Here is a 57,671-nt window from a genome sequence, read left to right as displayed (position 1 = left end):
ATGACGGCTCATGTAGCTGTTGTGGTATTTGCCGGAATAAGTGACATCGTCGGCAAACCATTCCGGAGGAATGAAAGCGTTTGCTTCATCTTCAGATGGAAATTCTACTTCTGCAAGAATCAAAGGTGCAAGGTCATTTTCAAATATATCAAGTTCAATGGTATAATTTTTAAAAGGAATACAATATCTTTTTTTGGTGATGATCAGTCCATCGGCTTTTGGCCGCAAATGTGCGTAACCTTCTGCTGATAGTGGGAGATTGTACTCCTCTCTGGACATCAGTCCGTCAGATTTGTAGGTGAGAAAATAGTCATTATCCTGTTTGCGGATGCGCACAACCGGAGAGGTACACAGATACCCTTGTTCAATGTGGCGGCAGGGATACTGTTCGATGTTTTTTGGTAATTGTTTAATTAAAAATTTGCGTTCGATTTCCATGATAAAAATACTCCATTCTGCAATTTGGATAGAAAGATATGGTCTTACAATCTAATAGTATAATCATATAGTAACAGGAACAGAATTGAAAAATCAATAAAAATGTGATAATGGCGCAGACCATTTTACAAACACGCCTTTTTAAATGTTAATTCAAGAAGGAATGGAGAAGCACGAAAGTATATTCTGATATAAAGGAGGAAAAAATGAGTAAAATAGCAGTATTATGTAACGATGGCGTAGAAGAAATTGAGTGTCTGACCGTAGTCGATTTCTGCAGAAGAGCCGGAATTCATGTGATTACAGTATCCGTAACAGGAAAACGTCAGATTAAAGGTGCACACAATATCGTTTTTCATGCAGAGGAAGTTTTTGCAGATATGAATTTTGATGAATTTGACGGAATTGTTTATCCAGGAGGACCCGGAACTGCCTCACTGGGGGAAAAACCAGGCGTCAAAGAACTTGCACGGAAATTTCTGGCAGATGGCAAAATGCTGGCAGCAATCTGTGCGGCACCGGGGATGATTTCCGAAACAGGTATTTTAAAAGAAAAACATGCTACTGGATATCCGGGATGCAATCCGGAAGGCGGTGCAATCTGGAACGAAGAAAAGACAGTGACAGATGGAAATCTGGTTACCGGAAAAGGTCCGGGAGCAGCAAATGAATTTGCAATTGCAATCATTCGTTACCTGGAAGGTGATGTAAAAGCGGATCAGATTCGTACCTCCACTATGATGTAGTAAGCCGGGCAATCTTTTCCTAAAACAGAAGATTTTCCCAGACATAAAAACTGCATCTCCGTTAATACTAGGAACAAGACAGTAAGCTTCATAAGGATACTTCTGTTGAGTCGAAAAGTCTCGCTTTTCCATTCAACAAAATTACCGGGAAGCCACCTGTCTTTACCATAGAGAAAAAAATCACGGAGGTGTAACAACATGAGTAATTCTAAGAGCTCAAACAAAGTGTCAGTTCCGGAGGCAAAAGAAGCAATGAACCGTTTCAAACAGGAAGTGGCATCCGAACTTGGAGTACCTTTAAAAGAAGGATACAATGGTGAACTGACATCTCGTCAGGCCGGTTCCATCGGTGGTGAAATGGTGAAAAAAATGATCATGAGACAGGAAGAGCAGATGTCCAACAAGTAAGAACTGATATTCTGTGACGATCAAAGACAAAGACAGGAGAATACAGATGTGAAGAAGTATATGCATGCGTTGCACGATATACATCTTATCGCAAGAATATGTAGTTCCTGTAAAAAGAAGAGGAGCGGCTGCATTGCGCGGCCGCTCTTTTTGTGTGGAAAGCTTTCGCTTTCCTAAAAAAGAAGATTTAAACTTTACAAAAAGTAAAGAGGCTTTATTCAACGGTTACTGATTTCGCCAGGTTTCGTGGTTTGTCCACATCTAAACCTCTTGCGACACTCATATAGTAACCGAGTAACTGTAACGGGATGATAGCCAGGCTGTTTGTAAACATGGCATCCGTTTTTGGAATGTAGACAGTGAAGTCTACGGAATCTTCAATAGTATAATTGCCAAATGTGGTCAGTCCCATCAGGTAAGCACCACGGCTTTTTACTTCCACAAGGTTGGAAAGTGTTTTTTCCTGCAGGGTTGGCTGTGTCAGGAGACCAATGACAAGGGTGCCATCCTCGATCAGGCTTATGGTGCCGTGCTTTAATTCGCCGGCAGCGTATGCCTCAGAATGAACATAGCTGATTTCTTTCATTTTCAGACTGCCTTCCAGACCGGTGGAATAGTCAATGCCACGTCCGATAAAGAAAGCGTCTTTTACGTTGGCAAATTTTGCGGCAAACCATTGGATCCGCTCTTTATCTTCCAAAATTTTTTCAATCTGTTCCGGAAGTTTTGCCAGATTCTGAAGATAATACTGTAATTTTGTGTCATCGATCAATGCACGGCTGTATGAAAATTTTAAAGCCAGCAGGTAGATGGCAATCAGCTGGGTACTGTAAGCCTTTGTGGTGGCAACTGCGATTTCAGGACCTGCCATAGTGTACATGACATAATCAGCTTCTCTTGCGATAGAAGAACCAACGACATTGACAATGGCCAGTGTCTTGGAACCGCGCTCTTTTGCTTCGCGCAGAGCAGCCAGACTGTCTGCGGTTTCTCCGGACTGGCTGATGACTACAACCAGATCCTCCGGCGTCAGGAGCGGATCACGGTAACGAAATTCGGAAGCAATTTCCACGCGCACCGGAATGTGTGCCAGAGACTCTATGACATACTGCGCTGTGATGCCGACATGGTAGGCGGAACCGCAGGCTACGATAATGATCTGATGGAATGCATTCATGACATCTGAGGTCAGACCTGTTTCTGTCAGATCAATGGTGTTTTCTTTATAATAATGATACAGTGTATCGGAAACCGCTTTTGGCTGTTCATAAATTTCTTTCATCATAAAATGTTCAAAGCCGGCTTTCTCTGCGGCTGCAGCATCCCATGTGATAGTAACTGGCTCTTTTTCTACAACTTCTTCATCTATATTATAGAAGACAGCCTCGCCTTTACGCAGACGGCCGATTTCCATATTATCAATATAGAATACAGAGCGCGTATGATTCAGGATGGCCGGGACATCGGAAGCGATGTAGCATGCTTTGTCAGTGATACCGATGATCATCGGGCTGTCCTTGCGGGCCACATAGATCTCATCCGGATAATCCTGATACATGACAGCCAGCGCGTAGGAACCACGAAAATGTGTCATGGCTTCTGTCAGTGCATGCAGTGGATCCTGTTCATTTTTCTTATAGTAATAATCAATGAGTTTTACGGCAACTTCTGTATCTGTATCAGAATAGAAAGTATAGCCTTTTTTAACTAGTTTTTCTTTTAATTCTACATAATTATCAATGATTCCGTTGTGCACGGCAATGACTGCGTGATCATCACTGCAATGCGGGTGCGCATTCACCTCGGAAGGTTCTCCATGCGTTGCCCATCGGGTATGACCGATACCACACTGCCCGGCAATAGAGTTTCCATAATCTGTTTTTTGCTGCAACAGTTTGAGACGACCTTTGCTTTTCATCATCTGGGTCGGTGCCTCCTGATCGCGTACAGCGATGCCGGCGGAATCATATCCACGGTACTCTAATTTGGAAAGACCGTTTAAAAGGATTGGAGCGGCCTGTTCATTTCCTATATAACCAACGATACCACACATGATAGTTCTCCTTTTACTTTGTTTTCTTTTGCTTTTATTTCAACAATTTAACACAAAGACAATAGTCTGTCAATTCAAAAGCATAAATTTTTGAAGTAAAAATTTTAGATGAAAATTTGTGCATTTTTACTTCAAAACAACAATTGACAATTCCTTTGTTTGGGCATATTATAATGCTAACAGCTGTTGAAACAAAAGAAATAAACTTTTAGAACAACAATTAAAAAGCAAAGACAAAAAAGAAAATTTTTTTGTTATTGCAAAAGCGAAAAAACGGGAATAACATGTAGAAAGGAGCTTTTATTATGAAAGCAAAAGGAGTAAGATTACACGCAGCAAACGACCTGAGACTGGAAGAGTTCGAACTTCCGGAAATCACTGATGACGAAATCCTTGTAAAGGTAGTTTCCGACAGTATTTGTATGTCAACTTACAAATGTGCGATCCTCGGAACAGAGCACAAGAGAGTACATGAGGATGTGGCTGAGCATCCGGCGATCATGGGACATGAGTTCGCCGGTGACATTGTAAAAGTTGGTAAAAATCATCAGGATCAGTTTAAACCGGGCATGAAATTTACACTTCAGCCGGCATTAAACTATAAAGGAACTATGTGGAGCCCGGGATACTCTTATGAGTTCTTTGGCGGAGATGCAACCTATTGCGTAATTCCGGCAGAGGTTATGGAACTGGGATGCCTGCTTGAGTACAAAGGCCGTGCTTATTATGAAGCTTCTCTGGCTGAGCCGATGTCATGCAGTATCGGAGCCTTTCATGCAGCTTACCATACACAGATGGGTGTATATACCCATGAGATGGGAATCAAGGAAAATGGTAAACTTGCTATCATGGCAGGTGCAGGTCCAATGGGACTTGGTGCTTTGACCTACGCATTACACCGTGATGTACGTCCTTCCATGGTTGTTGTTACAGATATCAACCAGGATCGTCTGGATCGTGCAGAGGAATTATTCCCAGTTGCTGATTATAAAAAAGAAGGAATTGATCTTCACTTTGTAAATACAGGAAACTTTGAGGATCCGGTTGCTGAGCTGATCAAAATCTCCGGTGGCACAGGATACGACGATGTATTATGCTACGCACCGGTATCTGCTGTTGTAACTCAGTCCAGCGCAATCCTCGGAAGAGATGGCTGTCTGAACTTCTTCGCAGGTCCGACAGACAAAAAATTCAGTGCAGAGATGAATTTCTACGATGTACATTATAATTCTACACATGTAATGGGAACTACAGGTGGAAATACTGCAGATATGATCGAGTCTCTGGAACTGACCGCTGCAAAACGCATCAATCCGGCAGTTATGGTTACACATATCGGAGGTCTGGATGCAGCTGCTGAGACAACTCTGAATCTTCCGAAGATTCCGGGTGGAAAGAAACTGATCTATACACACTTAAGCATGCCGTTGACAGCATTAGATGAACTGAGAAAAGCAGCAGCAGAGAGAAACGATGACCGTTACATCGCTCTGGCTGACATCGTAGATGCACATCAGGGATTATGGTGTCCGGAAGCAGAGGAATATTTACTTGCAAACTTTATTACAGAATAAGGACTGCCAGAATTCTCCAAACCGTCAGGAATTGAGAGTCTCTGGCGGAGAGGAGAAACTATGGATGCAATGGAAATGCGCAGAAATGCGATTGCGGAACTGGTAAACAAACATGGAACGGTAAGTTTTTCACAGATTAAGGAACAGTTCCCGAATGTGTCAGAAATGACACTTCGCACCGATCTCAAAGCCCTGGATGCGGCAAAAGAGATCGTAAGGATACATGGTGGAGCAAAATCCGTGCAGCTGGTGATTGGTACAGATGATTACCTCACCAGGCGTGCGGTGCGCAATATACAGGCAAAACAGGAGATAGCAAAAAAAGCAGCACAGCTGATCCATCCGGATACTGCAGTTTTTCTGGATTCCGGAAGTACAACTACGGAGCTGGCGCGGGTGTTTCCGGATCAGTCTAATCTGATCTATACCACAGGTCTTTCCTGTGCAACGGAACTTGCGAATCTCACAAAGCCTGTCATCATGCTGACCGGCGGACAACTGAACCGCTACAGTATCAGTATGTACGGTATCTCAGCCATTCGGGAACTGGAACAGGTAAACTTTCATCAGACATTTTTAGGGGTAACAGGGTATTCGGTGAAAGCTGGTTTTACCTGTGGAAATAGCGAAGAAGCGATGTTAAAGCGTACAGCCATCGCACAGGCAGAACAGGTGATTGTTCTGATGGATTCTTCCAAGACAGATATCAAGAGCACTTATACGATCTGTGGATTGTCGGATGTGGACGTTATTATATCCGACGGAGAATTGCCGGAAGATTTCCTTTTGGAATGTGAAAAGCATCACATTGTCGTATACTAGAACTAGTACATGAAAGAAAGTTTTTCGGATGCCAATTTCGCAACATTTCCCATTGTTTCCGTAGTATGGGGACTACAAAAGTGGGAGGTATTATTGTGAAAAACAAAGTACAGAAATTCGGTAAGTTCCTTTCAGGAATGGTTATGCCGAACATTGGAGCATTGATCGCATTTGGTTTTCTGGCAGCACTGTTTATCGATACAGGCTGGATTCCAAATGAAAAATTAAACAGCATGGTATCACCGATGCTGACATATCTGATTCCAATCCTGATTGCATCAACCGGTGGAAAAATGGTAGGTGGCGACAGAGGACGTGTCGTAGGTGCGATCGCAGTGATTGGTGCGATTATGAGTGATACTTCTATTACAATGCTGATGGCCGCTATGCTTATGGGACCGTTGGCAGGATTTTGTATCAAAAAATTTGATCAGCTGATGGACGGACATATGCCGGCCGGATTTGAGATGCTGATCAACAACTTTTCAGCAGGTATCATCGGAATGCTGCTGGCAATCCTGGGGTATGTGGTTGTCGGTCCGGTGATGAGTGGTATTTTAGCAGTTCTGGCAGCAGGAGTTAATATCCTGGTAAGTCACAGCCTGCTTCCGCTGGTTGCAATTTTTATTGAACCGGCAAAGATACTGTTCTTAAACAATGCAATCAATCATGGTATTTTCACACCGCTGGCTACTGCACAGGCTGCAGAGGTAGGAAAATCCATTATGTATATGCTTGAGCCAAACCCGGGTCCTGGACTTGGTGTTTTGCTTGCATATATGTTCTTCTGTAAAGATAAAAAGACAAAACAGTCCGCACCGGGCGCTGTGATTATCCATGTATTAGGTGGTATTCATGAAATTTATTTCCCATATATTTTGATGAATCCGCTTGTGATCATTGCACCAATCGTTGGAAATATGGTGGCAATTTTCTGGTTTAACCTGACAGGCTGTGGTCTGGTAGGACCAGCTTCTCCGGGATCACTCATTGCTTATTTGATGATGACTCCGGGATCGGATATCTGGAAAGTATTAGTTGGTGTGGCTATTGCAACAGGTATTTCTTTTGGTATTGCATCACCGATTGTAAAAATGGCAGGTGGTAAAACCAGTCTCGAAGATGCACAGGCAGAGATGGCAGCTATGAAAGCAGAAGCAAAAGGTGAGTCTGCTGCCCCGGTTGCAATTAAAGATGCATCGGAAGTAAAGAAAATTATTTTTGCATGTGATGCTGGAATGGGATCCTCCGCTATGGGAGCAACAAAATTCCGTAACCGTCTGAAAACGGTATGTCCGCAGATTCATGTAAGCAACACATCTGTAGATAACATTCCGGCAGATTGCGATATTGCGGTTGTTCAGATGACGTTGGCAGACCGTGCAAGAAAATCCGCACCGCAGGCACAACTTGTGACGATTGGAAACTTTCTTGCAGATCCGGCGCTGGATGAATTATATGAACAGCTGACAAACAAAGAAAAAGCAGATTCTGTTCAGAGTGCTGAAACAAAAAAGAACGTTGAAAAACAGGAAGAAAAAACAACACCCGTTGAGAAAAAACAGGTTCTGATCAAAGAGGGTATCCGCCTGAATCAGGCATCGGTATCCAAAGAAGAAGCCATTCAGGCAGCAGGTGAATTACTTCATCAGCTTGGATATGTAGATGAAACTTATATAGATGCTATGCAGGAACGTGAAAAGCTGATTACAACTTACATGGGAATGGGTGTTGCAATTCCACATGGAACTGTTCAGGCCAAAGGAACGGTAAAGAAAACAGGTATTGTATTCCTGCAATATCCGGAAGGCGTCGATTTTGGTGATGAAAAAGCACAGCTTGTGTTTGGAATTGCAGGAATCGGAGAGGAACATCTGGATCTGCTGGCAAAAATCTGTGAAGTATTAGAAGACGAAGAAGTACTGGAAAAAATGAAAACAACTTCCGACCTTGACTGGGTAATGGAACAGTTGTCTTAACGCTTTCGTAGCTTCTTTTGTGGCTAAAATTTAATAGTTGACAATGAAAACGTAGCATCTTTTCTCATTCACTAGTCGTTCGCTACCCTTGTTTTGCTTCGGTTTTATCGTGCTCACTTCCAACTCCGATAAAAGCTGGTCGTTTCTCGCTCGCACAAAACTCGCAAAACGCGGTCGCTCACTGAATCGTTCATTGAGAAAAGATGCTACGTTTTCTATATTTATCGAAATAGCTTTTAGCAGAATAGAAGAATGATACGTTTATGATGACATTGTGTAGATGAAAAAGCTGGAAACAAAATCCAGGACAAGACGGTAGGTTGATTTTCGTCAGCGAAGCGAGCATAGCCTGCCTCCGTGAGTGTGTTTGAGCTCGCTGTGTTTGCGAGCGAGTTCGCGGGAGGAGGCAGGGATAGGCGGCGCAGCGGAGATAGAAAATCATCCGTGTCTGTCTGGATTTTGTTCCAGCTTTTTCTTTCACAACCAAAATTACGCAAGATGTCCGTTTAGCCAGGTAAGGATATCCGCATAAACGACGTCACGGTCGGTTTCATTCAAAATCTCATGCCGATCCCCCGGATAAAGTTTGATCTGTACATCCCGGATGCCGGCATCTTTGTACTGCTGGCAGACTTGCGTCACGCTTTTCCCGTTGTTTCCGACTGGATCATCCGCACCGGCTACGAAAAACAGCGGCAGATCTTTTGGAATCTGCTGAATATGCGCTGGGTTCTGAATATACTGAATTCCACGGAACATCTGGTAATAACCGTTGACGGTGAAGCGGAACGTCGACCATGGATGTTTGACACAGGCATCAATGATCGCCTCGTCCTTGGTCAGCCAGTCACTTGGTGTGCGGGCAGGCTCAAACTGTTTGTTGTAGCCGCCGAATGCCATGTTATCCACAAAAGCGCTGCGGTATTCCCAACCGCGAAACAACGCAATCATGCGGCAGATCAGTTTGCCGATATGGAGTACAATGCCTGGCTGTGAACCGGTTCCCATGATCACAGCACCGACCAGCCCGTCCCCGTACATCTGGATATATTGACGGGTTAGAAAGGACCCCATACTGTGTCCAAGGAAAAAATAAGGCAGATCCGGATATTTTTTCTGTGTCATGGTGCGCAGTGTGTGGATATCCGCAATCACGCATTCGTTACCATTTGGATGTCCAAAATAGCCGTGCTGATCATCTGTAACAACGGATGCACCGTGTCCGAGATGATCATTGGCTACTACGTAATAGCCCTGCTCGGCTGCATGCTGTGCAAAATCATCATAGCGGTCTGCATAATCTACCATTCCGTGGCAGATTTGCAGAACTGCTTTCGGGGAGCCTTCCGGTTCCCAGATAAGGGCGTGAATCTGGGTTTTTCCGTCGGATGACGGATAAGTAATATCTCGTTTCATAGTATGTGATGCCTCCAATTATATTAATAAGTCGAACGAATGTGAGACTTTGCGCGGAGCTACTATCTCATCTGGAATTTAAGCTTCAGGTGAGATCAGGATTTTTAATTGTGAAGAACGGTCTTTTCGTCCAAGTCCTCGCTCCTGACAATCATCCAGTGAAACAATGTCGGTTACCATGCCCGGGAAAGAGACTTTTCCGGCAGCAAGCATCTGCAGATATATTTCAACTTCTTCCTGAAGATATACAAAAGAGGACTGAAAGTCGATCTCAAAAATCTGTGCCGTTCCGAGGGTGAAATTGATCGGCTGCTGAACTGTGCCGATCAGCATAACCTGTCCGCCCGGTTTTACGGCTTTTAATGCGCAGGTTTCCACGGATGCTGGATGACCGGAACACTCGTATACAATGTCAGCACCTACATCGGAACCGAGAATTTTGCGGATGGAAGCAGCGATATCAGGATCTGTGGCGGAATTCAGGAAATAGTCTGCACCGTAGGCCAGGGCAGCTTCCTTTTTGCTGTCTGTTACATCCAGTGCAATGATCTTGTTGGCACCGCCGGCTTTCAAAAACTGAACAGCGGACAGACCAACAGGTCCCATGCCGGATACAACGACGGAGTCACCAATCTTAAAACGGGACATGCGGACGCCATGCAGAGCTACGCAGATCACGTCAAAAAGTACCGCATCTTCCATTTTTACATTGTCCGGAACCGGAATGATCATGGTGTGAGCCACATCCTGGATCAGCAGATATTCGGCATAACCGCCGTCCGGCATTCCAATCCCAGCGGTACGTGGAAAACCATGGATGCAGATGTTTGTTTTGCCTTCTTTGCATGGAGAACAGTTTTCTTTGCAGTGTGCAGGCGGTCCGCATAAGACACGCTGACCAACTTTAAAACCAGTTACACCTTCACCGAGCTCCACGATGGTTCCGGAATTCTCATGTCCGAGGATTTTTGGTAGCGGTGTCGGTGTCTGACCGAGTTTGTAAAATTCGATATCGGTACCGCAGATGCCAACATAATCAATCTTTACGAGCATCTGTCCCGGTCCAGGCTTCGGAACCGGGCGGTTTTCGATTCGGATATCTTCTTTCCCGTACAATACAGCTGTTTTCATAATAAAAATTCTCCTTTGAAATACGCAGTATCCTTGAAATTACAGAAAAATACCTGGAAAAATTGCAAGAATACATTATTTTTATATGTTCTATGATATATGGAATATTATTCCTTTTCAAGAGACAAATGAGTTTGCTTTGCAAACGATACTTCGATACTTCTTGAATGATAATTCAAGAAGGGGACGGAAACTAAGGTTGATTGCACATGTAACAGAAATTGACGAACCCCGGCAGATATGCTATACTTTTTTGGAAAAGAAAGCAAAAAGGAGCTTATCAGAATTATGAGTCAGGCAAAAGTTGATCGATATAAAGAAGAGAAGAAAAATAGAAAACAGACAATAAAGAAAGAGAAAAGAAATCGTGTACTGGCAAGAACCGTTGGTGTGGTCATTGCAGCAGCAATCGTATGCTGGATTGGATTTTCAGGATATTCTTATTATCAGGCGAAGAAACCAACCACGAAGACGGAAATCAGCATGACAGCATTGAATGATTATCTGGGCAGTCTGTCAACAGATGCTGACAGCTCTGCAGAATAGGATGTCTGAAGCAACCGTTGATTAAAAAACGGATGAAAAATCAATAAAACGTAAGCCATGGAAAGATTAGCGAGAATGATAATCTTTCCATGGCTTTTGTCTACATATCGCTGGTTCTGTGATATCTGTAATTCATTCCGAGGTATCCGCATTCGAAGCGACAGCTTTGTTTAACGCGGATTCGACGGCGTTTAGCAACATGGAAGCGGTATACTGATTTTCTTCCGAGTAAGAAATATTGTCGACGGACTGTGTCTGGCAGACCTGCTCACTGATACTGTCCATGGAGGACTGCATAAGCGGATACATAGTCGTAACGGTGTCATTCAGATTGACAAAGGACACAGAATTGATGTGGTTTTCATCCACGACGACCTGCACATCCAGTGTTTGGCCCTCAAACTGAATGGAAGATGTGTATACACCGGCTTTGTATTTGGGCTGATCTGTGTCTGCTTTCTGGTGCCGGCTGGGACCAAACATGTAGATCAGTAAAAAAATAAGTATAATGCCAAGAATAATAAAAATAGTTGTATAGATGACTTCCTTCATGTGAAGTACTACAATTTTTGTTTTTGCACGCATTCAGCAGTTTCCCCCTCATACCATACTTTATACATCATATGCAGCTGTGGGGAGATTATGCGTCAATTTTACCGTAGAATAAGCATTCCCCTGCTTCAAGTGCGTAGAGCACTAAGTGGTGGGGAATGGCGAAATAAAGGAAGCATAGAAAAAATCGAAAAAAATGTAAAAAAGTGCTTGACTTTTCAAACCCAGTGCGGTAATATATTACTTGTCTTGAGAAAACAGACATGCGCGAGTGGCTCAGTTGGTGGAGCGCGACCTTGCCAAGGTCGAGGCCGCGGGTTCGAGTCCCGTCTCGCGCTTTTTTCATGCAAAGAAAGGGATATCCGAAAGGATATCCCTTTTTTGTTTGATAGGAAATTACGATGAATTTCCTATCAAACAAAAGCACTTCGTGCAAATGATGCGCACTCGCACGAGAAGAAATTATTGCTTCGCAAGTGTGTGATAGCACACTTTCTTGCATGAAACGAGCCCTGCCGGGCTCAAACAGAATTCAGAGAATCCAGTTCGAGGTCTCAGAGGACCTAAAGTCCTCTTCGGTCGGTGCTACCCATTGGTCTCCTGGACCAATAGCTTCTCAGAGGACCTAAAGTCCTCTTCGGTCGGTGCTACCCATTGGTCTCCCAGACCAATAGCACCGTCTCGCGCTTTTTTCCATTTTTTTGAACGCAAAATAAGCATTCCCCCGCTTCAAGTGCGTAGAGCACTAAGCGGTGGGTAAGGGGGATGCTTATTTTGCGTTCATGAGCAAGTAGTGAAAACGGATTGCGAATGTCCGCTTTACTGCAGTATTTTTTCGGTTACTACTTTATGAATCCTGTTTTTTTTGCTATACTATTACGAATACGAGAAAAATAGATGATGTCAGATATTTTTGTTTTATGGAACAAAAACTTAAAAAATATAATTGGAGGACGCAGATGAGTTACGCAGATCACATTTTTATCAATATGTGTAAAGATATTATTGAAAACGGAACCAGCACAGAAGGAGAAAAGGTGCGCCCGAAATGGGAAGACGGAACCAGTGCTTACACGATCAAGCAGTTTGGTGTGGTAAATCGCTATGACCTGTCCAAAGAATTTCCGGCACTGACTTTGCGAAGAACTGCCATCAAGAGCTGCACAGATGAGATGCTCTGGATCTGGCAGCAGAAGTCAAATAATATCAATGATCTTCACAGCCATGTGTGGGATGAGTGGGCGGACGAGACCGGATCTATCGGAAAAGCATACGGTTACCAGATGGGTGTAAAGCATCAGTATAAGGAAGGTATGATGGATCAGGTGGATCGTGTGATTTATGATCTGAAGAACAATCCTTACAGCCGTCGTATTATGACAAATATTTATGTACATGCGGATCTGCATGAGATGCATTTGTATCCATGTGCTTACAGCATGACATTTAATGTGACAAAGAAACCGGGGCAGGATAAACTGGTATTGAATGCGATTCTGAATCAGCGTTCCCAGGATATTCTGGCAGCAAATAACTGGAATGTGTGTCAGTATGCAGTACTTGTACATATGCTGGCGCAGGTTTGTGATATGCAGGTAGGTGAGTTGGTACATGTCATCGCTGATGCTCATATTTATGACAGACATATTCCGCTGGTTCAGGAGCTGATCTCCCGTGAGCCGCTTCCGGCACCGACATTCTGGCTGAATCCGGAAGTGAAAGATTTCTACAAGTTCACGAGAGACGATGTGCGTCTGGATAATTATCAGACCGGTCCGCAGATTACAAATATACCAATTGCGGTTTAACAGTTCGCTCATCACATGTATTCAGACAATGATCATGCTTGCATGAGGAATTGGCTGGATGCATAGTGATGAGTGAACTGTATGAAATATTAATTAAGAAGAAAGAGAGATGTAAGAAATGAATTTAATTGCAGCAGTAGATAAAAACTGGGCGATCGGCAGAAATAACAAGCTGTTGGTGAGCATTCCGGATGACATGAAGTTTTTCCGTGAGACAACTACCGGCAAAGTGGTTGTTATGGGGCGTAAGACACTGGAAAGTTTTCCGGGAAAGAAACCATTGAAAAATCGTGTGAATATTGTCCTGACAGGAGATCACAGTTATCAGGTTGATGGTGCGGTAGTTGTGCATGATATGGAGGAACTGCACGAAGAGTTGAAAAAATATCCGAGTGAGGATATTTATGTCATCGGTGGTGAGAGTATTTACAAGCAGCTTCTGGATGAGTGTGATGTGGCACATATTACAAAAATCGATTTTGCTTACGAGGCAGATGCATGGTTCCCGAATCTGGATGAAAAAGATGAGTGGGTGATTACTGCGGATAGCGAGGAGCAGACCTACTTTGATCTGGAATATTATTTCTACAAATACGAAAAGAAGGCATAACGGATGAGCAATTTTTTATTTAGTATCAATGTAACGATACCGATTTTTCTCGTTATGGTGATTGGATATTTTCTGCGCCGGATCGGTATGCTGAACGAAAATTTTGTCACGGTGGCAAATAAGTTCAATTTCAAGGTGACTTTGCCGTTTTTGCTCTTTCGTGACTTATCGACGGTGAATATTCAGGAAGTATTTGATCTGAAGTATGTGCTGTTTTGTGCAATAGCTACTTCTGTCTGCTTCTGGAGTGTGTATGGTCTAACGAAGATTTTTATGAAAGACAAATCCATGACAGGTGCTTTTGTTCAGGCATCCTTCCGCAGCAGTGCAGCGGTTATGGGTCTGGCATTTATCCAAAATATTTATGGGCAGTCCACAATGGGCTCACTGATGATCATCGGTGCGGTTCCATTGTATAACATATATTCCGTGCTTGTACTGACTTTTGAAGGGGATTACCCGGAGAATGAGCGTGATACAGGCAGAATCAAACAGGCTTGTGTCAATATCCTGAAGAACCCGATTATCATCGGCATAGTCCTTGGTCTGATCGTGGCATTATTACATAATCCACTGCCGGAACTGGTAAATTCGACCGTAAACAATGTGGCAAAGATGGCAACCCCACTTGCATTGATCGGACTTGGCGCGGGATTCGAAGGAAAGAAGGCACTGGCAAAAATCAAACCTACCCTCTGGGCTGCTTTTATCAAGCTGATCGCCCAGGCAGCAATTTTTATTCCGATTGCGGCTGCTCTTGGTTTCCAGGGCGAAAAAATGGTCGCACTCGTAGTCATGCTGGCAGCACCGGCAACCCCGAGCTGTTATATCATGGCAAAAAATATGCATAACGACGGTGTGTTGACAGCAAGTATCGTAGTTACGACCACTTTGCTGGCTTCTGTGACACTGACGGGATGGATTTTCCTGCTGCGCACGTTAGGGTGGATTTAGAAGGAGAGAGTTGAATGGATATAACAGGAAAAAAATTGTTTGTAAAAGCGCTTCTTGAAGAAGGCGTAGATACCGTGTTTGCCTATCCGGGTGGAACGGTAACTGATTTATTTGATGAATTATATCTGAATGGAAAAATTGATCTGGTATTGCCACGGCATGAGCAGGCTCTGGTGCATGAAGCAGAAGGATATGCCCGTGAGACAGGTAAAACCGGCGTATGTCTGGTAACAAGTGGTCCTGGTGCAACAAACACTGTGACAGCCATTGCAGATGCTTTTTATGACAGTATTCCGCTGGTTGTATTTACCGGTCAGGTGCCATTAAATCTGATTGGTAATGATGCGTTCCAGGAGGTGGATATCGTTGGTATGACCCGTGGCATCACAAAGTATAGTGTGACAGTTCGTGATCGTAAAGATCTGGGAAGAACCATTAAAATGGCGTTCCACATTGCAAAAACAGGAAAGCCGGGTCCGGTTCTGATCGATCTTCCGAAGGATATTCAGACCACAACAGGTCCGTCCGAGTATCCGGATCAGGTGGATATCCGTGGTTACAAAATTAACGAGGGCGTTCATCTGGGACAGTTGAAAAAAGCGACAAAATTACTGAAAGTAGCACGCCGCCCGCTGATCCTTGCCGGAGGTGGTGTCAATATTGCAGGTGCCAATGAACTGTTGGAGCAGATTGTAGATATTACCCATGTTCCGGTTGTTACAACCGTTATGGGAAAAGGTGCGATTCCGTCCGACCATCCATATTATGTGGGAAGCAGCGGAATGCATGGCCGTTATGCGGCAAATATCGCAGTCAGCAAATGTGATGTTCTCTTTTCCATCGGAACTCGTTTCAATGACCGTATCACCGGTGATCTGAATGAGTTTGCACCAAAAGCAAAGATTATTCATGTGGATATTGATGCTGCAGCTATTTCCCGAAATGTTGTGGTAGATGTGCCGATCGTTGCGGATGCCAAAGTGGCTCTGCAGCAGATGCTGGAATGGGTTGAACCGAAGGATACAGAGGAATGGGTAAAACAGATTGCAGCATGGGATCATGAGAATCCTCTGGAAATGCGTCGTGACAAAGGTATGACGCCACAGATGATCATGGAAGGTTTAAATCAGGTTTATGATGAAGTTACCTATGTCACTGATGTAGGTCAGCATCAGATGTGGGCAAGCCAGTATCTGGATGTTAATCATAAAAAGAAAATCATTACTTCCGGAGGGCTTGGAACTATGGGATTTGGTTTCCCGGCTGCACTCGGAGCAAAGATGGGACATCGGGAGCGAGATATCGTTTGTATCACCGGTGACGGTGGATTTCAGATGAATATGCAGGAGATGGCGACAGCTATTGTACAGCAGACTCCGATTACGGTATGCCTGCTGAACAATTATTATCTTGGCATGGTTCGTCAGATGCAGCAGTTATTCTACGGAAAACGTTATTCTGCAACTTGTCTGCGCCGTCGCAAAGGATGTCCGGAACATTGTAAGGGACCGAATGAGAGCTGTCCGCCATATGTACCGGATTTCATGAAATGGGCAGAGAGTTATGGTGCACACGGTATTCGTGTTACAAAGGAAGAAGATATCATTCCGGCACTCGAAGCCGCAAAAAACAATACTGACGCACCGACTGTCATTGAATTTATGGTTGCCACTGAGGAAATTGTACTTCCGATGGTTCCGGGTGGTAATCCAATGAATAACATGATTCTGAAAAGCAAATAGAGGAGGAGAATGGCAATGAAAGACAGATGGATTGCATTATATGTAGAAAACCAGGTTGGTGTTCTTGCAAAAATCTCCGGTTTATTTGCAGGAAAATCTTATAACCTGAAAAGTCTGACCGTAGGTACGACGGAGGATGAGGATACTTCCAGAATCACCATCAGCACCATGTGCGATGACATTACTTTTGAGCAGATCAAAAAGCAGTTAAACCGTATGGTCGAGGTTATCAAAGTTATGGATCTGACAGATGTACCGATACATATGAAAGAGATCATGTTCGCCAAGGTGAAAAAACTGAGCAATACCGATAAGGCAGAAGTGTTTCGCATTGCAGAAGTATTTCATGTGGAGACAGCAGATATCGGAATGGACAGCGTACTTTTAGAGTGCAAGTTGACAGAACGCAGAAACAATGAGCTGATTGCCTTATTAAAACAGCGGTTTCAGAGTGTGGAAATCGTGCGTGGTGGAGCAGTTGCAATTGAATCTATCGGCACTTCCTGCAGATAAGGTGAATCATTAAATGCAAATAAATTCATCTTGCAAATGAAATACATGAAAAATATGCATGCATTTTGCGAAAAAATACTGGAAATGCTATATGATTTGCTGTATAACAATACATATAGAAAAAGCTAGAAATGCAGGAATGAGAATGTGAAACTGCAAAATAGATAAGAAAGAAGGATATCACAGTGGAAAAGAAGAATATCGATTGGGAAAACCTGGACTTTGGATATCGTGAAACGGACAAACGTTTCGTAGCAAATTATAAAGATGGTGCATGGGACGAGGGAACACTGACTGAGGATGCAAACATAGTATTAAATGAGTGTGCAGGTGTATTACAGTATGCACAGACTGTTTTTGAAGGATTAAAAGCATATACAACTGTAGACGGAAAAGTAGTAATCTTCCGCCCGGACTTAAATGCATCTCGTATGGCAGATTCTGCGAGAAGACTGGAAATGCCTGTTTATCCGGAAGACAAATTCATTGAGGCTGTAGAAAAAACGGTAAAAGCGAACTTTGCATATGTTCCACCATATGGTACAGGCGCAACACTTTACATTCGTCCGTACATGTTTGGAAGCAGCCCTGTTATCGGTGTAAAACCGGCGCAGGAGTATCAGTTCCGTGTACTGACCACACCGGTTGGACCATATTTCAAAGGCGGCGTAAAACCGTTAACCATCCGCGTGACAGATTTTGACCGAGCAGCTCCTCACGGAACAGGCCATATCAAAGCCGGATTAAACTATGCAATGAGCTTACATGCAATCGTAACTGCTCATGAAGAAGGATACGCTGAGAATATGTATCTGGATGCTGCAACCCGTACGAAAGTTGAGGAGACAGGTGGAGCAAACTTCTTATTTGTTACAAAAGACAATAAGATCGTAACACCGAAGTCCGACAGTATCCTGCCGTCTATCACACGCCGTTCTCTGATGTATGTGGCTGAGCATTATCTTGGACTGGAAGTAGAGCAGAGAGAAGTATATCTGGATGAAGTACCGAACTTTGTAGAATGTGGTTTGTGCGGTACGGCAGCAGTTATTTCTCCGATTGGAAAGATCGTTGATCATGGTCGTGATATCTGTTTTGCAAGTGGTATGGATGAGATGGGACCGATTCTGTCCAAACTGCGTGAAACATTGGTTGATATCCAGGAAGGAAAGATTGAAGCTCCGGAAGGATGGATTCACGTAATTGAGTAATCAATAACAGAAAAATGTGATATTGATAAAAAATAAATGTAACTATAAAAAAGAGATTTCCGTGTGGTTTTATATGAACCATAAGGAAATCTCTTTTTTTACTTTTTAAGCTGATAAGCTGCATGGCAACTATTTAGTTGATATTGTTTGTTGCGGAAGAATCATCATTTTCCGGAAGCCGTACATATATTTTTTCAATTCGATGCTTATTTTTCGTACGTACCTGCAGGAAAATACCATCCGGTGTCGTAATAGATTCCCGAATCTTTGGCAGATGATCTAACAGACCGATCATATAACCGCCGATGGAATCATAATCATCGGACTCCAGATGCAGGTTTAACGTATCACTGAAATCTTCCAGATTCATGGAACCTTCCACCAGATATTCATGATCTGAGATTTTCTGAATCGGATCTTCTTCGTCATAGTCATATTCATCACGGATCTCTCCGACGATTTCTTCAATCAGATCTTCCAGTGTCAGCAGACCGGCGGTCGTACCATATTCATCCAGCACGATGGCAATGTTGATGGAAGAATTTCGCATTTCCACCAACAGATCTGCGGTATGTTTGTGCTCATAAGTAAAGTAGGGTTCCCTCATCAGATTCCGCACAGAAAAATGTTCACGGTCACAGAGAAGCAGATCTTTGATATTTAAAATACCGATGACATCGTCTGTGGTTTCCTCGTAAACCGGAAGTCGTGTAAAACGGTCCTCCCGGAAAATATCCAGAATCTCATCATAGGTGTTATCCACATGTGCAAAGGTCATGTCGATACGTGGCACCATGACTTCTTTCGCAAGGGCATCACCAAAATCAAACACATTGTTGATCATTTCTTTTTCTTCGGACTCAATAACACCGGATTCGTGACTGACATCCACGATGGTACGCAGTTCACTTTCTGTCATGGCCTGCCTTCCTTCGGAAGCTTTGACACCAAGGAGTCGGAGTACAAGCATGGACAGATGATTGATGAGAAAGATAACCGGAGTCAGTATTTTCATCAGAAGCCAGATGACGTTACAAAACCGCAGGGAGATCTTTTCAGCTCGCAGGGTGGCCATGGTTTTTGGAGAAATCTCACCGAAGATCAGGATCAGTACCGTCAGGATTCCGGTAGCAATTCCGGCACCGGCATTGCCAAAAATACGAATGGCAAGGGCGGTAGCCAGAGAAGAAGCAGTCAGGTTGACCACATTATTGCCAATCAGGATTGCACTGAGCATCTTTGCAGAATCATCTGTGATTTTCAGTACTTTGTCGGCACGTTTGTTTCCTTCCTCAGCCAATGAGCGCATGCGAATGCGGTTTACGGTGGTCAGCGCTGTTTCCGATGAGGAAAAGAAAGCTGACAGAGCCAATAGAATGACCAGTATGATTAATTGTATTGCGGAACTTATGTCCAAAAATAATTCACCTCTCTAAATAAATATGTTACTTGTAAGCACAGCATGTCACAGATTATCTGCCCAAAATGCCGGGGATTACAATTTTTATTCTTTATATTACAGGAAACGGATGAAATTTTCAAGGGATTGTTGTGGAAAAAAGAGGTTCTATCCAGTGAATTGTCCGAATATATAGTATAAATGGGAGGAAAAAAACATGGAACGAACGGAAGGAAATAACAAAATTGTATGGAAAGTACTGAGCACATTACTGATCATGTACATAGTGACGGGAGCAGCACTGTTTTTGCTGGCGTTTCTTCTTTATAAAATGGAACTGACGGAAAACATCGTGACCATTGGAATCATGGTGATCTATGTGGTGTCAGGGCTGCTTGGTGGAATTATCATTGGAAAGAGAATGAAGCGCAGAAAGTTTTTATGGGGAATCATGGTGGGGGCAGCATATTTTCTGGTGTTGATGATTGGATCTGTGCTGATGAACCGGGGATTAACTTCGGATGGATTGCATATGGCAATGACGTTGCTGATGTGCATGGGGGCCGGAATGATCGGCGGCATGGTCAGCTGAACCGTTCAGAGGAAAAAAACTCTTTCTTTATAGTAGAAAATATGGTATACTTCTGACATATGTAAGAAGAAAGGAGATTTCGGAAGATGAAACACGTAAAAACATTAAATACAAAAAGATTACAGAACACAGTAAAAAAAGGCGGATGCGGTGAGTGCCAGACATCATGCCAGTCTGCTTGCAAAACTTCCTGTACAGTAGGAAACCAGAGCTGCGAGCACAAATAAGAAGAATAAGTAAATGATACACAAAGGGCCGTATGCTAAGGCATGCGGTCATTTGCACGTTTAAAGGAAAATCGCCATTTACAAAAAGTGGGAGTTTCCGCTTAGGCTTAAGAAGAAAACAGCAGCTATTTGCGCTGATTTTAATATAGAAATATAGAAAGAGAGGAACTACATTTGGTTCACCAGTATAAAAATAATGGTTATAACATTGTTCTTGATGTAAACAGTGGTGCGATCCATGTGGTAGATGATGTCTCCTATGATGTGATCGCTCTGTACGAAGATCATACACCGGAGGAGATTGTAGCAGAACTGTCTGGAAAATACGGCGAGGCAGAAGTGAAAGGGGCCTGTGAGGAAGTTGCTTCCCTTGCAGAAGACGGAGAACTGTTTACAAAAGACGAATACGAAAATTACATTATGGACTTTAAGAAACGTCCGACAGTTGTAAAGGCACTTTGCCTGCACATTGCACACGACTGCAACCTGGCCTGTCGCTATTGCTTTGCAGAAGAAGGCGAATATCATGGTCACAGAGAACTGATGAGTTATGAAGTTGGAAAGAAAGCACTGGATTTTCTGATCGAAAATTCCGGAAGCCGTCGCAATCTGGAAGTGGATTTCTTCGGTGGCGAGCCCCTGATGAACTGGCAGGTTGTCAAAGATCTGGTAAAATATGGCAGAGAGCAGGAAAAGCTGCATGACAAGAAATTCCGTTTTACACTGACTACAAACGGTGTATTACTGAACGATGAAGTGATGGAATTTGCAAACAAAGAGATGGGGAACGTGGTCCTTAGTATTGATGGAAGAAAAGAAGTACACGATCATATGAGACCGTTCCGTAATGGAAAAGGAAGCTACGATATGATCGTGCCGAAATTCCAGCAGTTTGCAGAGAGCCGTAATCAGGACAAGTATTATGTCCGTGGTACTTTTACTCATTACAACCTTGATTTTGCAGATGATGTCCTTCATCTGGCAGACCTTGGGTTCAAGCAGATTTCCGTTGAGCCGGTAGTTGCAGAGGATTCTGAGGAGTATGCACTCCGCGAGGAAGACCTGCCGAAGCTGTTTGCGGAATATGATAAACTTGCCGCTGAAATGGTAGAAAGAAAAAAAGCCGGAAAGGATTTCAATTTCTTCCATTTTATGATAGATTTAGAGGGTGGTCCATGTGTGGCAAAGAGATTATCCGGATGTGGTTCAGGTACCGAGTATCTGGCGGTTACACCGTGGGGTGATTTCTATCCTTGCCATCAGTTTGTAGGAAATGAAGAATTCCTGATGGGAAATGTCTGGGACGGCGTAAAACGTACCGATATTCGGGATGAATTCAAATGCTGTAACGTTTATGCAAAAGAAAAATGCAGAAACTGTTTCGCAAAATTCTATTGCAGCGGCGGATGCGCGGCAAATTCCTATCATTTTCATGGACATATCAATGATGCATATGATATTGGCTGTGAACTACAGAAAAAGCGTATTGAATGTGCAATCATGATCAAAGCGGCAGAAGCTGAGATGGAGGTAGAAGGATGAAGAAGAAAAAAGGAGTCGTAGTCTTTCTGGTAATGATCATTGCGATGTTACTGCTTGGCTACTATTCTTACGGTATTGTAAAGGGTACCGCGGCAAAGGACAATGAGAAAGGTGTTAAGCTTGGTCTGGATCTTGCCGGTGGTGTCAGCATTACATACCAGGTAAAAGGCGATGAGACACCGTCTGCAGAGGATATGAGTGATACGGTATATAAACTGCAGAAGCGTGTCGAGACTTACAGTACAGAGGCAGAGGTTTATCAGGTAGGTGATAACCGTATCTCCGTAGAGATTCCGGGTGTATCGGATGCCAATGCTATTCTGGAAGAACTTGGAACACCGGGTACTCTGGAGTTTAAGACAACAGAGGGTGAGACATTCATGACTGGTGAGATGGTAGCTGATGCACAGGCTGGTACAGATACAAGCGGAAAAAGTTCCAGCAAATATGTGGTTCAGTTAAAACTGACCAGCGAGGGAGCTGAGATTTTTTCTGAAAAAACAGGTGAGTATCTGAACAAAGTACTTCCAATTTACTATGATGGTGAGTGTATCAGTTATCCGAAGGTGGAGAGTCAGATCACAAACGGCGAGGCTGTCATCAGCGGCATGAAGAGCTACGAGGATGCAGAAGCACTTGCTTCCCAGATCCGAAGCGGTGCACTGAAACTGGAACTGGAAGAGTTACAGTCTGAAGTTGTTGGAGCTAAACTTGGTTCCCAGGCCATCAAAACAAGTATTATGGCAGCAATCATCGGTATTCTGATCATTATCGCATTTATGCTGATCGCATACCGTATTCCGGGATTGGCAGCATCTATTGCACTGCTGATCTATACAGGTATCATACTTGCAATTTTACATTTATATCACATTACACTGACCTTACCAGGTATCGCAGGTATTATCCTGTCTATTGGTATGGCGGTGGATGCCAACGTCATTATTTTTGCACGTATCCGTGAGGAGATAGCAGCCGGACATTCAGTGGCCCAGTCTATTGATACTGGATTTAAAAAAGCTTTTTCAGCAATTTTTGATGGAAATATCACTACTTTGATTGCAGCAGCAGTACTTGGTCTGCGTGGATCTGGTACCGTAAAAGGTTTTGCGGCTACGTTAGCTATCGGTATCATATTCTCTATGTTTACCGCATTGGTAATTTCCAGATGGTTGGTAAAAGCACTTTATGGACTTGGATTCCAGGATAAGAAATTCTATGGTGAGAAGAAAGAGGGCAAGAGTGTCAACTTCCTTGGAAAACGTGGAATATTTTTCGGAATTTCTCTGGCAGTGATCGTAGCAGGATTTGTAGGTATGGGTGCACACAGAGCAGGTGACGGACAGGCATTGAACTTCAGTATGGAGTTTAAGGGCGGTACTGCTACAACAGTTGCATTCGACAAAGATTATACCATCGAGGAAATCGATGATCAGATTGTTCCTTATGTAGAAGAAGTAACTGGTGACGCAAATGTACAGACACAGAAAGTGGCAGACAGCAATTCTATTATCATCAAGACAAGAACACTGGATCTGGATGAGCGTGAACAGCTGGCAACCGCAATGGAAGACAACTTTGGCGTTCAGGAAAGTGATATTACATCTACAAATATCAGTTCAACGATCAGTAACGAGATGAGAAGCGATGCGGTTGTAGCTGTGATCATAGCAACAATCTGTATGCTGATCTATATCTGGTTCCGGTTTAAAGATATCCGTTTCGCAAGCAGTGCGGTTATTGCTCTGGTACATGATGTACTTGTTGTACTGGCATTTTATGCATTATCCCAGACATCTGTCGGAAGTACATTTATTGCCTGCATGCTGACTCTGGTAGGTTATTCCATCAATGCGACCATCGTTATCTTTGACCGTATCCGTGAGAATCTGGCTCTGGAGAGCGGACGCAGAGATACAGACCTGAAAGAAGTTGTAAACAAGAGTATCACACAGACATTGTCACGAAGCATTAATACTTCCCTGACAACCTTTATCATGGTATTTATGCTCTTCATTCTCGGCGTATCTTCCATCCGTGAATTTGCAGGACCACTGATGGTTGGTGTTGTCTGCGGTGGATATTCTTCCGTATGCATCACAGGCGCACTGTGGTACGTATTTAAGACAAAATTTTCAAAGAAGAAAAAATAAGAGAATCCTAAGAGTACGTTATTCGCTTTTATGGCAGTAAAGTAATAGAACTTAAAAACAGACAGTAGTTGTAGAAATGCAGCTGCTGTCTCTTTTTATGCAAATTTGACAAGTTTTTATTGGAAAAAAGACGAAAACTTGTTGTAACCATGGAAGTTACAAAAACTCCTAGTAATTTACTCTAAAATAGTGTATGATAGGTTTCGGTTGATAGAAATCCGTCAGCGGATACTATCTTGCAGGATATTTATTTTTTTGCTAATATAGGAAAGATTAGTGTAATAACATTTACTTATTTATGAGGAAACGGAGGAATTGGCATGCAGGCGTATGTGGAATATTTTCAGACCCATGGACAGGAATATGTGCATATGATCTGGCAGCATTTGTATCTGAGCCTTCTGGCGGTAGGTATTGCTGCGGCAATCGGCATTCCGTGTGGAATCCTGTGTCTGCGTGTGCCAAAGGTGAAAAAAGTACTGACCACCGGATTCAGTGCATTGCGCATTATACCAAGTCTTGCAATATTGGTTATTCTGATTCCGATTATGGGCGTTGGTGTGAAACCAGCACTGACAGCTCTGGTAATCCTGGCAATTCCACCGATCCTGATACAGACGACACTGGCGTTTTCCCAGGTGCCGGATTTTATGCTGGAAGTGGCAGATGCCATGGGCATGGATCAAAAGAGGAAGTTCCGTCAGGTGGAAGTACCTCTTGCGATGCCGGGAATCATCAGTGGCATCCGCATGGCGATGTCAGAAGTTATCGCGAGTGCGACACTGGCGGCGTATATCGGCGCAGGCGGTCTTGGAATACTGATTTTTAATGGTATCAACCTGCTGAAAACGGAATATCTGGTGATTGGTGGCGGAACCGTAGCCGTGATCACAATGCTTTGCAGCATGGTACTTGGTGCCATAGAGAAAAAACTGAGCCGGGCAGCATAACAAGCGGGTTAAAAAATACCAGGATGATTAGAAATACAGCATATAAGTTGTAAAATACAATGAAAAAGTGCAGAAGGAGAAAATTCAGAAGCATATTATCAATAGATAGAAAAGAAAGAGAACTACAGGAGGAAAAAGAGATGAAGAAAAAATTATTAGCAGTCATCCTTGCAGTTGCGTCTGTAGCAGCACTTGCAGGATGCGGAAGTAACGGAACAGCAGATCAGAAAACAGATGGCAGCGCAGCAGCTGAGAACACAAGCAGCGCAAATGCAGATACGACCATTAAAATCGGAGCAAAAAGTTTCAGTGAGAGCAAAATTCTGGGTGAGTTATATGCCCTGGCTCTGGAAGATGCAGGCTATACCGTAGACCGTGAGTTTGAGGTATCTGACAACCTGATCCATCAGGCTGTATGCGACGGTCAGATCGATATGTATCCGGAATACACAGGTACATCTTTACTGACGATTCTGGATCAACCAATGGAGACAGATCCACAGGTAACTTACGATACCGTAAAGAAAATGTATGCAGAGAAATTTAATCTGGACGTTCTGGATATGTGTGAGGCAAGTAACGGAAACGGTCTGACCATGCGTGCGGATGTGGCAGAAAAATACGGTATCAAGACAATTTCAGACCTGCAGGCTAATGCAGAAAACATTCGTTTCGGCGGAACATCGGATACTTTTGAGCGTGAAGATGGACTTCCGGGACTGGAGCAGACATACGGAACATTTAATTTCAAATCCCAAAATACTTTTGATAACTCTCTGAAATATCAGGCAATGGCAAATGATGAGGTAGACTGCGTACCGGCTTACACCACAGATGCACAGCTGAGCAGCGATGAATTTATTCTGTTAGACGATGACAAACATTTCTGGCCTCCATACAACATTATCCCGGTTGTCCGCCAGGAACTGATCGATGCGCATCCGGATGTGGCTGAAATCATCAACAAGATCAGTGCAGCGATTGATACAGAGACAATGACAAAATTAAATGCACAGGTAGACATCGACAAAGAAGAGTACGAAGATGTTGCCGCAGATTTCTATGACACGATAAAATAAGTGAAAGGAACAGAAGGATGAGCATTGCAGTAGAATTTCGGGATGTGGTAAAACGCTTTCCGGGTGCAGCGGAAAATGCCGTAGATCATGTCAGTTTTCGGATTCGGGAAAAAGAAATGATCACAATTCTTGGAACTTCCGGTTGTGGAAAGACCACACTGATGAAGATGGTGAACCGGTTATATGATCCAACTTCCGGAGAAATCCGGGTATTTGGAGAAAACATTCGGGAAACGAATCCGGTACAATTACGCAGAAAAATTGGATATGTGATCCAGCAGGTGGGACTGTTTCCGCATATGACAGTCGAAAAAAATATTGCAGTGGTTCCGGAAATCCTCGGATGGGATTCTGCGCAGATACACGACCGTGTGACAGAGCTTCTGGAGCTTGTAAATCTGGCTCCAGAGCAGTATCGAAACCGCTATCCTTCGCAGCTTTCTGGTGGTCAGCAGCAGCGTGTGGGACTGGCCCGCGCGCTGGCGGCGAAACCGTCCATCATGTTGCTGGATGAGCCTTTTGGAGCCATTGATGCTATCAATCGGACGAATCTGCAGGATGAATTATTGAAAATACATGAGCGTGCAGGGCTGACCTGCATGTTTGTTACCCATGATGTGACAGAAGCACTGAAACTTGGAACACGGATCATGATCATGAATCAGGGAAAAATACAGCAGTTTGATACTGCGAAAGAGATTTTGGAACACCCGGCGAATGCATATGTGGCTTCATTGCTGCAGTCGGTACAGGAAGGATTAAACTTTTTCAGATGACACGTTTTATATCGTATACAACGAGACATTATGACAAGTTAATACAGGCTGTTTTGGAGCATTTTGAAATCGTCGGAATTACGCTTCTGATTTCAGTAGCTTTGGCGTTTGTGATCTCCATGCTGGTGATGGATCATAAACGGATTACGACATGGATCATGCGGGTGTCCAGTATGATTTACGCGATTCCGAGTCTGGCATTGTTTGCCCTGCTGCTTCCGGTGACGGGACTTGGTATGCAGACGGCCATTCTGGTGCTTGTAATCTACAATCAGTTTATTCTGGTCCAGAGCTTTACGGATGGATTTACGTCGGTTGATCCTGGAATCCTTGAGGCAGCTACCGGAATGGGAATGACGAGAGGACAGATTTTTCGAAAAATCCGTCTGCCGCTGGCGCTGGATACGATGATCGCCGGAATTCATATCGCAATTATCTCCACCATCGGAATTGCAACCATTGCGTCCACGGTAGGAGCCGGAGGCCTGGGAACGATTCTTTTTGAGGGCATGCGGACGCAAAACGTGGTAAAAATCGTCTGGGGAACCGTGTTGTCCGTGGCAATGGTACTCGGGGTAAACGGTATTTTAAAACTGATAGAAAAAAGAATCAAAAAGAAAATTTACAGCAATGCAGGTCAGAAGAAGGCATAAAAAACCATTTTCTGTACCTGCTAAAATGCGTTATAATACATAGATAAGATTTGGAGAAAAGTGATGATTAGAGAGTATTTAAAAGAACACATTCTGATCACAGATGGTGCCATGGGTACTTACTATGACAGAAAGAAGACAGAAAATAAGCGGATCGCGGAGGAGGCAAATCTGCTGGAGCCGGAACTGATCAGCCGGATCCATGAGGAATATCTGGAGCAGGGGGCCAGACTGATCCGCACCAATACCTTTGCGGCAAATCATGCCATGGCGTTGCGCAGAGGACTACGTGACCGTCAGGAGCAGGATGCTTACGTGAAAAAAGTGATCCAGACCGGATGGAAACTGGCACAGGATGCGGCACAGATGTGCCAGGAAGAAATTTTTGTGGCAGCGGATATTGGCCCGGTGGCAGAGAATCTGTTTTACGAAGATGAATTTGATGAGACAGAGGAATATCGTTTCCTGGCAGATTGCTTTCTGGAGTGTGGAGCGCAGATCTTTAATTTTGAGACATTTTCTGATATCAAAGCGGTTACAAAAGCAGCACGATATATTAAGGAAAAATGCCCGGATGCGTTCATCATGGTTTCTTTTGCGGCAAATCGCAACGGTTATACCACGAAAGGAATCAGCATCAGCCGTCTGTTTGCGGAGGCAGCGCAGACACCGGAAATCGACAGTTATGGATGTAACTGTCTGTTAGGCGCAGCTCATATGTATAAATTGATCAAGGCACAGAATCTGGATCCGGAGAAATACATTCAGATCCTGCCAAACAGCGGTTATCAGCAGATTGTCCGTGGTCAGGCAGGACATGCAGATGGTGTGAATTATTTTGCAGAAAAGATGGAGCAGATCGCAGATCTTGGTGTCAACATCATGGGCGGATGCTGTGGAACCACGCCGAAGCATATTCATGCACTGTGTGAAAAACTGTCAGGGAAAGCACCGCAGGAGAAACTTGCTGCTGTGGAGAAAGGCACTGAGGATGCGGTATCCCAGACGCGCAACAATCCTTTTATGGAAAAACTGCAGAGAGGTGAAAAAGTCATCGCAGTGGAACTGGATCCGCCATTTGACCAGAATGCGCAGAAACTGATGGAGGGAGCATTCCGATTGAAACAGAGTGGTGTGGACATTATTACCATTGCGGATTCTCCATTGGCGAGGGCCCGTGCAGATTCCGTACTTTTGGCTGCAAAAGTAAGTTCCATGGTGGATATTCCTGTGATGCCGCATATTGCCTGCCGTGACAGAAATCGTATCAGTATGCATTCTACACTGCTGGGCGCGCATATCAATGGAATCCGCAATTTGATGATCGTTACTGGTGATCCGGTACCTTCTGGAGAGCGTGACAACACAAAGAGTGTTTTTGACTTTAATTCCATTCGTTTTATGGACTATCTAAAAGAACTGAATCAGGATATTTTCCTGCAGGATGCCTTTTCCTACGGAGGGGCACTGAATCAGAACCAGGCCAATACGGACAAAGTGATCGAGCGTATGCAGAAGAAAATCGATGCAGGTGCTTCATGGTTTATGACACAGCCAATTTATTCTGATGAGGAAATAGAAAAGCTGGCCAGAATGAAACGTGAGTTGAACACAAAGATTTTATGTGGTATCATGCCGTTAGTCAGTTATCGCAACGCGATGTTTATCAAAAACGAGATGCCGGGCATTCAGGTACCGGATGAGATCGTGGCGCAGTATCGGCCGGATATGAGCCGTGCAGATGCAGAGGCGGTTGCAGTCCGCATTTCCCTGTCCGTGATGGAAAAGTTGGAAAATGTAGCTGATGGATTTTATTTTATGACACCATTTAACCGGGTATCCCTGATCTGTCGGATTATCGATGCGCGGAAAGTACAATAGGAGAGTTGAAATGACAAGAGAAGAACTTTATGGACTGTTGGAAAAAGGTCCGGTATTTCTGGATGGAGCTACCGGAAGTAACCTGCAGAAAGCAGGTATGCCAACTGGTGTATGCCCGGAGCAGTGGATCCTGGATCACCCGGATGTGATTGTAGACCTGCAGAAGCGGTATATCGAGGCGGGTACTCAGATTTTGTATGCACCGACTTTTTCCGGAAACAGAATTAAATTAGAAGAATACGGTCTGGCCGATAAAATCGTAGAGATTAATACAAAACTGGTTCAGCTGTGTAAAGAGGCGGCTGGTGACAAAGGTCTGGTTTGCGGTGATATGACTATGACCGGTGAGAGCCTGGAGCCGATGGGCGATCTGGAGTTAGAAGAACTGATTGATATTTACAAAGAGCAGGCGAAAATCCTGTATGAAGCAGGTGTAGATCTCTTTGTCGTAGAGACAATGATGAGTCTTGCGGAGACCAGAGCAGCGGTTCTGGCCATCAAAGAAACCTGTGATCTGCCGGTCATGGTATCCATGACTTTTGACGAAAAAGGAAAAACATTATACGGAAATACACCGGAAGGCTGTATGGTTGTATTACAGAGCCTTGGAGCAGACGTTGTCGGTATCAACTGTTCCACCGGACCGGAGAAAATGGCGGAAATGGTCCGTCAGATGAAAAAATATGCAAACGTGCCGATTCTGGCCAAACCGAACGCAGGACTGCCGCAGATGGTTGACGGCGAGACGATGTATGATATGGGGCCGGAAGAATTTGCATCTTTTGGACCGATGCTGATGGAGGCCGGAGCATCAGTACTTGGCGGATGCTGCGGAACCACACCGGAGCATATTGCGCGTCTGGTAGAGACCACAAAGGATATTGTGCCTGTTCCGGTCATGAAAGAGCACAAGCGTGTGCTTGCATCGGAGCGTGCATTGCAGGAAATCGACATCAACGGACCGTTTCTTGTGATTGGTGAGCGTATCAATCCGACCGGAAAGAAGGCGTTGCAGGAGTCTCTGCGTCAGGGAAGCATGGATGTTGTCTGTGATATGGCAGAAGAGCAGGAAGAGATGGGTGCACACATCCTTGATATTAATATGGGAATGAATGGAATTGATGAGAAAGCTATGATGTTGGAAGCAATCGAGGAAGTGACCATGACCACAACGCTTCCGCTTTGTATCGATTCCAGTCACGTGGACATTATTGAGGCTGCCCTGCGTCGTTATCCGGGACGTGCACTGATCAACTCCATTTCATTGGAGAGAGAAAAATTTGAGAAACTGCTTCCGATTGCGAAAAAATACGGAGCAATGTTTATTTTGCTTCCGCTCTCTGATGCAGGACTGCCAAAGGATATCAATGAAAAGAAAGAAATTATTCATAAGATCCTTGACCGTGCATTAGAACTTGGCATGTGCAAAGAAGATATTGTAGTAGATGGATTGGTGGCAACCGTAGGAGCCAATAAAAATGCGGCTCTGGATACATTGGCAACCATTCGTTACTGTAAAGAAGAACTGGGACTGGCAACGGTCGGCGGATTATCCAATATTTCCTTCGGACTGCCGAACCGTGGATATGTCAATGCAGCATTTGTAACTATGGCACTGCAGAGTGGACTGACCATGGCCATTGCGAACCCATCCAGTGATATCATGATGAATCTGGCAGCAGCCAGTGACTTACTGTTAAACAAGACCGGTGCAGATTTGAATTATATCAACCGCATGGCTGACTTTGACGCGAAAAAAAAAACTGAATCCGTAAAGCAAGCTGAAATTGCAGCTGCAGCAAAACAGGATGCAAAGAAAGAAGTCGATGTTTCTTCTGAGAAAAATGCTGATGAAACTTCTGTTGCGCATAGCACCATTTACAAAGCTGTATTAAACGGTTCTATGAAGAGCATTCTGGATGAGGTCAAGGCGGGACTTGCAGCGGGTATCGAACCGGGAGTGATCGTCAGCGAGGAACTGATTCCGGCCATCAACGAAGTGGGAGATCTTTTTGAACAGCAGAAATATTTCTTGCCGCAGCTGATCGCCAGCGCGGAAACCATGAAGAAGGCCATTGAATATCTGGAGCCGATGCTGTCTTCCGGGGATGAAACCGGTCCGAAGGTGACGATCATCATAGCAACTGTGGAAGGTGATATTCATGATATCGGAAAAAATCTGGTGGCACTGATGTTGAAAAACTATGGATTTCGGGTGGTAGATCTGGGAAAAGATGTGCCAAAAGAAACCATTGTGCAGGCAGCCATTGATGAAAATGCGGATATCATTGCATTGTCAGCGCTGATGACAACCACTATGATGCGTATGAAAGATGTGGTGGAACTGGTCAGAGAAAAAAATGTAAATGCGAAGGTAATCATCGGTGGTGCAGTTATCACACAGAGCTATGCAGATGAAATCGGAGCGGATGGTTACTCCAAGGATGCGGCCGATGCGGTCAGACTGGTGCAGCGTTTAATGGGGCTGGTGTAGTATTGGCTATCGGTAGGTAAATGAAGGAAAAATCGGAGAAATTTATCTCGTTCGCTAGACGTTCACTACCCTCGTTTTGCTTCGGTTTTATCGCGCTCGTTCTCGACTCCTATAAAAGCTGGTCGTCTTCCACTCGCGCAAAACTCGCAAAACTCGGTCGTTCGCTTAATCGCTCGCCGAGATAAATTTCTTTGATTTTTCCGTTTCAGTATTGGAACGATAGCTTTATACCCAGTGATGCTGTGTGTCACACAAATATATAGCCACATGTGATGGTTCGCATTCGGAACACGAGTGTTCTATGGCTTTTTTCATAATGCAAATCTGCGCATATAGCATAGAGTTAAGTAAAGTAGACATTAAATGTACGCGTGTCGTGTATTGCAAGGTAGTACGAAATTTTATGATATCGTAACGTAAATAGGGGTCTGGATTCATTTTTTCTCAGCAAGCGATTGTTAGCTGCGGAGACAAAATGAATCCAGACCCCTTTCAATACCTAAATTTTAGACTATCTAGAAAAGTCCATTATTGTGAACCGGTACGATATCCTGCACGTTATGCTCTACCACATCCCAATGCTCAGCCAGTTTGCCATCTTCCATACGATAGATATCACATACTTTATTGATTGCACCATTTTCCAGTGTGCATTTGAAGAATACATATACGATATCGCCATCTTCACCGATATGAATGATATCCATATGTGGTTTCAGACCAAAGAAAAATTTTGTGAATTCTACAAAACCTTCTTTTCCATCCGGTGCAGTCGGATTGTGCTGGATATAGTCATCTTTCATATAATCGTCAAGATTCGAAACATCCCAGTTGTTAAATACTTCGTCGTAAAATTTCAATACAAGTTCTTTGTTTGTCATAGTTTTTTCCTCCAGATTTTATCTCATGTTTTATCCGACATAACACGGAGTGCGAATATCCGCTTTACTTTTGGTTGAAGTGTTGTGTCATGCAGATGTATTTGATACATATATCATACGGAAAATGTGCTGCGTTGAAAAGATTTGTCTGTTGAAAATAACGTAAGAATAGAATCTGAATTTTCAACATTTGTTCAATGAAACATCCGTTCATCATGAATTTATTCTTCTGAAAAAGACCAGAATTTTGTGATATAGGGGATGGCAGTTTTACGAATAGAAAGAAAATCACTGAATTGTGGAAATAAATATTCGTTTTATCCATGCTTTTGACGCAATTGTGCTATTAGTACATAAAACAGTGATTGTAAAATAGAGATAATTCATGGGGACGTTTATAGATACTATTTCAATTTATGGAGACTTTCAGTTTTCATAGGATATCAGCAATAAAACAGATTGCAACAGAGTAGGAGAGGAGAAATCAATTATGGTCAGAGTAGGAGTCATTGGATGTGGAAGAATCGCGCAGCGACGCCATGTGCCGGAGTATGCTTCCAATAAAAAGGTAGAGATTGCAGGATATTATGATGCAAAAATGCCGCGGGCGCAGGCGTTAGCGGACAGATATGGTGGAAAAGTGTATGAATCTATCGACGAAATGCTTGCAGATGCCTCCATCGATGCGGTCAGTGTCTGCGTGGCAAATAACAAACATGCGAAGGTGAGTATCCGTGCGATGCAGGCAGGAAAACATGTACTGTGTGAGAAGCCGATGGCTACTTCCGTTGAGGAGTGCGAGCAGATGCTGCAGATCGCAAAAGAACACAATTGTTTTCTGATGATCGGCCAGAATCAGCGTTTTAATATGGGACATATCCGTGCCAAAGAGCTGATCGAACAGGGCTTGATCGGAAAGCCGCTGACCTTTAAGACAACATTTTGCCATGGTGGACCGGAGAAATGGCTGGCAACGGATGATACAGAAAAAATGTCCGGACCAATCTGGTTTTTTGACAAAAAAATTGCTTCTATGGGAGCGATGGCAGATCTTGGTATTCATAAAACAGATCTGATTCAGTATCTGTTGGACGATAATATCACGGAAGTGACGGCAAAGGTCATGACGCTGGATAAAAGAGATGCCAACGGCAACATGATCGAACTGGAGGATAATGCCATCTGTATTTTTAAAATGGAGAGTGGTGTGTTTGGCACGATGACAGTCAGCTGGACGGATTATGGCGAAGAGGATAATTCGACGGTAATTTTTGGCACAAAAGGTCTGATGCGTATTTACGATAACAGCGAGCATACGATTCAGATCAGCACAGACCGTGGGGACAAGATTTATTATGATCTGGATATGATGATGACAAATACAAATCAACGTGAGTCAGGTGTGATCCGTGAATTTATCAAGGAACTGGAAAGCGGAGAGTGGACCAATGCGGCCGATGACCGGTCGGTCAATGCGCTGCGGGCGGTGCTGGCGAGTTTTCAGTCCAGCCAGGAGGATAGAACCATCAAACTGTAGGAATTTAGTTCGAAATCAGCGAATCCGTTTACGCCATCTAGTCGCTCGTTCTGATTTTCAATATAAGTTGTGATGTCATTAGTAAATCGGTATAGTTAAAAATTTATGGGGATGCGTACGTAAATTAAGCGCCAGTCAGGCACTCTTTCCTCAGCGAGCGATTGTTAGCCGCAGAGGTAAGAGTGATGACTGGCGCTTTCATAACCTCAAATTTATAGCCACAAAAGAAGCTTAATCGATAACCACAGTTCTGGTCATATTTCCTTCCAGTGGCACCGGAATATAAGCCGTTCTGGTACAAACAGTCAGATGCACCTCATGAGAACCTTTGGAAAGTCCGCCTTCCTGCAGAACACGTACGGTTCCCGGTGCGCCGTACTCCCATTTGATCGTTCCGACTGTTTTCATTTCATCTAATGAGAACCAGTCAATATGATCTGGTGTGAAACGAATATTTTCAGCAGGTACTTTTACACCGTCTACTTCAACTGCAAGGAAGTTGATCATGGAAAGTGGAATGCCTCTGTAATAGGTAATGTGTGTATCCATTTCATAACCGATGATTTTTCCGTCTTCTTCTACATTATGACAGGTTCCTGGTATAAATACATTATTATCAAACATGTCTGAATTCCTCCTAACCTTCGTACTTTCTGATAAGATTCTGAATCAGTTTCTGGTGAGCTGCAACCTGCTCTTTTTCCGGAATGTACTCACCAGGTTTTACCCAGCGGTTTCCTTCGTATTCTGTGGAAACATATCCGTTGTAGTTGTGTTCGTGCAAATATTTGATCACTTCTTCGTAATCCATGGAGTACTCGACACCTTCATTTGTCATCTCATACAGTTTGAAGTGGAAGTGCTGGATATATTTTGCAAATGGGTCCATTGCGCTTAATGGTACATTTTCATATCCGTCACAGTTTGCAGCATAGAACATATCTTTTGCAGGATCTTTGATGTATTTATCCATTTCTGGATTTTGTCCGTTATTTTCAAGCCTGATGTGGAACGTATCTTTTCCGCTGGCAAATACGTCATTGACATATTTTACCAGATCCGGGTTTGTTCCATAAATGTCCATGCAGTACTCGTCAACAACTCTTGGTGGTCTGCGGCAGAAAATACTTGTGTCAGGAACGATACCGATGTACGGAGAGTCCAGACGGATCATTTCCTCCAGGAATTCTTCTGTTTTTGGAACACCGAAGCCAAGTCCGCCGTGGATTTCGATACAAAGGGAAACATCGTATTTTGCAGCTGTCTCCAGGCATGGTTCAAGGATCCAGGCTGGAACCATGGAAACGAGGCGGATTACTTTGAATCCGAGACGGTGAGCCATGATTATTTCCTGCTTGATCAGGTCGATGCATTCACGTTTTGTTAAAGTACGGTTTGTATATAAGTTGGTATTCAGAAAAATATCGTCACAGGCAAGTCCCGGATGATGTTTTTCAATGATCTTATCCCATGCTGCGTAAGTCTCTTCGGTAGGATTCGGAGTGCCTTTCAGCATCTGATCCGGAAGAAGTTCGATACCGTCAGCACCAAGGCTCATAACGTAGCCGACGATCTGATCAAGGTCCATGTTACCGCGTAAATACTGATACTGTAAACTGTATAAGCTTACACTTGATTTGATACCCATAATAAAATTCATCCTTTCTTTCGAGTTTTCTCTTATTTTGTTAAGTTCATTATACGAAAAAAGCATCAGGGAAACGATAGATAATAGTAGTCAAGAACATGGACAAAACACATTATTTTTGCTATTCTTAAGAAGAAAAAAGATACTTTGTACATTATGACGAGGGAAATTATGTATGGAAATTATAGAGATTGGCAGATCGAAAAAATTGCATTACAGTTTTCCAGAGCACAAACATGGTTACTGGGAAATCTTATTAAATACGCATGGAAATGGCATATTTTTGGCGGAAGGAAAGGCCTTTGAGTTTCATCCGGGAACGATTCTTGTGATTCCACCGTATACGCCGCATCAGAAAAAATCGAATGAAGGGTTTCTGGATCGGTCTATTTTCTTGAAAAATTTTCGGAATATCGGCCGCAGCGGCGTCAAGCAGTTTGAGGATGATGACAAACAGACGATTTCCCGGATTTTTGATTTAGTGGAACAGTTTCAGTATGATGAGACGAATCAAAAGGGGGAGACGGAGGCCTCCATCACAAGTGTGCTTGGAGATTTGCTGTATCAGGTGCTGGTTTCTTATTATAATCAGAGCAAAAAGAAGGACATCCGTCTGGAGGGCGTGGTGGAACTCATGAATGAAAATGTATCCAATGCGGAGTTTGAACTGTCAAAAGCCATTCAGTCCAGCGGCTATTCCATGGGATATTTCCGAAAAATCTTCAAGGAGATGACGGGACAGTCACCGGTGAATTATTTTAATTCCCTGCGGATCAGCCAGGCTAAGTCGCTGTTTCAGCAGTATGGAAATAGTCGGACGGTGAAGGAAATTGCCTACAGCTGTGGATTTTCTGACGCATTGTATTTCAGTCGGGTGTTCCGGCAGCAGGAAGGTGTCAGCCCGCAGCAGTACATCCGTACGCTACAGAAGGAAATGACAGCGGAAGATGTCGAGATGGTGCGGATGGATACACCGGAAGAGTTGATATAAAATATCTCTTTACTTTAAAACTTTAGTATGTTAAAATTTTGCATGAAGAAATTGCAAAATACGGGTTTTTATTAGAACAGAAGGAGTATATAGAATGAGCAAAAAAATCAGAACCGAAGCTGTGGATCATTTGTTTGAGGCAATTCTGTGCCTGAAAGATAAGGAAGAATGCTATACTTTTTTTGAAGATGTTTGTACCATCAATGAAATTCTTTCTCTATCACAACGATTTGAAGTAGCACATATGCTGCGCCAGCAGAAGACGTATCTGGACATCGCAGAAAAGACAGGGGCATCTACTGCAACCATCAGCCGTGTCAACCGTTCCCTGAATTATGGAAATGACGGATATGATATGGTATTTGCCAGAATGCAGGGCAAAGAGGAAGAGCAGTAAATCTGCTGAGCAAGTAAGATGCAACATGCAAATGAAAGCAAAAAGTGAGAGAAGAACAGGATAAATCTGTAAGTATAAAAAGTGATATAAGAAATGCAAAAAAAGAAACGGCGGAAGAATCCCTGATGGCAGGGAAACTTAAGACCGTTTCTTTTTATATGACTTTCCGTTTTTGGACGGCTGTGGTTTTTTCATGGAATCTATGATTTTCTCAATCAGTAGTTTTTTTGTATAAACGTCAAAATTCAGCAGGCAGATAAACGTGAATTTCTGGAGAAAATCAGCGTCTTCTTCACTTAGGTTTTCCAGATCGGAAAAAGCGGATTCACTGATGATATATTCTTCCTGAATGATTTCTTTTAAACGTTCTACCTGATGCGCTTCCAAACGAAAAATGCCGTCGTAAATCTCCTCCAGTGTAGGCGAAGATTTTTTTCCAAAGTACTCATTCGTCAGAGGATTTAAGACACTCTGAATATCGCTGATACTCAAAACACTCTTGAAATAATAGATAAATACCAAGGTCAGAATGTGCTCTTTGGAATACTTTTTCTTTTCAGGCGGAGGAAGCAGATTGTTTTTGACATAATTGTTGATCATGGTTTTTGTCAAAATCGGGTCTTCCTCATGACGCTTGGTCGGATACAGTTCCCGTTCCATGAAAGTCATAACCTGATCCATGTACAGGTTGATATCCGGCAGAGCTTCCAGTTTGACATGGTCGATGCGGGACAGACTTTCCAGTATGCTGTTGAGTAAATCGTTGGTGTTGATGGTCATGGTACTGCCTCCAAATTTGTAAACCTATGAAATATATACTATAACGCTATGAATATATAAACCTATAAATATATGGCGCTATATGTCGTGACATTTATAGGATATTATATAGTATTGAAAACCGAATGACAAGAAGGACTTGTACTTTTCACCGTGATAAAGTTATAATAAAACTATCTTGCATTTGTTCAAATAGAATAGATGGTGCAGTTTATTCTATATAAACCAGACATGCATGTGGGTATTAAATAATAACAAAGATTCCGAATGACAGAGGAAATCAGAAAAAAGGAGAATAAAGCACATATGTTATTTCAGGAAGAACGGACACCGTTAGTGCCTAAGGAAAAAGAAAATCATGTGGAGTGGCCTGCAAATTATTTTGCAGAATTTAAACCGGAAGCCAGAAAGGAAATTTTGGAAGCCAGAAGAGCGCAGAAAGTGGACGAGACACTGGAACTTCTGGAAAAATTATTTGCACTTCGTTATAAACAGGATAAAAAAGGAATTTATGCAGATCAGTTTCTGGGATATTTTCTCGAACTGCGCATCACAGCGGAAAATCTGGACAGCATGTTTTCTGAACGGAAAAATAAGAAAACAGTGAAAAAATGTCTGGAAAAATTACAACTGCATGAGGATTCAGAGTTTCCGGAGGAACTGATCTATCAGGAAATGTGTCAGCTGACAGGACTTTATATTTTTTCCTGCTCCAAAGACGTGAATTATACATCCATGCTCTGGGGACTTGGAAAGAAAAGTGATGAAAAGATCAGTGAGAAGATCAATCTGGATCTGGAGCGTATCGGAGAGGCCATACCGAAATACCTTTCCATGGAAGAAGAATATCGGGTAATGAAAGCCGCTATTTTGGATACAAAAAAGAAATACCTGTAACTATTCAGAGCCATGCAGATTTACAAAAAAAGTGCGAATCATGCTGGCATGAATGAACACTTTTTTCTGTAAATCTATTTGGCGAGAAGCCACATCGAGATGAAGCGTAGCGAAATCGAGATGGCTCTGAATAGTTACATGGAAGGTAGCTGCGAGGCAGAAGAGAACACCCCTGGGGAGGTAATGACAATGGATGAAAAGCAGCTTATGGATTTTGATGTACTGACTCCGGCGGAAGGGGAAGTGTCGGATGCGGACCTGCAGATTCTGTTTGTGCTGAACGGAAGTGCATCTGTGCAGGTGACGGGAACTACGCTGGTGCTTGAGGAAAAGGATTTCCTGATTGTGAATCCGTTTCAGTTGTATGCGGTGAAGATGGATAAAAATGCGCTGGTGATGCGTTTCCGGACAAATGTCCGGATGCTTTCGGATTATTATGATATCAGTAAAATGGAGTTTCTGGGTAATTCCGTGGAGGAGGCCTCCGAGCGACATACGGTTCTGCGTAATCTTCTGGAAAAATGTATCACATACTATTATGGGAAAAAAAGTGACAATGGCAGAATTTTATTGAAACTGAACAGTCTGTATTATGAAATCGCAGAGCTTTTGATTTCCTCGTTTTCCATTGTGCGCAGTCAGACAGCGGAAGAACTAGAAGGGGCGGAAGACGAATCCCTGATACAGGAAATGACCCGTTATATCCGGATGAATTATCAGTCAGCGTTGAAACTGGAGGATCTGGCGGATCATTTTTTCCTGTCGCCACCCTATATTTCCCGCTTTTTTAAGAAAAAACTTGGTATTAATTTTGCCAAATATCTGACGGATGTGCGTCTGGAAGAAGCAACGAAAAAGCTGGAGCAGACAGGTAATTCCCTGACCTGGATCGCCATGGACTGTGGATTTCCAAATCTGACGGCATTTAATAAAGCATTTCGTGAAAAATATCAGATGAGCCCGAAACAGTATCGTGCAGAATTAAAGCAGACAGAGCAGACACAGGAGCATACCGATAAAGAAAACCGTGCCCTGGCAGAATTTCAGCTGCTGGACTATTTTGAGAAAAACAACCATATTCCGGGACAGGAATTTGATGAGGTGGAGCAGGTACAGGTAGATACGTCGGAGTATTCCATTTTGGAGAAAAACTGGAATAAGATGATCAACATCGGTGGAATCTATCTGCTGCTACAGAAAGAGATTCAGGATCATACGTTATTTTTGTGTAAGACATTGGGATATGAATATGTCCGTATCTGGGATCTGTATGAGCAGCGAATGCATATCAATGCTGGAAATAAGGAACGGCGTTATAACTTCAGCCGTCTGGACACCTGTCTGGATTTCCTGAGTCAGAATCATATTAAGCCATATTTGGAACTGGGATTTAAACCGTTTATTCTGCTGCGAAACTATGAAGATTATATTTTTAATGAAGAGCGTGAAATTGTATTTGACGAAGCGGAAGAATATGGTGCATTTATCCGGAGTCTGATGAAACATCTCATCAACCGTTACAGCAGTCAGGAACTGTCTGCCTGGTATTTTGAACTCTGGTGCGATCCTCGATGGTTCCCGGAGGGAGAACCGGCCACCTATATCGAATACTTTGAGGAAGCCTATCAGGCAATCAAGGAACTGATGCCAAGGGCGCATGTGGGCGGAGCCTGGGACCGCTCTTATGGGATTATTTCTTTTGAACATTTTATAGAGATATGGAGCACACGGAATGTACAGCCTGATTTCCTGTCCATTTACTGTTATGCGCCGCTCTTGCGTGAGGTTATGTATAATGAGCAGGGACTCCATGCGTCGGAGAGCGAGAGACGTGAGCGGATGCGTATGCATCATATTACAGATGGAGAAACGGTAGAACCGGAACAGATCAGGAATTTCCAGATCAGCAGTTATGTGGAAAGCCGGAAGCGGATCATGCTGCAGTATGGAATGATGATGCCGCTGCTCTGTAGTGAGTGGAACTTTACCGTGATCAATTCAAATGTTGTAAATGACAGCCGGTTCAAAGGCGCCTATGTGATGAAAGAAATCATGAATATGTACCAGGAACTGGGAATGATGGGCTATTGGTTCGGTACAGATCAGTTTGCGGAGGATGATGATGCGCCGATGCTGCTGAATGGCCGTTGTGGTCTGATTACCCATCAGGGAATCTGCAAACCGGCTTACTGGGCCATTCTTATGATGAACCGTCTGGAGGATTATCTGTTGAAAAAGACAGAGCATACCATGATCACCCGTAATGAGTATGGCAGTTATGTTATTGCCTGTCATAACTATAAACCGCTGGATATTCAGTATTATGTGCAGAAAGAAATGGATGTAAGGATTGAGAGCATTCCGCATTTCTATGAAAATGAGACACAGCTTACGTTAAATATCACTATCACCGGTGTAAAAAACGGAAAATATCATATCAAGACCAGGGTTGTGAATTCCCAGTACGGCGGCGTGCAGGATGAGTGGCTGCGCATGGGTAAAGTGGCATTTCTGACCCAGGCAGATGTGGAATATATCGATCATATGTCCAGACCGCATATTACGATTTCAGAGCAGATCGTAACAGATCAGGTGCTGCGTTTTTCAACAAAACTGGAAGCGCAGGAGATTCAGTTGATCCATGCGTTTCGATATATGGAGGAATGATTCCAGTTCCACGCGCCATTCGCAAAACGCACGTACCGTGCTTCTTTGATCCTACTTGAAAATGATTCAAGTAGGATCGTTCGCAAAGCGAACTTTTTTGCTCATAAAATGGCGCTCCATTCATCCCTATATATGAATCTGATTCTGTATGCGAGCATACTCATCAGATTTATATATGGGATGAGGAACTGGGAATATAAAACGAAAGACCAGAGAATATGTTTCTCGGGTCTTTCATTTTCATGAGGAGTTTAATTTATATAGTACACAGAAATCAGGTAGATTCCTGTATTACTAACTTGCTTGGAAGCAGGATCGGTTTCACCTGCTCATATGGATTGCGGATCAGCGAGAGCAGAAGCTTCGCACTCTGCATTCCAAGTTCACGCCGGGGCTGGCTGATGGTGGAGATGGTCGGAGTGGAAAGGGACGCGTACATGGTATTGTCAAAACCAAATACTTTGATGTCCTCCGGAATCCGGAATCCCTGTGCCAGACCAGCTTTGATTACAGCGTGGGCATGTTTGTCTGATGTGGCAAAAATCGCATCAGGTGGATCTGCCAGCTGGAAGAAATGATTTGCAGCGGCCAGAATACGGTTGTAGGAAAAATCTGCAACCTGAACGACATATTCCGGCCGGACAGCCAATCCATTACCGGTGAGCATCGAACGATAGGCTCGATAGCGGCTTTGCACATGACGATAATCATATGAGGAGGAGAAGAATGCAATTTTATTGCATCCTTTGTTGATCAGATGTGCGATGGCTATCTTTGTAATGGAATAATCATCTATCGAAACATAAGGTATATTTTTCAAAAACGGATTGTACTCACTGCATTGTACAACAGGATATGCTGCATTCAGCTGCCGCAGAACATCCTCGGATAATGCATACATGACAATGATGCCGGAAATCTGAAGGCTTGCACAGTAATTCAAAAAAGAAGAAATCGTGCTGCGTTCCGGAATTCCCAATGTGACAACCATATGGCAGTGCGCGTGGCTCAGAAAATCTTTGATGCCTCCCAGAATATCGTCGTAAAAAGGATTGTTCCATGTCGGGATACATACTAATATGGTAGATTCCTGAGATGTCTTTTTTATAGAAGAAGCAGCAGTGCTTCTTTTTTTTGTGCGAAGATCTTCCGGGGAGATTTCATGAAACTCGAAAGCCTTCAATATCTTATCCCTGGTTTTCTTGGTAACCACATTTGGCTGATGAATCATGCGGGAAACGGTTGCCGGAGAAACACCGGCTGTTTTCGCAATATCATAAATAGTAACTTTGCCATTCATAATAAATTACATCCTTCTTGACTACGATTATGAAACATCATTAAGAAACAACTAGTTATGCAGGATAAAATTTAATAGTTATTTGTTTGTTTCATGAACAAAACATAGCAGAAATAACATAAAAATGGAATAGATAAATGAAAAAAACAACAAAAAGACAAGAAAAACATATAAAATATTGTTTGTTTCAGAAACAAAAAGAGAATGTGAACAAAATGTGGCAAGTTTGTGTGGAAAAAATAGAAAAAATAAACAATTTTCAAATAGTCGGTCAATATTGTATTTGTTAGAATACATGTAACGAGAGGGGAAGAAACCAACTCGAAAGAAAAAGGAGGTATTTCACAATGAAGATGTGGAAAAGATTAGTAAGCGTAGGCTTAGTAGCAGCAATGTCAGGTGCAATGCTTGCAGGATGCGGCAACACAGCAGGTAATGATGCGTCCAATGACGGAAGTGCAGCAGGTGAGAAACAGCCAGAAGCAGTTGGGGAAACAAAAGTTGAAGATACTGGCTTTGCTCCGGACAAAACTTACAAAATTGGTTACAACTATTATGGACCAGGTTCTTATGCATTAACAACTCTGGCAAACAATCAGGATTATGTAATCAAATGCTTCGGCAGCGAGTCACAGTCTACATCCGATGATTTCCAGGTAGATAAGATCGTACAGGACGTGGAGAACATGATCGCAGCAGGATGCGACGGATTAGTAATCTGGCTTCCGGCTGACAACTTATATAAAACTGTAATTGATATGTGTGAGAAAGCAAAAGTTCCATATGTATTCTCAGATAAAGTTCCATCTGATCCGGATGTCATCAAAGCATTACAGGAGAGCGAATATTTTGCAGGTGCAGTAGGACCGGCAAACGCAGAGTATGGTTCCTTAATCGCTGATTATGCATTAGAGCAGGGGTACAAAACATGTATTATTTCCACAGGTGCACAGGGTGATCCAACAGATACTCCACGTATCGAGGCTTTCACATCTGAGTTCGAAAAAGGTGGCGGTAAGATTGAACAGGTTGTTTATACAGATTCCCAGGATAATATCCAGCCATACACAGAGAACGCTTTAGTCGCTTATCCGGATGTTGATTTCGTATATGGTACAGGTTCTGATTTTGGTATTGGTGCAGCAGATGCGATTTCCAACCAGGGACTGGATGCAAAAGTTCTTACATCCGGACTTGACACAGCAGTACTTGAGTATTTGTGTGATGACAGTAATGCTGTTGAATTTGTAAATGGTGATTACTGGATTGCCGGTACAATGGCAACGGTAGCTCTGATGAACTATCTGGATGGAACACCGTTAGAGGATGCTGATGGAAACAAAGTATTTGTAGATAACATCATGCCATTCCAGATCACACCGGATACATATGAGACATTTAAGAAAACATTTATTGATAATCCATGTTATTCCGCAGCAGAAATTCAGGCTATGGATGGAAAATACAATCCGGATTTCAATTATGACGCATTTATGAAAGTAATCAGCGATTACTCATTAGATGAGAGAGCAGCAGCGGCTGCGAAATAATCTGTTTGCAGAAAGGGGTAGGCATTTATGTCCAAAGAAAAAACTTTAAGTGTCGATCCGAAAAAGAAACGTCTGCAAACCCAGATACTGGTTATTGCGATTGTCGTCGCAGCATTTGTAGTCTGCCACTTTATTACAGGTGGCAGATTACTTGCTCCGAATAACCTGCGTACACTTCTGACACAGGTTACCTATCCAATGATCGTTGCACTGGGAATGATGTTTATTTTTACGGGCGGTATGATCGATTTATCTATAGGCGCACAGGCAATTCTGGCAGGTAACGTAGCAGCAGTACTGGTAGAAGATTTCGGACTGGGATATGCAGGACTGATCATCGGAGCTATCGTGGCCATGATTGTATGTGAGTTACTGAGTGCATCCTGTTCCGTATTCTTAGGGATACCTTCCTGGGTAGCAGGACTTGGTGCGGCACTGGTATTTGAGGCAATTGCGACCATTTATGTTGGAAATCGTGCAAAGACAGCCGGTGCAGCGGTTGTGTACTTAAAACACTGTCAGGCACTGGGAAAATTCCCGACAATTTTTATTATCGCAATTGCAGTATTTGCAGTTGCATGGTTTATCTTTAACCGCACAAAACTTGGTTTTAACCTTCGCGCCATCGGTGGCGGCGGAGAAGTTGCAGAGGCCATGGGTATCAACAGAGTAAAAACAATCATGCTTTCTGCAGCAGTTGGAGCTGTGATCATCTCCATCGGTGTTATCACACAGCTTTCCTATACCGGACGTTTTACTACATCCGCAGGTATGGGATCTTTAAGTGGTATCTTTAAATCACTGGCTGTTATCCTGATCGCAGGTTCTTTCTCCCGTATCTATAATGATGCAGTTGGATGTGTGATCGGAGCTTTTATCGTAGCGGGATTATTTAATGTATTGACTTTGGTAGGTGTACCGTCAGGTACAGGCCAGGATATCTGTCTTGGTATGGTAGTACTTGTATGTGGTATCCTCTCATCTTTGGGATATAAGGGGGTTATGAAGTGATGGCAGAAGAGATGTTACGTATCGAAGGTGTCAGCAAAAGCTTTGGCCCGACCTTAGCGAACAAAGATATCAACCTGGTTCTGGAAAAGGGAATTCTTCTTGGACTTGCAGGTGAGAATGGTTCCGGAAAATCCACACTGGCTTCCATGGTTTGTGGAATGCAGAGTAAGGATTCCGGTAAGTTTTATAAAAATGGTAAAGAATATGATCCACACTCTCCGAGTGACGCGGCAGCACATGGCATTGCCATGGTTGTACAGGAACTTGGAGTGGTAGGAAATCTGCCGGGTATCGTAAATATGTTCCTCGGCAAGATGGATAAATATAAAAAAGGTATTGCGGTAGATCTGGCAGCAATGCACCGTGATGCGGATGCAGTATTTGAAAAATGGAATCTTCCAAAAGTTCCATTGAACGTACCAGCCGGAACCCTTTCCATTGAGGAAAGAAAAATCATGGAGCTGGCAAGAGCCCTGATCACTGATCCGGATTTTCTGGTACTGGATGAGATTTCCCAGGCGTTATCCCAGGATAACCGTCAGGTACTGTACAAATTTATTGAGCAGTTCAAATCCCAGGGCAGAACCATTCTGATGGTTACCCATGACCTGGAAGAGATGATGGATATTTGTGATCAGATCGCAGTACTTCGTGATGGTGTCATCGTGGAGTGCAAGGAAGCAAAAGAGTTTACCATGGACGAACTGAAACGTCAGATGATCGGCCGTGAAGTTTCCGGTGACTACTACCGTGACGACCAGGAAGAACAGTATGATGATGAGGTTGTTCTGGAGGTCAGAGATCTGACCATTGAAGGCAAATGTGAACATATTTCCTTTGATGTACATAAAGGCGAGATCCTTGGTGTCTGCGGACTTTCCGATGCAGGTATCCATGAACTGGGAAGTGCGATTTATGGATTGGAGCATCATGAAGGTGCAGTGCGTGTCAAGACAAGCAATACCGAGTTGAAACATCCAGGAGATCTGGTAAAGACAAAAGGTGCTTATCTTTCCAAAGACCGTGATGCAAACGGACTGATGCTGGATGCAGGAATCGGTGCAAACTTAATCATTCCGTCCCTGGTAGAGTTATCCGGTCCGGTAGGATTCTTAAGTCCGAAAAAAACAAAAGCATTGGCTGAGAAAGCATCTCAGGCGTTTGAAATTAAATCTTCCGGTCTGAACCACATTGTCCGTCGTCTGAGTGGTGGTAACAAACAGAAAGTTAACTTAAGCCGCTGGCTGGTAAAAGATCTGGATTACATTATCCTGGACTGCCCGACCCGTGGTGTAGATATCGGTGTAAAAGCATATATCTACAGCGTATTAAAGAAAGCAAAGGCAGAAGGAAAGGCTATCATCATGATTTCTGATGAACTTCAGGAAGCCATGGGTATGTCTGACCGTATCATGGTTATGAAAGATCATAAATTTGCTGCAATGCTTTCCAGAAACTGTGATTTCACAGAAGAAAAAATGATGGAGGTAATGTTGTAATGAAAACTAAAAAAATGCGTTTTGATATCAACACATGGCTTCCAATTATCATTTTTGTGTTGATCTTAGTAATCTTTAGTATCGCCACCGGCGGAACACTGTTGAATTCCAGAAACATCTTAAATATCTTTAACCAGTCCGTAGCAACCATCCTTGCAGGACTTGGAATGCTGTTCGTAGCAGCTATGGGTGGTACAGATATCAGTACCGGTGTAGTTGTAGCACTGGCAGGATGTTTCGGATTGATGGGTGCGCAGGCATCTGGAAACTCTCTTGTATTTATCATTATCTCCATCTTAATCGGTATCGGTTCCGGTCTGTTGCTGGGATATGTAAATGCAAAGAGAAAAGTAAATTCCTTTATGGCATCCCTTGCGTTAATGATGGCATGGCGTGCAATCGTTAACCTGGTATTAAGTAATAAGGCCTATTATCTGCCGGATAATCTGTATGTACTGGATAAACCGGTAGTAAAAGGTATCATTCTCGTAGCTATTGTACTTGTAATTATCTACATATGGAGATTTACCAGATTCGGTAACTATGTAAGAGGTATCGGTGAGAATGAAGTAGCAATGAAATATGCCGGTGTCAATGTTGACAAGATCAAAATCATGGCATTCGTAATGTCCGGTCTTCTGGCAGCTGTTGCAGGTATCTTCACTGTAGTAAGACTTGGTGGAACAAACAATACTATGGGATCCGGCTTCGAGATGAAAGTTATGATGGCTCTGTTCATCGCAGGTATCCCGGTACAGGGTGGTGAAGGTTCCAAAGTATACAAATTATTATTCGGTGCCCCGACCATCATCATGCTGGAGAACGGTCTGGTTCTGTGTGGACTGAACGCAGGTGTGACTCAGTTAGTCCGTGGTCTTGTACTGCTCGGAGCAGTCTGCCTGACAAGCCAGCTGGCTAAGAGAATGGCTTATGTAGGTCAGGAGGGTGCTCATAATCAGAAAGAGAATGCTGCAGAGACAGCAGTTGAAAATGGAGGAAAATAAACGATGAAAAACGGAAAATTACAGGTAGGTATCATCGGTTGTGGTGGTATTGCAAATCAGAAACATTTACCGGCTCTGAAAAATCAGGCTGACAAAGCAGATATGGTAGCTTTCTGTGATATCTTAGTAGACAGAGCTGAGAAAGCAGCTGCTGAGTACGGTGTAGAAGGCGCAAAAGTATACGAAGATTACAAAGAGTTATTAGCAGATCCTGAGATCGATGTTGTACATGTACTGACACCAAACGTAGCTCACTGCCCGATCACATGCGACGCATTTGCAGCAGGCAAACATGTAATGTGTGAGAAACCTATGGCACACAATACAGAGTCCGCTCAGAAAATGATGGATGCATGGAAAAAATCCGGTAAGAAATTTACTATCGGATATCAGAACCGTTTCCGTGTTGATACACAGACATTACATAAAGCATGCGAAGCCGGTGAGTTCGGTGATATCTATTTCGCAAAAGCACATGCAATTCGTAGAAGAGCCGTTCCGACATGGGGTGTTTTCCCAGATAAATCAAAACAGGGCGGCGGTCCTCTGATCGATATCGGAACACATGCATTAGACATCACATTATGGTGTATGAATAATTACAAACCAGTATCCGTTATGGGTTCTGTATTTGAGAAACTTGGTCATTCTGAGCTTGCTACACAGGGCAACATGTTCGGTGCATGGGATCCTGAGACATACGAAGTAGAAGATTCCGCATTCGGATTTATCAAATTCGAGAACGGTGCAACCATCTTCCTTGAGTCTTCCTGGGCGATCAACATGAAAGATTCCAGAGAAGCAGCCTGCACACTCTGCGGTACAAAAGCAGGTGCTGAGATCGTTGGTGCTATGTCCGGCGGTGGCGCAAGCAACGGCCGTGAGTACGATCTGATCGTAAACGGAACATACCATGGACAGCTGGTTGAGCAGAAACTGTCTGAGGGCGGTACAATTGCATTCTTCGAGGGCGGATCTTCCGAACCGAAAGATCTTGAGTGCGAGCAGTGGTTAAACTGCATCATCAACGATACAGAGCCGGTTGTAAAACCGGAGCAGGCATTCGTTGTAACACAGATTCTGGATGCTATTTATGAATCAGCACGTACAGGAAAAGAAGTAATCCTGAACAAATAAAACAAAATAAGGTAAAAAAGGTTGTGGGAGTGTTGGGTGATTCAATACTTCCACAACGTGGTATAAAAAAATAACCAGATAGAAGAGGAGAAAATGCAATGAAATTAGGATTTGTAAGTGCCATTTTAGACCAGAGCAATTACGAAGAAATGATGGATATCGCATCAGACCTTGGCTTTGAGTGTGTGGAAGTTGCATGCTGGCCACAGGGAAAAGCAGAGCGTCGTTATGCAGGTGTCAGCCACATTGATGCAGAGCGCGTGCTGGAGGATGACGAGTACGCAAAACACATTCTGGATTATGCAGCAGAAAAAAAAGTAGAGATTTCTTCTCTCGCTTTTTATCCGAATACACTTGACCCGGATCTGGAGAAACGTCAGGCTTCCGTTGATCACCTGATGGCTCTGATCAAAGCAAGTGCAAAACTGGGAATCAACATGGTTACAAGCTTTATCGGCCGTGACCAGACAAAAACAGTTGAAGAAAACCTTGAGATCGTCAAAGAAGTATGGCCTCCGATCATCAAACTGGCAGAGGAGCAGGGCGTAAAAGTTGCCATCGAGAACTGCCCGATGCTGTTCGGACCGGATCAGTGGCCGGGTGGACAGAACCTGATGACCACACCGGCAAACTGGAAGAAAGTATTTGAGATTCTTCCAAGTGATAACTTTGGTATTAACTACGATCCATCTCATTTTGTATGGCAGATGATTGATTACATCAAACCGATTTATGAGTTCAAGGATAAAATTTTCCATGTACATTACAAAGATATCAAACTTTATCCGGACAAACTTCAGGAAGTTGGTATCATGGGATATCCACTTGATTTCATGTCTCCGAAGATTCCAGGCTACGGTGATGTGGACTGGGGCAAATATGTGTCTGCTTTGACGGATATCGGATACGATGGATATACCTGCATCGAAGTAGAGGACAAATATTTCGAGGGCAGCCAGGAGAAAGTACTGGACAGCTTAAAACTCAGCAAGAGATATATGACACAGTTCGTAATTTAGGAGGAAACAATTATGGCAAATCTTAGATTTGGTATTATCGGATTTGGCTTTATGGGACATGAGCACATGACCTTATTATCCGACTTTGATGGCATTGATGTGATCGCTATCTGTGATATCGAGGCAGATCAGATGAAAGATGCTCCGGAAGGCGTTGCAAAATATACAGACGCAGCGGATCTTCTGGCAAGAGATGATATCGACGTTGTTATCATTTCAGCAAATAACAACCAGCATCTGAAACTGGTAAAAATGGCAGCAGCAGCAAAGAAAAACATTATCTGTGAGAAACCGGTTGCATTATCTATCCCGGATCTCGAGGAGATGGAGAAAGCAGTTGCAGAGAACGGTGTAAAATTCACTGTTCATCAGCAGAGAAGATTTGATCCGGATTACCGCACGATGAAAAATGTATTTGATTCAGATGAACTCGGTGATATCTACACTGTTCAGACCGGTCTGTACGGATACAACGGAAATATGCATGACTGGCATATTTATCCGGAGCAGGGCGGCGGTATGATGTATGACTGGGGTGTACATCTGATCGATCAGATGCTTTACATGATCCCAGGCAAGATCACATCCGTATTTGCAGATGTAAGAAACGTGATCAACGAGCAGGTCGATGATTACTTCAAAGTTCTGCTGATGTTTGAAAACGGTATTACTGCAGAGGTAGAGCTGGGAACTTACTTCCTGAAAGATGAGGAAAGATGGTTTGAGCGTCACTGGTTCATGGGCGGAAACAAAGGATCTGCTTATGTGGACGGTTTCCATCCGGAAGGAAAGATTGTACATACTGCCGGCTTACTGCAGAACGCAGGTCATGGTCGTACGATGACAGCAGCAGGCCCGACAAGATCTTTCGGACCGCCGCGGGAAGGCCTGATCCTGAGCAAAGATATCGAGATCGCTCAGACCACACACCGTATGTATTTTGAAAATTATGTCAAAGCATACCGTGGAGAAGAAGACTTCCTGGTTAAGATTCCGGAAGTAAAACGTGTGTTAAAAGTTATGGATGCAGCAAGACTGTCTGCAAAGACAAGAAAATCTGTAGACTTTGAGGCATAAGTAAACCTGAAAAAGACAGGTGCTTTGTGCGCACCTGTCTTTTTTTGATAGGAAATTACGATGAATTTCCTATCAAACAAAAGCACTTCGTGCAAACGATGCGCACTCGCACGAGAAGAGATTCTTGCTTTGCAAGCGTGCTCGGCGCGGGCAAGAAAGATGTGCTATTGATAATTTTAAACGCGTAAGTGTGTGATAACACACTTTCTTGTACCAAAAAACAGGAAAAAAAGCTGTTTTTACAGTTTTTTGTTAAAAAGGAGAGAGAAAGAATGGATTTTGTGGCATATAATGAGATCCTGATCTGTGAGAAACCAATCAAAAATGAGATCGTAGCAGGAAAGAAAATCGGATATGAGTTTGAAATTCGCTATCCGTCTTACCGCGGATGCTATCTGAGTTGTATTGAAGATTTGAAGTTTGAGATGGACGGACAGGAGATCCCGAAGGAAGACATCGCGTTCGGACTGAACGGAAAAGAATTTACGATTTCAGATCTGCCGGAGCTGAACCATGAGTACTGGTATGTAATGAAACCGGCAACAATTCAGGTGCAGCAGATTGGCGGTATCGCACCGGGAGAACATTCTCTTCGTGTATACATGAAACACAGAGTTCCGTATACCGGATATTTCGGTCAGTATCTGACACTGATCAGTGACCGGACCGAGACATTGATGGCTGAACAATAGGAAAAAGGAGATGAACGATTATGAATACAGATATTAAAATTGGCGTGTCTCTGTACAGCCTGTCAACGGAATTTATCCATGGAACACTGGATCTGGAAGGATGCCTGAAAGCCGTTCACGATATGGGATACAAAGGAATCGAACTGGTAGCAGCACAGATGGTTCCGGATTATCCTTTTCCTTCCGATGAATGGTTATATAACTTGAAAGGATTACTGGAAAAATACGAACTGGAGCCGGTTTGCTGGTCTGCCTATATCGACATGGGAACAAGAAGTGACCGTGATATGAATGAGGAAGAGATCATTCAGTGCACCTTAAACGATCTGGTTTATGCAAAAAAAGCAGGATTTCCGATGGTCCGTACCCAGCATGCGATCTCTCCGAAGATTTTCCGGAAAATGATCCCTTACTGCAAAGAGCTGGATATGAAGCTGACCATTGAAATGCACTGGCCGCATCATCCGGATGTGGATGTATGGAAAGAGTATTTCGAGATCATGAAGGGAGAAGGAAAAGGATATCTCGGTTTCGTGCCTGATTTTTCCATTTTCCAGGAAATGCCACATGCTCTTTACCTGCGTCAGGCCGTTGAATTTGGCTGTCGCCCGGAAAAACTGGATGAGATCGTACAGATCCATGCAGCAGGCGGCGACATGGAGAAAGTCAACAACGGAGATTATACCGACATTGAGAAACATTATGCAGAAGAAATGTTTGGCAAGTTCAATCACCCGGCAAAAGTGGAGCAGTTAAAAGCTGTGATGGACTGCATTTTTTACATCCACGGCAAATTCTATTATCTTGACAATGATGAGCATGATCCGTGCATCCCGTATGAGACACTGATCCATGCGCTGGTTGAAAACGGTTACAAAGGTTACATTGCCAGCGAGTTTGAGGGACATCATTTTTACTCCGATGTCAGCTGCGTGGAACAGCTTGGACATTTTGTAAATATGGTAAATCATATGCTGGATGCAGAGACAAAATAAAAGGTGAAAAGTTACAATTCAAAATAGCGGATGGATTCCACCGGATGTAAATCCTGCTCCAGATTATCAAAACGGTTTCTGGGAACAATATCGGACATATTTTCCCGACTTTGTTTATAGTATTGCATCGGACTGACACCGGTAATTTTTTTAAAGAGCCGGGAAAAATAATAAGGATCTTCGAAACCGCAGTTATGTGCAATTTGTTGGATCGTAAGAATGGACTTATGATGAAGAATCTGTTCTTTTGCCCGCTGGATTTTCAGGAGATTGTAATATTGCAGAGGAGAGCAGTTGCACTGTTCTTTAAATAGTTTCCGAAAATGATTCGGGGAGTAAGATGTTTCCTGGATGACTTTGTCCAGGTCAAAGTGCATATCCCCCACATGGTCGGACAGAATTTTCTGGACACGGAGCACTTCCGGGTTTTTGCAGCCTGCATTCTTCCAATGGCACAAAAGATTCTGCATGGCATCCAGAATGGAACGCAAAAAACGTTCTGCATAAACATCTGTGGCCGGATCTAAGGGATAATCCAGGGCAAGCTTGAACAGGGAGTAAAAAGAATTTCGTTCATCATCCTGAAATACAAAGACGTTTTCAGAATCGGATTCCATACAGAAATCCATGAGCAGAATACTGCCATCCACAAAACCGTCAGCTGAACGTTTACTGTGCAGGATACCCGGGCGGATGCAAAAGATGGTGCCCGGCTGGAAATCGTAGGTTTTTCCGTCAATCACGGCGGTTCCGGAACCTTCGATATTCAGAAGCATTTCCCAGAATATGTGGCTGTGGGATGGGTAATCATAAAATTTTTTATTCTGGCTAGCAATTAGAAAATTCATGTTTTATTCTCCTGTTTTTTGTGGGTGTTTTATGATTGCCATTATAGTATAGAATCGTAATTTTGTCCATTTTTTTGAGAATGCTATACATGGAAATATGGGGATCAGACTGATATAATAAAATTGTTCGAAAGAGAGGAATAGATGTTTCGGACGAATCAATAAATAAGAAGTTATTTAATAAAAAGGAGGACATATAATCATGAGTATTGAAAAGGGAACTCCGAGAAGAGGTATCTGCTTATACAGCTATCATAACCTTCTTGGAAAAACAATGACACTGGATGATGCTTTCGAGGAAATGGCTGATACAGGAGCAACTTGTTTCGAATTTCTGACAAGTTATATCCCAAATTATCCAAATCCGTCCCCGGAATGGATCGACCATTACTGGAGATTATGCGAGAAATATAACATGCAGCCGTCCGAGTTAGGACACTGGGCAGAGAATCATCTGCACCGTGGAAAAGGCATGAGCGATGATGAAGTAGTAGAGGAGTTAAAACAGGATTTCCGCCTGGCTCATTTACTTGGATTCAAAGCACTCCGTACAAAGATTACATGTACAAATGAGCTGTGTGATCCGGAACCGGGTTGGCAGAATTACATTGAAAAAGCGCTTCCATATGCCGAGAAATATGATGTGCGTATGCAAAATGAAGTACATCTTCCGACAACACTCCATACCCCGCATATCCGCGATGAATATCTTGATTTTATCCATCGTACCAAAACTTCTCACTTTGGATTTAATATCGATTTTGGTACTTTCCAGTACAAAGCATCTCAGGATATGGTGGGACTTCCATGGCTGAACTTCGATGATATCAGCAAACCGGAAGAAATTGTTGATTTCCTTCCATACAGCTATGTTTGCCATGCAAAATTCACTTACATGAATGAGAATTTTGAGGAAGAGACCATCCCGTATCCGGAAGTAATCAAACTGATGGTAGACAATGGCTGGAGCGGAGATCTGCTTTCCGAGTACGAAGGTGGCATTCGTTTCTTCGCAGAAGAAGGACCGGAAAAATTTGCACAGGCTATGGAGCATATTCCGGATCAGGTTCGTCGTCATCAGATTATGCTTCGTAACATTCTGGGATACTAAGAAAAGGAGGAAAACGATAATGGTAGAAATTCGCCCAATTCAGCAGCGTGGTTTTCACAATACATATGATGAGAACGGAGAAATCGATGGATTCGAATTTAAATTCGTTCCGAAATACTATAAAGGATACTGGTTTACACAGTGCCGTTTCGGTAATGTCGTAGTAGACGGTGAAGTATTTGACCGTGATGAGATTATCTTCGTATATGACGGAATTGAGTACACCAGAGAAGAGATGTTTGATCTGCACAAATACTGGCAGTTCAGAACACCGCTGACATACCGTATTAAAAAGAAAGGCGGACTTTCCATCGGATACCATGATGTCAGCCTGCAGTATGGCTGGGTACTGAATTACAATGGTGCACTGGAAGCAGAAGAAGACGGAAGCGGTCTTGGAAATATGGCTCATATGTTTGGCGTTGATAACGAGAGAAGAATGCTTCTGTGTAATTGATTTTATAATTTAAAGCAAAATCGGAGAAATTTATCTCACTCACTAACCGTTCACTACCCTCGTTTTGCTTCGGTTTCATTGCGCTTGTTCTCGACTCCTATAAAAGCTGGTCGTCTTCCACTCGCGCAAAACTCGCAAAACGCAGTCGTTCTCTGAATCGTTCGTTGAGATAAATTTCTCCGATTTTTCCGCTTAAGTTATGAAAAGACAAATTTTTACATAGTGTACATGGCAACATGTGCATTGATGAGGCAAGTTGGACCGGAATTAACTTCTAATGTGTATGCAATGCACAACTTGTTCTTAGGGATTTATAACAAAAAAGATATTAGGAAAAGGAACAATAATGAAAGCAGCGTATTTTACAGATTTTATGGATACATTGGAGACGGAACAGCAGCGCCTGGCACAGGTGAAGCAGGCCTCCGGGGCGGATCAGGTACTTGCAATTATGAGTGGCAACTATCTTCAGAACGGCCAGCCAGCAGCAGAACCGATGGAATCCAGACTGGAAAAGGCAAAGCAGATAGGGGTAAATCAGATTCTGGAACTTCCGCTGTACACCTGTCTGTCCAGTGTCGGAATCTATGGTTACAGTACGTCGAATCTGATCACAAATGCGAAGGATATTGATGTACTTGTGCTGGAATCATTGGATGCTTCTTACGCACAGTTACTGGATATTGCGTATGTCCTAATCCGAAATGAAAAGACTTTTCAGAAGCGGCTGGCTGCATATAAACAGAGTGGTATGACATTTTATCAGGCTCAGGCAAAAGCAATTGAGGATGGGCTGCCAGGTGGAGAGAAAATCATGCTTGCTCCGCGAAATGTCCTGGCGGTGGAATGCATCAAATCATTGAAGTATATGTACAGCAGTGTGAAGTGCATGTGTATCCCGGAAGTATCGGATTTCTGGAAAGAGCAGGGATGGAGCGATACATGGGAAGAACGGCTGCTGGAACGGCTCATGGAATCAGAGGATGTGTTTTCTGACACTTATGGAGGCTATGAAAAACGAAGTCAGGCCATGATCGCGCAGCGTGAATTATACGAGGACTTTGACCAGTTCGCGGTATTGATCGCGGGGAAAGACCATGAACTGGTGGAGATTCGGAAGTATTTTCTGCGTCTGATACTGAAAATCCGTAAATTGGATGTCATTCACTGGCAGCTGAGGGATTTTTCCTCGGATGCAAAGTGGATAACGACAGAAGCTTGAGTTATGAAAAATAAAACGTAAAAATTGGAGATATATTAATGAAGCGGACAAATAAAGAAGTAGTAGAATATTTTTATGAACGTGTATTTAATGCATGGGATCTGTCAGAAATCGATGATCTTATGCTGGATGATTACAAGCAACATTCACCGGAAGTAGCAGACGGAAAAGAAGGATTTCTTGTATTTATGAAAGGATTCCTGGCTGGACATCCGCAGACTGAGACAATCCAGTGTCTGGAGGATGGTGATCTGGTGTGCATGTTCTTCAAATGCAAAATGGATGGCGGTGTGGTTGTAAAAGTGTTTGATCTGTATCGACTGGAAGATGGAAAACTGGCAGAACACTGGGATTGCACCATGCGTGTGGATAACATGGAATGCAATAATTCGAATGGACAGTTTTAAATTCTTGTTTAGGGTAGTTTTAAAAAAGCTGGAAGAAAACTCCAATGCCGGCACGACTGATTTTCTATCTGCGCTGCGCCGCTTATCTCCTAAGCGGAGGTTTCACCTCCACTTAGAATAGCTTCGCATAAATGTGCAGAGATTCGGATTTGAAATATGTCTGCTACGCAGACCCGAATCTCGCACCAGAACTTGCCAGAGCAAGTTCTGATTAAATTCGCGAACTCACCAACAGCAAAAACAGCTGTTGGTTCAGACACACTCCCGCGGTCGGGCTATGCTCGCTCCGATAACG

Annotated in this window: 52 protein-coding genes and 1 tRNA gene (1 of these 53 running past the window's edge); 41 read left to right on the top strand and 12 right to left on the bottom strand. The window is 43.3% G+C overall.

Features of this window, described 5'->3' with window-relative positions:
* Positions 1-438, bottom strand: the 5' portion of a protein-coding gene (locus tag Q0I54_RS03955; protein WP_294784854.1) for a CYTH domain-containing protein. The gene continues 18 nt to the left of window position 1, outside the view; 438 of the gene's 456 nt are visible here — the first part of the coding sequence; it begins with the start codon at positions 436-438; the stop codon falls past the left edge of the window.
* Between the two features lie 206 nt (positions 439-644).
* On the opposite strand from Q0I54_RS03955, the gene Q0I54_RS03950 reads away from it, so the two are divergent.
* Entirely contained in the window at positions 645-1,184 is a 540-nt protein-coding gene (locus tag Q0I54_RS03950) for a DJ-1 family glyoxalase III (RefSeq protein ID WP_296116629.1), read from the top strand.
* A 198-nt stretch (positions 1,185-1,382) separates the two neighbouring features.
* Entirely contained in the window at positions 1,383-1,592 is a 210-nt protein-coding gene (locus Q0I54_RS03945; protein WP_294784852.1) for an alpha/beta-type small acid-soluble spore protein, read from the top strand.
* 214 nt (positions 1,593-1,806) lie between these two features.
* Here the strand turns inward: Q0I54_RS03945 and glmS are convergent, their stop codons facing one another.
* A complete protein-coding gene (gene glmS / locus Q0I54_RS03940) occupies positions 1,807-3,645 on the bottom strand; it encodes a glutamine--fructose-6-phosphate transaminase (isomerizing) (RefSeq protein WP_296116627.1) in 1,839 nt (612 codons plus the stop codon).
* A 305-nt stretch (positions 3,646-3,950) separates the two neighbouring features.
* Between glmS and Q0I54_RS03935 the strand changes: the two genes are divergently transcribed.
* The 3 genes from Q0I54_RS03935 to Q0I54_RS03925 all read left to right on the top strand — a co-directional run bounded on the left by Q0I54_RS03935 (position 3,951) and on the right by Q0I54_RS03925 (position 8,020).
* Positions 3,951-5,219 carry a zinc-binding dehydrogenase gene (locus tag Q0I54_RS03935; RefSeq protein ID WP_296116625.1) on the top strand — a complete coding sequence of 423 codons (1,269 nt, stop codon included), beginning with the start codon at positions 3,951-3,953 and terminating at the stop codon, positions 5,217-5,219.
* A gap of 60 nt (positions 5,220-5,279) precedes the next feature.
* Positions 5,280-6,041: a DeoR/GlpR family DNA-binding transcription regulator gene (locus Q0I54_RS03930; protein WP_296116624.1), complete on the top strand. Its 762-nt coding sequence runs from the start codon at positions 5,280-5,282 to the stop codon at positions 6,039-6,041.
* 95 nt (positions 6,042-6,136) lie between these two features.
* Complete coding sequence (locus Q0I54_RS03925; protein ID WP_296116622.1) at positions 6,137-8,020, top strand: PTS mannitol transporter subunit IICBA; 1,884 nt, start codon at positions 6,137-6,139, stop codon at positions 8,018-8,020.
* Between the two features lie 489 nt (positions 8,021-8,509).
* Here Q0I54_RS03925 and Q0I54_RS03920 read toward each other — a convergent pair whose 3' ends face one another.
* Positions 8,510-9,436, bottom strand: a complete 927-nt coding sequence (locus Q0I54_RS03920; RefSeq protein WP_296116620.1) for an alpha/beta fold hydrolase — start codon at positions 9,434-9,436, stop codon at positions 8,510-8,512.
* A gap of 78 nt (positions 9,437-9,514) precedes the next feature.
* Positions 9,515-10,567, bottom strand: coding sequence for a zinc-binding dehydrogenase (locus Q0I54_RS03915; protein WP_296116619.1), 1,053 nt, complete (start codon positions 10,565-10,567; stop codon positions 9,515-9,517).
* Positions 10,568-10,855: 288 nt separating this feature from the next.
* On the opposite strand from Q0I54_RS03915, the gene Q0I54_RS03910 reads away from it, so the two are divergent.
* Positions 10,856-11,113 (top strand): hypothetical protein, encoded by a 258-nt coding sequence (locus Q0I54_RS03910; RefSeq protein WP_296116617.1) that lies wholly within the window; start codon positions 10,856-10,858, stop codon positions 11,111-11,113.
* 132 nt (positions 11,114-11,245) lie between these two features.
* On the opposite strand, the gene Q0I54_RS03905 is transcribed toward Q0I54_RS03910, so the two are convergent.
* Complete coding sequence (locus Q0I54_RS03905) at positions 11,246-11,698, bottom strand: hypothetical protein (RefSeq protein ID WP_296116615.1); 453 nt, start codon at positions 11,696-11,698, stop codon at positions 11,246-11,248.
* Between the two features lie 232 nt (positions 11,699-11,930).
* On the opposite strand from Q0I54_RS03905, the gene Q0I54_RS03900 reads away from it, so the two are divergent.
* From Q0I54_RS03900 to Q0I54_RS03870, 7 genes are all read left to right on the top strand, one after another.
* Positions 11,931-12,003 (top strand) — tRNA-Gly (locus Q0I54_RS03900).
* A 621-nt stretch (positions 12,004-12,624) separates the two neighbouring features.
* Positions 12,625-13,473 carry a thymidylate synthase gene (thyA, locus tag Q0I54_RS03895; RefSeq protein ID WP_296116613.1) on the top strand — a complete coding sequence of 283 codons (849 nt, stop codon included), beginning with the start codon at positions 12,625-12,627 and terminating at the stop codon, positions 13,471-13,473.
* A gap of 118 nt (positions 13,474-13,591) precedes the next feature.
* Positions 13,592-14,083, top strand: a complete 492-nt coding sequence (locus Q0I54_RS03890) for a dihydrofolate reductase (RefSeq protein ID WP_296116611.1) — start codon at positions 13,592-13,594, stop codon at positions 14,081-14,083.
* Positions 14,084-14,086: 3 nt separating this feature from the next.
* Positions 14,087-15,037: an AEC family transporter gene (locus tag Q0I54_RS03885; protein ID WP_296116601.1), complete on the top strand. Its 951-nt coding sequence runs from the start codon at positions 14,087-14,089 to the stop codon at positions 15,035-15,037.
* 14 nt (positions 15,038-15,051) lie between these two features.
* On the top strand, positions 15,052-16,779 hold the full coding sequence (gene ilvB, locus Q0I54_RS03880; protein ID WP_296116599.1) for a biosynthetic-type acetolactate synthase large subunit: 1,728 nt from the start codon (positions 15,052-15,054) through the stop codon (positions 16,777-16,779).
* A 15-nt stretch (positions 16,780-16,794) separates the two neighbouring features.
* Positions 16,795-17,292: an acetolactate synthase small subunit gene (gene ilvN / locus Q0I54_RS03875; protein WP_296116597.1), complete on the top strand. Its 498-nt coding sequence runs from the start codon at positions 16,795-16,797 to the stop codon at positions 17,290-17,292.
* 185 nt (positions 17,293-17,477) lie between these two features.
* Positions 17,478-18,503: a branched-chain amino acid aminotransferase gene (locus tag Q0I54_RS03870; protein WP_296116596.1), complete on the top strand. Its 1,026-nt coding sequence runs from the start codon at positions 17,478-17,480 to the stop codon at positions 18,501-18,503.
* A gap of 133 nt (positions 18,504-18,636) precedes the next feature.
* Here Q0I54_RS03870 and Q0I54_RS03865 read toward each other — a convergent pair whose 3' ends face one another.
* Complete coding sequence (locus Q0I54_RS03865; protein WP_296116594.1) at positions 18,637-19,920, bottom strand: HlyC/CorC family transporter; 1,284 nt, start codon at positions 19,918-19,920, stop codon at positions 18,637-18,639.
* A 199-nt stretch (positions 19,921-20,119) separates the two neighbouring features.
* Here Q0I54_RS03865 and Q0I54_RS03860 point away from each other — a divergent pair, with 199 nt between their 5' ends.
* The 10 genes from Q0I54_RS03860 (at position 20,120) to Q0I54_RS03815 (ending at position 32,249) form a co-directional block, all read left to right on the top strand.
* Complete coding sequence (locus tag Q0I54_RS03860) at positions 20,120-20,494, top strand: TIGR04086 family membrane protein (RefSeq protein WP_296116593.1); 375 nt, start codon at positions 20,120-20,122, stop codon at positions 20,492-20,494.
* Between the two features lie 86 nt (positions 20,495-20,580).
* Entirely contained in the window at positions 20,581-20,721 is a 141-nt protein-coding gene (scfA, locus tag Q0I54_RS03855) for a six-cysteine ranthipeptide SCIFF (protein ID WP_021737595.1), read from the top strand.
* 174 nt (positions 20,722-20,895) lie between these two features.
* Positions 20,896-22,263: a thioether cross-link-forming SCIFF peptide maturase gene (gene scfB / locus Q0I54_RS03850; RefSeq protein WP_296116591.1), complete on the top strand. Its 1,368-nt coding sequence runs from the start codon at positions 20,896-20,898 to the stop codon at positions 22,261-22,263.
* Positions 22,260-24,416 (top strand): protein translocase subunit SecD, encoded by a 2,157-nt coding sequence (gene secD / locus Q0I54_RS03845; protein WP_296116590.1) that lies wholly within the window; start codon positions 22,260-22,262, stop codon positions 24,414-24,416. Before scfB ends, secD begins: the two co-directional genes overlap by 4 nt.
* Before the next feature lie 320 nt (positions 24,417-24,736).
* Positions 24,737-25,366: an ABC transporter permease gene (locus Q0I54_RS03840; RefSeq protein ID WP_296116589.1), complete on the top strand. Its 630-nt coding sequence runs from the start codon at positions 24,737-24,739 to the stop codon at positions 25,364-25,366.
* A 140-nt stretch (positions 25,367-25,506) separates the two neighbouring features.
* Positions 25,507-26,445: a glycine betaine ABC transporter substrate-binding protein gene (locus Q0I54_RS03835; protein ID WP_296116588.1), complete on the top strand. Its 939-nt coding sequence runs from the start codon at positions 25,507-25,509 to the stop codon at positions 26,443-26,445.
* 17 nt (positions 26,446-26,462) lie between these two features.
* Positions 26,463-27,221: an ABC transporter ATP-binding protein gene (locus tag Q0I54_RS03830; RefSeq protein ID WP_296116587.1), complete on the top strand. Its 759-nt coding sequence runs from the start codon at positions 26,463-26,465 to the stop codon at positions 27,219-27,221.
* Entirely contained in the window at positions 27,218-27,874 is a 657-nt protein-coding gene (locus Q0I54_RS03825) for an ABC transporter permease (protein WP_296116585.1), read from the top strand. The genes Q0I54_RS03830 and Q0I54_RS03825 overlap by 4 nt, the downstream gene beginning before the upstream one ends.
* 63 nt (positions 27,875-27,937) lie before the next feature.
* Positions 27,938-29,755: a bifunctional homocysteine S-methyltransferase/methylenetetrahydrofolate reductase gene (locus Q0I54_RS03820; RefSeq protein WP_296116584.1), complete on the top strand. Its 1,818-nt coding sequence runs from the start codon at positions 27,938-27,940 to the stop codon at positions 29,753-29,755.
* A 10-nt stretch (positions 29,756-29,765) separates the two neighbouring features.
* Positions 29,766-32,249 carry a homocysteine S-methyltransferase family protein gene (locus Q0I54_RS03815; RefSeq protein ID WP_296116582.1) on the top strand — a complete coding sequence of 828 codons (2,484 nt, stop codon included), beginning with the start codon at positions 29,766-29,768 and terminating at the stop codon, positions 32,247-32,249.
* Between the two features lie 515 nt (positions 32,250-32,764).
* Here Q0I54_RS03815 and Q0I54_RS03810 read toward each other — a convergent pair.
* Entirely contained in the window at positions 32,765-33,130 is a 366-nt protein-coding gene (locus Q0I54_RS03810) for an ester cyclase (RefSeq protein WP_296116581.1), read from the bottom strand.
* A 490-nt stretch (positions 33,131-33,620) separates the two neighbouring features.
* On the opposite strand from Q0I54_RS03810, the gene Q0I54_RS03805 reads away from it, so the two are divergent.
* Positions 33,621-34,667 (top strand): Gfo/Idh/MocA family protein, encoded by a 1,047-nt coding sequence (locus Q0I54_RS03805; RefSeq protein ID WP_296116580.1) that lies wholly within the window; start codon positions 33,621-33,623, stop codon positions 34,665-34,667.
* A gap of 231 nt (positions 34,668-34,898) precedes the next feature.
* Here the strand turns inward: Q0I54_RS03805 and Q0I54_RS03800 are convergent, their stop codons facing one another.
* Positions 34,899-35,291, bottom strand: a complete 393-nt coding sequence (locus tag Q0I54_RS03800; RefSeq protein WP_296116578.1) for a DUF6379 domain-containing protein — start codon at positions 35,289-35,291, stop codon at positions 34,899-34,901.
* 13 nt (positions 35,292-35,304) lie between these two features.
* Positions 35,305-36,315: a sugar phosphate isomerase/epimerase gene (locus Q0I54_RS03795; RefSeq protein WP_296116576.1), complete on the bottom strand. Its 1,011-nt coding sequence runs from the start codon at positions 36,313-36,315 to the stop codon at positions 35,305-35,307.
* Between the two features lie 175 nt (positions 36,316-36,490).
* Between Q0I54_RS03795 and Q0I54_RS03790 the strand changes: the two genes are divergently transcribed.
* Positions 36,491-37,306: an AraC family transcriptional regulator gene (locus tag Q0I54_RS03790; protein ID WP_296116575.1), complete on the top strand. Its 816-nt coding sequence runs from the start codon at positions 36,491-36,493 to the stop codon at positions 37,304-37,306.
* A 94-nt stretch (positions 37,307-37,400) separates the two neighbouring features.
* Positions 37,401-37,703 carry a YerC/YecD family TrpR-related protein gene (locus Q0I54_RS03785; RefSeq protein WP_296116574.1) on the top strand — a complete coding sequence of 101 codons (303 nt, stop codon included), beginning with the start codon at positions 37,401-37,403 and terminating at the stop codon, positions 37,701-37,703.
* A 138-nt stretch (positions 37,704-37,841) separates the two neighbouring features.
* Here the strand turns inward: Q0I54_RS03785 and Q0I54_RS03780 are convergent, their stop codons facing one another.
* The gene (locus tag Q0I54_RS03780) at positions 37,842-38,483 is read right to left on the bottom strand and encodes a DUF1836 domain-containing protein (RefSeq protein ID WP_296116573.1); all 642 of its coding nucleotides are present in this window, start codon (positions 38,481-38,483) and stop codon (positions 37,842-37,844) included.
* 306 nt (positions 38,484-38,789) lie between these two features.
* Between Q0I54_RS03780 and Q0I54_RS03775 the strand changes: the two genes are divergently transcribed.
* Both Q0I54_RS03775 and Q0I54_RS03770 read left to right on the top strand, forming a co-directional pair.
* Positions 38,790-39,380, top strand: a complete 591-nt coding sequence (locus Q0I54_RS03775) for a DUF6553 family protein (protein ID WP_296116571.1) — start codon at positions 38,790-38,792, stop codon at positions 39,378-39,380.
* A 99-nt stretch (positions 39,381-39,479) separates the two neighbouring features.
* On the top strand, positions 39,480-42,047 hold the full coding sequence (locus tag Q0I54_RS03770) for a GH39 family glycosyl hydrolase (protein WP_296116569.1): 2,568 nt from the start codon (positions 39,480-39,482) through the stop codon (positions 42,045-42,047).
* 274 nt (positions 42,048-42,321) lie between these two features.
* Here Q0I54_RS03770 and Q0I54_RS03765 read toward each other — a convergent pair whose 3' ends face one another.
* On the bottom strand, positions 42,322-43,347 hold the full coding sequence (locus tag Q0I54_RS03765) for a LacI family DNA-binding transcriptional regulator (RefSeq protein WP_296116567.1): 1,026 nt from the start codon (positions 43,345-43,347) through the stop codon (positions 42,322-42,324).
* Positions 43,348-43,694: 347 nt separating this feature from the next.
* On the opposite strand from Q0I54_RS03765, the gene Q0I54_RS03760 reads away from it, so the two are divergent.
* The 9 genes from Q0I54_RS03760 to Q0I54_RS03720 all read left to right on the top strand — a co-directional run bounded on the left by Q0I54_RS03760 (position 43,695) and on the right by Q0I54_RS03720 (position 53,331).
* A complete protein-coding gene (locus Q0I54_RS03760; RefSeq protein ID WP_296116565.1) occupies positions 43,695-44,897 on the top strand; it encodes a substrate-binding domain-containing protein in 1,203 nt (400 codons plus the stop codon).
* 27 nt (positions 44,898-44,924) lie between these two features.
* Positions 44,925-45,908, top strand: a complete 984-nt coding sequence (locus tag Q0I54_RS03755; RefSeq protein WP_296116564.1) for an ABC transporter permease — start codon at positions 44,925-44,927, stop codon at positions 45,906-45,908.
* Positions 45,908-47,407 (top strand): sugar ABC transporter ATP-binding protein, encoded by a 1,500-nt coding sequence (locus Q0I54_RS03750; protein ID WP_296116562.1) that lies wholly within the window; start codon positions 45,908-45,910, stop codon positions 47,405-47,407. The genes Q0I54_RS03755 and Q0I54_RS03750 overlap by 1 nt, the downstream gene beginning before the upstream one ends.
* On the top strand, positions 47,407-48,411 hold the full coding sequence (locus Q0I54_RS03745) for an ABC transporter permease (protein ID WP_296116560.1): 1,005 nt from the start codon (positions 47,407-47,409) through the stop codon (positions 48,409-48,411). The genes Q0I54_RS03750 and Q0I54_RS03745 overlap by 1 nt, the downstream gene beginning before the upstream one ends.
* Positions 48,412-48,414: 3 nt before the next feature.
* Positions 48,415-49,548, top strand: coding sequence for a Gfo/Idh/MocA family protein (locus Q0I54_RS03740; RefSeq protein ID WP_296116557.1), 1,134 nt, complete (start codon positions 48,415-48,417; stop codon positions 49,546-49,548).
* Between the two features lie 98 nt (positions 49,549-49,646).
* On the top strand, positions 49,647-50,567 hold the full coding sequence (locus Q0I54_RS03735) for a sugar phosphate isomerase/epimerase (RefSeq protein WP_296116556.1): 921 nt from the start codon (positions 49,647-49,649) through the stop codon (positions 50,565-50,567).
* Positions 50,568-50,579: 12 nt separating this feature from the next.
* Complete coding sequence (locus tag Q0I54_RS03730) at positions 50,580-51,644, top strand: Gfo/Idh/MocA family protein (protein WP_296116554.1); 1,065 nt, start codon at positions 50,580-50,582, stop codon at positions 51,642-51,644.
* 272 nt (positions 51,645-51,916) lie between these two features.
* Positions 51,917-52,336: a DUF6379 domain-containing protein gene (locus Q0I54_RS03725; RefSeq protein ID WP_296116553.1), complete on the top strand. Its 420-nt coding sequence runs from the start codon at positions 51,917-51,919 to the stop codon at positions 52,334-52,336.
* A gap of 20 nt (positions 52,337-52,356) precedes the next feature.
* A complete protein-coding gene (locus Q0I54_RS03720; RefSeq protein ID WP_296116552.1) occupies positions 52,357-53,331 on the top strand; it encodes a sugar phosphate isomerase/epimerase in 975 nt (324 codons plus the stop codon).
* Between the two features lie 11 nt (positions 53,332-53,342).
* Here Q0I54_RS03720 and Q0I54_RS03715 read toward each other — a convergent pair whose 3' ends face one another.
* Positions 53,343-54,179 (bottom strand): AraC family transcriptional regulator, encoded by an 837-nt coding sequence (locus Q0I54_RS03715; protein ID WP_296116550.1) that lies wholly within the window; start codon positions 54,177-54,179, stop codon positions 53,343-53,345.
* Between the two features lie 202 nt (positions 54,180-54,381).
* Here Q0I54_RS03715 and Q0I54_RS03710 point away from each other — a divergent pair, with 202 nt between their 5' ends.
* The 4 genes from Q0I54_RS03710 to Q0I54_RS03695 all read left to right on the top strand — a co-directional run bounded on the left by Q0I54_RS03710 (position 54,382) and on the right by Q0I54_RS03695 (position 57,376).
* On the top strand, positions 54,382-55,290 hold the full coding sequence (locus Q0I54_RS03710) for a sugar phosphate isomerase/epimerase (protein ID WP_296116548.1): 909 nt from the start codon (positions 54,382-54,384) through the stop codon (positions 55,288-55,290).
* Positions 55,291-55,309: 19 nt separating this feature from the next.
* Positions 55,310-55,747 carry a DUF6379 domain-containing protein gene (locus Q0I54_RS03705; RefSeq protein ID WP_296116546.1) on the top strand — a complete coding sequence of 146 codons (438 nt, stop codon included), beginning with the start codon at positions 55,310-55,312 and terminating at the stop codon, positions 55,745-55,747.
* A gap of 346 nt (positions 55,748-56,093) precedes the next feature.
* On the top strand, positions 56,094-56,969 hold the full coding sequence (locus Q0I54_RS03700) for a nucleotidyltransferase family protein (RefSeq protein WP_296116544.1): 876 nt from the start codon (positions 56,094-56,096) through the stop codon (positions 56,967-56,969).
* A gap of 38 nt (positions 56,970-57,007) precedes the next feature.
* The gene (locus Q0I54_RS03695; RefSeq protein WP_296116543.1) at positions 57,008-57,376 is read left to right on the top strand and encodes a nuclear transport factor 2 family protein; all 369 of its coding nucleotides are present in this window, start codon (positions 57,008-57,010) and stop codon (positions 57,374-57,376) included.
* Positions 57,377-57,671: the final 295 nt, after the last annotated feature.

Source organism: uncultured Eubacterium sp., from assembly GCF_934295145.1.
In the GTDB taxonomy this organism is placed as follows: domain Bacteria; phylum Bacillota; class Clostridia; order Lachnospirales; family Lachnospiraceae; genus Eubacterium_I.
This window is presented reverse-complemented; position numbering and strand designations above follow the sequence as displayed.

Coding starts and splice junctions, on each gene's coding strand:
- Q0I54_RS03935 (WP_296116625.1), top strand. CDS start 3,951: ATGAAAGCAAAAGGAGTAAGATTACACGCAGCAAACGACCTGAGACTG.
- Q0I54_RS03750 (WP_296116562.1), top strand. CDS start 45,908: ATGGCAGAAGAGATGTTACGTATCGAAGGTGTCAGCAAAAGCTTTGGC.
- Q0I54_RS03795 (WP_296116576.1), bottom strand. CDS start 36,315: ATGGGTATCAAATCAAGTGTAAGCTTATACAGTTTACAGTATCAGTAT.
- secD (WP_296116590.1), top strand. CDS start 22,260: ATGAAGAAGAAAAAAGGAGTCGTAGTCTTTCTGGTAATGATCATTGCG.
- Q0I54_RS03745 (WP_296116560.1), top strand. CDS start 47,407: ATGAAAACTAAAAAAATGCGTTTTGATATCAACACATGGCTTCCAATT.
- Q0I54_RS03815 (WP_296116582.1), top strand. CDS start 29,766: ATGACAAGAGAAGAACTTTATGGACTGTTGGAAAAAGGTCCGGTATTT.
- Q0I54_RS03930 (WP_296116624.1), top strand. CDS start 5,280: ATGGATGCAATGGAAATGCGCAGAAATGCGATTGCGGAACTGGTAAAC.
- Q0I54_RS03735 (WP_296116556.1), top strand. CDS start 49,647: ATGAAATTAGGATTTGTAAGTGCCATTTTAGACCAGAGCAATTACGAA.
- Q0I54_RS03775 (WP_296116571.1), top strand. CDS start 38,790: ATGTTATTTCAGGAAGAACGGACACCGTTAGTGCCTAAGGAAAAAGAA.
- Q0I54_RS03705 (WP_296116546.1), top strand. CDS start 55,310: ATGGTAGAAATTCGCCCAATTCAGCAGCGTGGTTTTCACAATACATAT.
- Q0I54_RS03840 (WP_296116589.1), top strand. CDS start 24,737: ATGCAGGCGTATGTGGAATATTTTCAGACCCATGGACAGGAATATGTG.
- Q0I54_RS03945 (WP_294784852.1), top strand. CDS start 1,383: ATGAGTAATTCTAAGAGCTCAAACAAAGTGTCAGTTCCGGAGGCAAAA.
- Q0I54_RS03950 (WP_296116629.1), top strand. CDS start 645: ATGAGTAAAATAGCAGTATTATGTAACGATGGCGTAGAAGAAATTGAG.
- ilvN (WP_296116597.1), top strand. CDS start 16,795: ATGAAAGACAGATGGATTGCATTATATGTAGAAAACCAGGTTGGTGTT.
- Q0I54_RS03780 (WP_296116573.1), bottom strand. CDS start 38,483: ATGACCATCAACACCAACGATTTACTCAACAGCATACTGGAAAGTCTG.
- Q0I54_RS03920 (WP_296116620.1), bottom strand. CDS start 9,436: ATGAAACGAGATATTACTTATCCGTCATCCGACGGAAAAACCCAGATT.
- Q0I54_RS03700 (WP_296116544.1), top strand. CDS start 56,094: ATGAAAGCAGCGTATTTTACAGATTTTATGGATACATTGGAGACGGAA.
- Q0I54_RS03725 (WP_296116553.1), top strand. CDS start 51,917: ATGGATTTTGTGGCATATAATGAGATCCTGATCTGTGAGAAACCAATC.
- Q0I54_RS03785 (WP_296116574.1), top strand. CDS start 37,401: ATGAGCAAAAAAATCAGAACCGAAGCTGTGGATCATTTGTTTGAGGCA.
- glmS (WP_296116627.1), bottom strand. CDS start 3,645: ATGTGTGGTATCGTTGGTTATATAGGAAATGAACAGGCCGCTCCAATC.
- Q0I54_RS03740 (WP_296116557.1), top strand. CDS start 48,415: ATGAAAAACGGAAAATTACAGGTAGGTATCATCGGTTGTGGTGGTATT.
- Q0I54_RS03915 (WP_296116619.1), bottom strand. CDS start 10,567: ATGAAAACAGCTGTATTGTACGGGAAAGAAGATATCCGAATCGAAAAC.
- Q0I54_RS03830 (WP_296116587.1), top strand. CDS start 26,463: ATGAGCATTGCAGTAGAATTTCGGGATGTGGTAAAACGCTTTCCGGGT.
- Q0I54_RS03765 (WP_296116567.1), bottom strand. CDS start 43,347: ATGAATGGCAAAGTTACTATTTATGATATTGCGAAAACAGCCGGTGTT.
- Q0I54_RS03800 (WP_296116578.1), bottom strand. CDS start 35,291: ATGTTTGATAATAATGTATTTATACCAGGAACCTGTCATAATGTAGAA.
- Q0I54_RS03890 (WP_296116611.1), top strand. CDS start 13,592: ATGAATTTAATTGCAGCAGTAGATAAAAACTGGGCGATCGGCAGAAAT.
- ilvB (WP_296116599.1), top strand. CDS start 15,052: ATGGATATAACAGGAAAAAAATTGTTTGTAAAAGCGCTTCTTGAAGAA.
- Q0I54_RS03910 (WP_296116617.1), top strand. CDS start 10,856: ATGAGTCAGGCAAAAGTTGATCGATATAAAGAAGAGAAGAAAAATAGA.
- Q0I54_RS03715 (WP_296116550.1), bottom strand. CDS start 54,179: ATGAATTTTCTAATTGCTAGCCAGAATAAAAAATTTTATGATTACCCA.
- thyA (WP_296116613.1), top strand. CDS start 12,625: ATGAGTTACGCAGATCACATTTTTATCAATATGTGTAAAGATATTATT.
- Q0I54_RS03905 (WP_296116615.1), bottom strand. CDS start 11,698: ATGCGTGCAAAAACAAAAATTGTAGTACTTCACATGAAGGAAGTCATC.
- Q0I54_RS03710 (WP_296116548.1), top strand. CDS start 54,382: ATGAGTATTGAAAAGGGAACTCCGAGAAGAGGTATCTGCTTATACAGC.
- Q0I54_RS03755 (WP_296116564.1), top strand. CDS start 44,925: ATGTCCAAAGAAAAAACTTTAAGTGTCGATCCGAAAAAGAAACGTCTG.
- Q0I54_RS03810 (WP_296116581.1), bottom strand. CDS start 33,130: ATGACAAACAAAGAACTTGTATTGAAATTTTACGACGAAGTATTTAAC.
- Q0I54_RS03790 (WP_296116575.1), top strand. CDS start 36,491: ATGGAAATTATAGAGATTGGCAGATCGAAAAAATTGCATTACAGTTTT.
- Q0I54_RS03860 (WP_296116593.1), top strand. CDS start 20,120: ATGGAACGAACGGAAGGAAATAACAAAATTGTATGGAAAGTACTGAGC.
- scfA (WP_021737595.1), top strand. CDS start 20,581: ATGAAACACGTAAAAACATTAAATACAAAAAGATTACAGAACACAGTA.
- Q0I54_RS03805 (WP_296116580.1), top strand. CDS start 33,621: ATGGTCAGAGTAGGAGTCATTGGATGTGGAAGAATCGCGCAGCGACGC.
- Q0I54_RS03820 (WP_296116584.1), top strand. CDS start 27,938: ATGATTAGAGAGTATTTAAAAGAACACATTCTGATCACAGATGGTGCC.
- Q0I54_RS03695 (WP_296116543.1), top strand. CDS start 57,008: ATGAAGCGGACAAATAAAGAAGTAGTAGAATATTTTTATGAACGTGTA.
- Q0I54_RS03835 (WP_296116588.1), top strand. CDS start 25,507: ATGAAGAAAAAATTATTAGCAGTCATCCTTGCAGTTGCGTCTGTAGCA.
- Q0I54_RS03825 (WP_296116585.1), top strand. CDS start 27,218: ATGACACGTTTTATATCGTATACAACGAGACATTATGACAAGTTAATA.
- Q0I54_RS03720 (WP_296116552.1), top strand. CDS start 52,357: ATGAATACAGATATTAAAATTGGCGTGTCTCTGTACAGCCTGTCAACG.
- Q0I54_RS03770 (WP_296116569.1), top strand. CDS start 39,480: ATGAAGCGTAGCGAAATCGAGATGGCTCTGAATAGTTACATGGAAGGT.
- Q0I54_RS03760 (WP_296116565.1), top strand. CDS start 43,695: ATGAAGATGTGGAAAAGATTAGTAAGCGTAGGCTTAGTAGCAGCAATG.
- Q0I54_RS03730 (WP_296116554.1), top strand. CDS start 50,580: ATGGCAAATCTTAGATTTGGTATTATCGGATTTGGCTTTATGGGACAT.
- Q0I54_RS03885 (WP_296116601.1), top strand. CDS start 14,087: ATGAGCAATTTTTTATTTAGTATCAATGTAACGATACCGATTTTTCTC.